The 41,689-nt window shown below is 40.8% G+C and carries 38 protein-coding genes; 9 read left to right on the top strand and 29 right to left on the bottom strand.

Annotated features, from left to right (window positions below):
* Window positions 1–31 precede the first annotated feature (31 nt).
* From B2400_RS00190 to B2400_RS00175, 4 genes are all read right to left on the bottom strand, one after another.
* The gene (locus B2400_RS00190) at window positions 32–832 is read right to left on the bottom strand and encodes a M48 family metallopeptidase (protein ID WP_149526460.1); all 801 of its coding nucleotides are present in this window, start codon (window positions 830–832) and stop codon (window positions 32–34) included.
* Between the two features lie 73 nt (window positions 833–905).
* Window positions 906–1,556, bottom strand: a complete 651-nt coding sequence (gene plsY, locus B2400_RS00185; protein WP_149526461.1) for a glycerol-3-phosphate 1-O-acyltransferase PlsY — start codon at window positions 1,554–1,556, stop codon at window positions 906–908.
* 13 nt (window positions 1,557–1,569) lie between these two features.
* Window positions 1,570–2,427, bottom strand: coding sequence for a carboxylating nicotinate-nucleotide diphosphorylase (nadC, locus tag B2400_RS00180; protein WP_149526462.1), 858 nt, complete (start codon window positions 2,425–2,427; stop codon window positions 1,570–1,572).
* A 72-nt stretch (window positions 2,428–2,499) separates the two neighbouring features.
* The gene (locus B2400_RS00175) at window positions 2,500–2,799 is read right to left on the bottom strand and encodes a DUF4783 domain-containing protein (protein WP_187773856.1); all 300 of its coding nucleotides are present in this window, start codon (window positions 2,797–2,799) and stop codon (window positions 2,500–2,502) included.
* A 282-nt stretch (window positions 2,800–3,081) separates the two neighbouring features.
* Between B2400_RS00175 and gpmI the strand changes: the two genes are divergently transcribed.
* Together gpmI and B2400_RS00165 are read left to right on the top strand one after the other, a co-directional pair.
* Entirely contained in the window at window positions 3,082–4,617 is a 1,536-nt protein-coding gene (gpmI, locus tag B2400_RS00170) for a 2,3-bisphosphoglycerate-independent phosphoglycerate mutase (protein WP_149526464.1), read from the top strand.
* Window positions 4,601–5,179: a hypothetical protein gene (locus tag B2400_RS00165; RefSeq protein WP_149526465.1), complete on the top strand. Its 579-nt coding sequence runs from the start codon at window positions 4,601–4,603 to the stop codon at window positions 5,177–5,179. The genes gpmI and B2400_RS00165 overlap by 17 nt, the downstream gene beginning before the upstream one ends.
* 110 nt (window positions 5,180–5,289) lie before the next feature.
* Here B2400_RS00165 and B2400_RS00160 read toward each other — a convergent pair whose 3' ends face one another.
* Genes B2400_RS00160 through B2400_RS00150 form a run of 3 tightly spaced genes read right to left on the bottom strand, consistent with a single transcriptional unit; the run spans window position 5,290 to window position 7,529 of the window.
* A complete protein-coding gene (locus B2400_RS00160) occupies window positions 5,290–6,063 on the bottom strand; it encodes a TerC family protein (protein WP_149526466.1) in 774 nt (257 codons plus the stop codon).
* Between the two features lie 30 nt (window positions 6,064–6,093).
* Window positions 6,094–6,624: an adenine phosphoribosyltransferase gene (locus tag B2400_RS00155; RefSeq protein WP_293930085.1), complete on the bottom strand. Its 531-nt coding sequence runs from the start codon at window positions 6,622–6,624 to the stop codon at window positions 6,094–6,096.
* Window positions 6,621–7,529 carry a ComEA family DNA-binding protein gene (locus B2400_RS00150; RefSeq protein ID WP_286651725.1) on the bottom strand — a complete coding sequence of 303 codons (909 nt, stop codon included), beginning with the start codon at window positions 7,527–7,529 and terminating at the stop codon, window positions 6,621–6,623. Before B2400_RS00150 ends, B2400_RS00155 begins: the two co-directional genes overlap by 4 nt.
* Before the next feature lie 70 nt (window positions 7,530–7,599).
* On the opposite strand from B2400_RS00150, the gene B2400_RS00145 reads away from it, so the two are divergent.
* Complete coding sequence (locus tag B2400_RS00145) at window positions 7,600–8,208, top strand: polysaccharide deacetylase family protein (RefSeq protein ID WP_286651729.1); 609 nt, start codon at window positions 7,600–7,602, stop codon at window positions 8,206–8,208.
* Here the strand turns inward: B2400_RS00145 and B2400_RS00140 are convergent.
* From B2400_RS00140 to B2400_RS00115, 6 genes are all read right to left on the bottom strand, one after another.
* The gene (locus B2400_RS00140; protein ID WP_293930083.1) at window positions 8,205–9,023 is read right to left on the bottom strand and encodes a DUF4249 domain-containing protein; all 819 of its coding nucleotides are present in this window, start codon (window positions 9,021–9,023) and stop codon (window positions 8,205–8,207) included. The genes B2400_RS00145 and B2400_RS00140 overlap by 4 nt on opposite strands.
* A gap of 3 nt (window positions 9,024–9,026) precedes the next feature.
* Window positions 9,027–11,357, bottom strand: coding sequence for a TonB-dependent receptor (locus B2400_RS00135; RefSeq protein ID WP_293930081.1), 2,331 nt, complete (start codon window positions 11,355–11,357; stop codon window positions 9,027–9,029).
* Between the two features lie 130 nt (window positions 11,358–11,487).
* Complete coding sequence (locus B2400_RS00130) at window positions 11,488–12,312, bottom strand: alpha/beta hydrolase (protein WP_149526471.1); 825 nt, start codon at window positions 12,310–12,312, stop codon at window positions 11,488–11,490.
* The gene (locus B2400_RS00125; protein ID WP_293930078.1) at window positions 12,309–13,190 is read right to left on the bottom strand and encodes a hypothetical protein; all 882 of its coding nucleotides are present in this window, start codon (window positions 13,188–13,190) and stop codon (window positions 12,309–12,311) included. Before B2400_RS00125 ends, B2400_RS00130 begins: the two co-directional genes overlap by 4 nt.
* Window positions 13,191–13,561: 371 nt before the next feature.
* Complete coding sequence (locus B2400_RS00120; RefSeq protein ID WP_293930077.1) at window positions 13,562–14,215, bottom strand: hypothetical protein; 654 nt, start codon at window positions 14,213–14,215, stop codon at window positions 13,562–13,564.
* 44 nt (window positions 14,216–14,259) lie between these two features.
* The gene (locus tag B2400_RS00115) at window positions 14,260–17,184 is read right to left on the bottom strand and encodes an FAD-binding and (Fe-S)-binding domain-containing protein (protein WP_246172242.1); all 2,925 of its coding nucleotides are present in this window, start codon (window positions 17,182–17,184) and stop codon (window positions 14,260–14,262) included.
* A 327-nt stretch (window positions 17,185–17,511) separates the two neighbouring features.
* Between B2400_RS00115 and B2400_RS00110 the strand changes: the two genes are divergently transcribed.
* Together B2400_RS00110 and B2400_RS00105 are read left to right on the top strand one after the other, a co-directional pair.
* Window positions 17,512–17,991: an Lrp/AsnC family transcriptional regulator gene (locus B2400_RS00110; RefSeq protein WP_149526474.1), complete on the top strand. Its 480-nt coding sequence runs from the start codon at window positions 17,512–17,514 to the stop codon at window positions 17,989–17,991.
* A gap of 7 nt (window positions 17,992–17,998) precedes the next feature.
* Window positions 17,999–19,153, top strand: coding sequence for an EamA family transporter (locus tag B2400_RS00105; protein WP_293930073.1), 1,155 nt, complete (start codon window positions 17,999–18,001; stop codon window positions 19,151–19,153).
* Window positions 19,154–19,188: 35 nt separating this feature from the next.
* Here B2400_RS00105 and B2400_RS00100 read toward each other — a convergent pair whose 3' ends face one another.
* The 4 genes from B2400_RS00100 to B2400_RS00085 are packed head-to-tail and all read right to left on the bottom strand — an operon-like array spanning window position 19,189 to window position 26,284.
* Window positions 19,189–20,460 carry a glucose-1-phosphate adenylyltransferase gene (locus B2400_RS00100; RefSeq protein ID WP_293930071.1) on the bottom strand — a complete coding sequence of 424 codons (1,272 nt, stop codon included), beginning with the start codon at window positions 20,458–20,460 and terminating at the stop codon, window positions 19,189–19,191.
* A 1-nt stretch (window position 20,461) separates the two neighbouring features.
* Entirely contained in the window at window positions 20,462–21,877 is a 1,416-nt protein-coding gene (locus B2400_RS00095) for a glycogen synthase (protein WP_293930069.1), read from the bottom strand.
* 3 nt (window positions 21,878–21,880) lie between these two features.
* The gene (gene glgB, locus B2400_RS00090; protein WP_293930067.1) at window positions 21,881–23,794 is read right to left on the bottom strand and encodes a 1,4-alpha-glucan branching protein GlgB; all 1,914 of its coding nucleotides are present in this window, start codon (window positions 23,792–23,794) and stop codon (window positions 21,881–21,883) included.
* A 30-nt stretch (window positions 23,795–23,824) separates the two neighbouring features.
* Window positions 23,825–26,284, bottom strand: coding sequence for a TIM-barrel domain-containing protein (locus B2400_RS00085; RefSeq protein WP_149526479.1), 2,460 nt, complete (start codon window positions 26,282–26,284; stop codon window positions 23,825–23,827).
* A 269-nt stretch (window positions 26,285–26,553) separates the two neighbouring features.
* Here B2400_RS00085 and queA point away from each other — a divergent pair, with 269 nt between their 5' ends.
* A complete protein-coding gene (gene queA, locus B2400_RS00080; protein WP_149526480.1) occupies window positions 26,554–27,603 on the top strand; it encodes a tRNA preQ1(34) S-adenosylmethionine ribosyltransferase-isomerase QueA in 1,050 nt (349 codons plus the stop codon).
* Window positions 27,604–27,672: 69 nt separating this feature from the next.
* Window positions 27,673–28,368, top strand: coding sequence for a 2-C-methyl-D-erythritol 4-phosphate cytidylyltransferase (locus tag B2400_RS00075; protein ID WP_293930063.1), 696 nt, complete (start codon window positions 27,673–27,675; stop codon window positions 28,366–28,368).
* A 6-nt stretch (window positions 28,369–28,374) separates the two neighbouring features.
* Here the strand turns inward: B2400_RS00075 and B2400_RS00070 are convergent, their stop codons facing one another.
* The 10 genes from B2400_RS00070 to B2400_RS00025 form a co-directional block, all read right to left on the bottom strand.
* On the bottom strand, window positions 28,375–28,527 hold the full coding sequence (locus B2400_RS00070) for a lmo0937 family membrane protein (RefSeq protein WP_149526482.1): 153 nt from the start codon (window positions 28,525–28,527) through the stop codon (window positions 28,375–28,377).
* Between the two features lie 584 nt (window positions 28,528–29,111).
* Window positions 29,112–29,882 (bottom strand): MBL fold metallo-hydrolase, encoded by a 771-nt coding sequence (locus tag B2400_RS00065; RefSeq protein WP_286651719.1) that lies wholly within the window; start codon window positions 29,880–29,882, stop codon window positions 29,112–29,114.
* Entirely contained in the window at window positions 29,879–30,151 is a 273-nt protein-coding gene (locus B2400_RS00060) for a hypothetical protein (protein WP_286651718.1), read from the bottom strand. The genes B2400_RS00065 and B2400_RS00060 overlap by 4 nt, the downstream gene beginning before the upstream one ends.
* Window positions 30,152–30,182: 31 nt before the next feature.
* A complete protein-coding gene (locus tag B2400_RS00055) occupies window positions 30,183–31,199 on the bottom strand; it encodes a glycosyltransferase (RefSeq protein WP_293930060.1) in 1,017 nt (338 codons plus the stop codon).
* A gap of 1 nt (window position 31,200) precedes the next feature.
* Entirely contained in the window at window positions 31,201–32,151 is a 951-nt protein-coding gene (locus B2400_RS00050) for a glycosyltransferase family 2 protein (RefSeq protein WP_149526487.1), read from the bottom strand.
* A gap of 64 nt (window positions 32,152–32,215) precedes the next feature.
* On the bottom strand, window positions 32,216–32,836 hold the full coding sequence (locus B2400_RS00045; RefSeq protein WP_286651716.1) for a DUF4199 domain-containing protein: 621 nt from the start codon (window positions 32,834–32,836) through the stop codon (window positions 32,216–32,218).
* Window positions 32,836–33,504, bottom strand: coding sequence for a hypothetical protein (locus tag B2400_RS00040; protein WP_286651715.1), 669 nt, complete (start codon window positions 33,502–33,504; stop codon window positions 32,836–32,838). The genes B2400_RS00045 and B2400_RS00040 overlap by 1 nt, the downstream gene beginning before the upstream one ends.
* A 1-nt stretch (window position 33,505) precedes the next feature.
* Window positions 33,506–34,774, bottom strand: coding sequence for a dihydroorotase (locus B2400_RS00035; RefSeq protein WP_286651714.1), 1,269 nt, complete (start codon window positions 34,772–34,774; stop codon window positions 33,506–33,508).
* A 272-nt stretch (window positions 34,775–35,046) separates the two neighbouring features.
* Window positions 35,047–35,613, bottom strand: coding sequence for a UbiX family flavin prenyltransferase (locus tag B2400_RS00030; protein ID WP_286651713.1), 567 nt, complete (start codon window positions 35,611–35,613; stop codon window positions 35,047–35,049).
* A gap of 159 nt (window positions 35,614–35,772) precedes the next feature.
* Window positions 35,773–36,840 (bottom strand): LacI family DNA-binding transcriptional regulator, encoded by a 1,068-nt coding sequence (locus B2400_RS00025; RefSeq protein WP_286651712.1) that lies wholly within the window; start codon window positions 36,838–36,840, stop codon window positions 35,773–35,775.
* A 679-nt stretch (window positions 36,841–37,519) separates the two neighbouring features.
* On the opposite strand from B2400_RS00025, the gene B2400_RS00020 reads away from it, so the two are divergent.
* Window positions 37,520–38,170, top strand: a complete 651-nt coding sequence (locus B2400_RS00020) for an ankyrin repeat domain-containing protein (RefSeq protein WP_260040290.1) — start codon at window positions 37,520–37,522, stop codon at window positions 38,168–38,170.
* Here B2400_RS00020 and B2400_RS00015 read toward each other — a convergent pair.
* Together B2400_RS00015 and ribD are read right to left on the bottom strand one after the other, a co-directional pair.
* Window positions 38,167–39,447, bottom strand: a complete 1,281-nt coding sequence (locus tag B2400_RS00015) for a DUF2851 family protein (RefSeq protein WP_286651711.1) — start codon at window positions 39,445–39,447, stop codon at window positions 38,167–38,169. The genes B2400_RS00020 and B2400_RS00015 overlap by 4 nt on opposite strands.
* A 50-nt stretch (window positions 39,448–39,497) precedes the next feature.
* Entirely contained in the window at window positions 39,498–40,550 is a 1,053-nt protein-coding gene (gene ribD / locus B2400_RS00010) for a bifunctional diaminohydroxyphosphoribosylaminopyrimidine deaminase/5-amino-6-(5-phosphoribosylamino)uracil reductase RibD (protein WP_349681668.1), read from the bottom strand.
* A gap of 65 nt (window positions 40,551–40,615) precedes the next feature.
* Between ribD and prmC the strand changes: the two genes are divergently transcribed.
* On the top strand, window positions 40,616–41,470 hold the full coding sequence (prmC, locus tag B2400_RS00005; RefSeq protein WP_293930051.1) for a peptide chain release factor N(5)-glutamine methyltransferase: 855 nt from the start codon (window positions 40,616–40,618) through the stop codon (window positions 41,468–41,470).
* Window positions 41,471–41,689: the final 219 nt, after the last annotated feature.

Genomic DNA, 41,689 nt, shown 5'->3' with positions numbered 1-41,689 from the left:
TTTTTAGACACCTTCTTTTCTGTTTATAAGTTTATTTCTTATAATATTTCATCACTTCTGGAATCATCGCTTGCAACTGTGCAATACGACGAGCATCGCTAGGGTGAGTACTTAACCACTCTGGTGGGTTTCCTGACTTACCTTGTGCCATTCTTTCCCAGAATTTGATAGATTCATTTGGATCATATCCTGCCATCGCCATAAGAATAAGACCTGCTTTATCTGCTGCTAATTCGTCGTTTCTGGAGAATCTTAATGAACCTACTTGATAGCCAATACCATACAATTGGTTGAAGATACCGATGTATTTGCTGTTAGACATAGCACCTGCGGCACCTAAAATCTGTGCTCCGTATTGTGCAGCCATGGCATTTGAATACTGAGAAACGGAGTGCTCTTCAATTGCGTGCGCAATTTCGTGCCCCATTACCGTTGCTAGTCCAGCATCATTCTTCGCTACCGGAAGGATACCGGTATAAACCGCTACTTTACCGCCTGGCATACACCATGCATTCACATCCGGGCTCTCGATCAAGTTAAACTCCCAGTTGAAGTTAAATTTATCTGCAAGTCCTAATTGTTTTAAGTACTGGTTTGCAGCCACGGCGATATTACTACCAACGCGTTTTACCTGGGTTGCTGCAGCAGTACCAGTAACTACTTTCGAGTTGTTTTTGCTTAAAAAGTCTTTATAGGCAAGTGCAGCTTGATCATTAATCTGTTGAGAATCTACCAATTTCAGGTATTTACGACCAGTGATTGCTGATGTTGCACATCCTGCAATCGACGCCCCCAACATTAACATGGCCGTATATTTAAAAATTCTTTTCATAAACGTTGTTATTAAGTTTACTCAATACAAATAATGTTTTACAAAGATTAAACAAAACTTGTACCCAAAAAGTTTAACCAGATGATTTTTTCTTGAATAAATATATTTTAGACTCTTTGCCTTTGAGTAGGCGTTCGATGTTCTTTTGATGAGTCACTAAAATCAAGGCACAGATAGCAATGCCGTACAACAAAACCGAAGGCACCGTGGTCTTGAAAATAAAGGCAATACTAAATGGAAAGGTAAATCCTGCTAGAATGGAACCTAGCGAAACGTAATGGAATATAAATAATACTAAAAGGAAGACAGTGACACAGCATAAGGCGGCCGGCCAATGTATTGCCAAAACCATCCCAAATAATGTTGCTACGCCCTTTCCTCCACGGAACCCCGCAAATATCGGGAACAAGTGTCCTAATACCGCAATAACGCCAAGTGCCAACTGAAAATTGACAAATTGTGGGGCATCGTGATTTCCAACCACGCTGCTATCTAACAAATAAGGTAAATTGGTTGCAGTCCAGCCCTTCAAGATGTCGACAAACATCACGACCGAGCCTGCTTTTTTTCCGAGAACACGAAATGTATTGGTTGCTCCAGCATTCCCACTACCATACTCTCTAACATCAACACCATAGAACGCTTGTCCAAACCAAACCGCCGTAGGGATTGATCCGAATAAATATGCTAATATGACTATTCCTACGAGATAGATTGAAATCATATACAGCAATTTACTAAATAAGTTTCGCTTTTAAGCTCAAATCCAGACTTTTAACCGAATGCGTAAGAGCTCCAACAGAGATGAAATCTACCCCTTGTTTTGCGTATTCTGCAATCGTATCGAGGGTGATTCCACCAGAAGCTTCAGTTACCAATTGACCGTTTACTAGATCAACCGCTTCCTTCACTTGTGCTGGTCTGAAGTTATCGAACATAACGCGATCGACTTTTCCGATCGCAATAACTTCCTTCAACTCCTCAAAGTTGCGAACCTCTACTTCGATAGGAATATCTAAGTTATGCTCGCTTTTATACGATAAAGCCGAGTTAACAGCAGCAGTAATGCCGCCAGCGTAGTCGACATGATTATCTTTTATGAGGATCATATCATACAACGCAAAACGATGGTTTACTCCTCCCCCTAATTCAACGGCTTTCTTTTCTAAGAAACGCAATAAGGGCGTTGTTTTGCGCGTGTCTAGAACGCGAGCTTTGGTACCCGCGATTGCAGCCACATACTTTGCGGTTTGTGTTGCAATACCAGACATACGTTGCATGACATTGAGAACTAAACGTTCTCCTTTGAGTATGGTATGGATAGCTCCTTTTAAGCGAAATGCGATATCTCCGTATTTCACCGCGTCGCCATCCTTTAAAAATATTTCGAAATGTAAGTTAGGATCAATGGCTAAAAATATTTCCTTAGCTACTTCAATACCGGCAATAATCCCCGATTCCTTAACTAATAGCTGAGCTTCACCTTGCTTTGTTTCATCAATAGTAGAAAGAGTGGTATAGTCTCCAGGCCCAACATCCTCTCTTATTGCGTCTTCAACAAATTGCAATAGCTTTTCTTTAAATTCTTTCTCCATTTATTAATGTAAAATTAAGCGAAGATGAATAAAAATTACTTTAAATAAAAGATAAATCCAATAAAATGTATGTTATTCAATTCTAAGTTCAGCGATTTGAGTCTCTCCCGAGATTTGGCTAAACTTTGTAAAAACCCGGTATGTACCGGACGATGTTTTTAATTGGTAAACGATATAAAAACTGTTATTCGTTCGCGAAGTCCGTTGCACTTGCTTAATCTCCGAAGTCTTATTGCTTTGAAAAAAATCGCTTAATAGCATCTCGGCCTGAAATTTTGAGTAATAGCCACCATCACTCTTAATCGACAAAGAAACATTCGAACCAAAATAGTTCGAAATCGCTTTCGCATTGTTCGATTTAAAAGCTTCCATTATCTCGTTTCCAACATCATTATAACTAATGGTAAAGGACAGTAATGGCAAAATAAGAAGGGCATAGCATATATATAATAATGGTCTGCAGCTTATTTTTAAATGATGTATCATGACTCTAAAAACTCCATTGATTGGAACTTCTCTAAATATATAAAAGTATATCGCTTTAAAATTCCAAATTTTACAACCAAAATTATGCCAATCATAATTATTTTCAACAAAATATAAGCTTAACCATCATAATTATAGTTTTCACCGCATTAATATTATATTTGTGTAATGAGTTCTGAGCAAAAAAGAGTAGCATTATTAATCCTGGATGGATTAGGCTACGGAAAAGATGACAATTCAAACGCTGTATTAGCTGCAAAAACTCCATACCTAGACTACTTACTAGCAACTTATCCAAATTCTAAACTGGAAGCCTCTGGTGAAGCCGTAGGTTTACCCGCAGGACAGATGGGTAACTCGGAGGTTGGACATATGAATCTTGGTGCAGGACGCACTGTTTACCAAGAGTTGGGCCGCATTAATAAAGCTGCAAACGAAGGGATATTCAATTCAGATTTAACATTAGAAAAAGCGTTTGACTACGCTAAGGAAAATAATAAAAAGGTACATTTCATCGGATTGCTATCTGATGGAGGGGTGCACTCACATATCTTACACTTAAAAGCGCTATGTGATGCTGCAAAGAATGCTGAACTAGGAAATGATCAGGTTTTCATACATGCTTTCTTAGATGGACGTGATACAGACCCTAATGGCGGTGTTGGCTATATGAGAGAGTTAAATCAGCATTTAGTGTCTTCGGTGGGTACCGTGGCTTCCGCCATAGGACGGTATTATGCAATGGACCGCGATAATCGTTGGGAGCGAGTGAAAGAAGCTTATGACTTACTTACAAAAGGATTGGGTACTCCCTCTACAGATATGGTTGCGTCGATTGAAGCTTCCTATGCCAATGAAGTAACTGATGAGTTCGTAAAGCCTATCGTTATGGTGAAACCAGACGGCACCCCTATCGCAACGATAGAAAATGGTGATGTGGTGATTTGCTATAACTTTAGAACAGACCGCGGCCGCGAAATCACGATCGCATTAACACAACAGGAATTTCCTGAATATAATATGCATCCTTTGGACTTATATTATGTGACGATGACATCATATGATGATACGTTCAAAGGTGTTAAAGTGATCTTCCAGAAAGATAACTTAACAAAAACTTTAGGAGAAACTTTATCCGCTCAGCACAAAACACAGGTTCGCATCGCCGAAACCGAAAAATATCCACATGTAACATTCTTTTTCTCCGGTGGACGCGAAGAGCAGTTTGAAGGGGAGTCTCGTATCTTGATTCCTTCGCCTAAGGTAGCCACCTACGACTTGCAACCGGAAATGAGCGCGCAGGGAATCGCTGATGCTATTTGTGAAGATATGCAGGTAAATCACCCTGATTTCATCTGTCTAAATTTTGCTAATCCAGATATGGTTGGCCATACAGGTGTATTCGAAGCGGTAGTGAAAGCTGTGGAGAAGGTAGACAGTGTGACGAAGCAAGTGGTAGATCAGGGGCTAAAAGAAGGATATTCTTTTATTATCCTTGCTGACCATGGAAACTCTGAATTTATGTTGAATGAGGATGGCTCTGTTAATACTGCACATACGACGAACTTAGTACCTTGCATTTTAATCGACAACGAGTACAAGCATATAAAGAATGGAAAACTGGGAGATGTCGCTCCTACAGTTCTCAAAATGATGAACTTGGAAATTCCATTAGAAATGAATGGTGATGTATTGGTTTACTAAGAACTTATCAAAAAAATTAGCATTGGCGACAGGCCTAGCATTCGCTTTGCATGCTTGTTCCTCCCCTGAATCTGAGCAAAAGGCAGATCAAAAGGCAGAGGTGTATTTTGATATTCCTAGTTTTATCCAAAACGAGATAGACTCACTGAAACAAGCTAATCCGAGCGTAAATAAAACAGTAACTAAGGATAAAGAGGAGGAAACTAAGGATTTGAAGATTAAAGACTGGGATAATGAATTCTCAAGTTTTAAATCGATAGATCTAAACAAACCCGCTTATGCTGGCTTTATCGAATTAGACACCGTAGACTCGGTTGTAGAGTATAACTTTACTAATCCAGATTTAGATCTTGCTTGCGTTAGAATAGCGTTTGATGAGCAAGGAAAGGTAAAGATGCTGAGCGTGGATAAGCATGTAAAAAACACCTTATATCAAACATCTGAGTTCTTAGTCTATGAGAAAGGCAATTTTTATATCGTTGAAAAGAATCAGAAAGTGCGAGTGATGGGTGAAAACTATTATAAAGTTCAAGGAAACTTGAAATCCGATAAGGCTCTCTAAGAAAGTAAAAGAGAATCTGCTACGAACTATATTTTGCCTCCTGAGGAGTTCTCAAAAATGGGCACAAAAAAAAAGGACTATCCAACAAGATTGGATAGTCCTTTTTTTATTTAATTGTTTTTCTCTTTTTCCAATTGCTCCAATGCTTTCTTCTCCGCACGGATATTTAGAAATTCCACAAGGACTGAGAAAGCCATAGCGAAATAGATGTAACCTTTCGGTATATGCTGATCGAACGCCTCTGCAGTAAGCGACACCCCGATTAGAAGTAAGAATGCTAATGCTAGCATCTTAACAGATGGGTAATCATTTACAAACTTGGAAATACTTTCCGCAGATAACAACATGATACCCACAGCAACAATCACCGCAGCAATCATTACTCCAATCTGATCCACCATACCAACAGCGGTAATAACTGAGTCTAATGAGAACACTAGATCGAGAATAATGATCTGAATAATCACACTGGAAAAAGTAACGGTTTTGCTTCTACCAGAACTCGCCTCGATATGACCTTCAACCTTATGGTGAATCTCCGTAGTTGCCTTATAAATCAAGAATAATCCACCTATGAACAAGATGAGATCTCTTCCGGATAATGTCAAGTAGCGGTGCCATTGTGGATCTTCTATCCCTAAAGTATCAGCTAGATTTAAGAAAGGCTCCGTTAGCCCCATAATCCATTTGATCGAGAATAATAGCCCTACGCGCATAACTAGCGCCAATAACAAACCTATCTGTCGAGCCTTCTTCTGTTGCTCTACAGGTAATTTTGCACTTTGAATCGAGATAAAGACAATATTATCGATACCCAATACGATTTCCAGAATTGTTAATGTTAGAAAAGATATCCAAATGTTTGGATCCAGCAGCCATTCCATAGATAATGTTTAGTTGTTTTAATGTTAGTGTTATTGATAACCCACTAAAGATATAATATTTTCATTAAAACGTGTTAATCGCCCTGCACTTTGTAGAAAATCCAAACTGATAACAAATGTATAGCCTGCCACACTTCCTCCAACTTTTTCAATCAATTTACTAGCTGCTACTACCGTTCCGCCAGTGGCCAAAAGGTCATCATGTAATAGGACTTTAGTCCCCTTAGGAAATGCATCCTCATGCATCTCGATAGTAGCTTGTCCGTATTCTAACTTATAAGACTCAGATACGGTATGATAAGGAAGCTTCCCTTGTTTGCGAATGGGAATAAAAGGTTTTTTCATATACTGCGCTAATAAAAAGCCGAAAAGAAAGCCTCTACTTTCAATGCCCGCAATAACATCAAACTCTTTGTTTTCCAATCGACGCGCAAACTCTTGAACTGCCAATTCAACAAGCTCCGAGTGTTGAAGCAAGGGTGTGATGTCTTTGAATACAATACCTGGTTTAGGGAAATCCGGAATATCTCGTATCACGGCTTTAAGTTGATCTTCTATCATTTGAAATCTAAATAAATTTCAATTTTACGAAAAAAAGCCTCATCGAGGGAAAGAATCTTCTTTAAATCGTCCATAGAAGAAAAAGCACCGTGATGTTCTCTATAGTTTACAATCGTTCTAGCTTGCTTATACGATATGTAAGGATGTCTTGATAATGCATTGGCATCCAAATCGTTTATCTTCAATTTAACAATCGATGCTTCATCTACCTGTAGATGCTGCTTAATGTGAAGAAAGGTTTCTTCCGGTAAACCATAAACTTCGCTTAATTGCTCCGTCGAATAGAATCCACCGAGTAACTCTCTAAATCTGACAATCCGTCTCGAAAATGCTGGCCCGATACCACGAAGCTGAGTTAGTTCAGCACTATCTGCTGTATTGAGGTTAATGCGTAGCGATTCATAAGGCGCAGTAAAAGCCTTCTTTGCAATCGGTCTTTCAAAGTTTGTTCGCTTAAATTCCTTTTCTGCAATACGAACGTAGGGTAAGAGGCGTGCAACATCCTCATCCGTTAAACTGTAAAGTTTCGCAATATCCTCCGGCTTTCGAAAGTGTCCCCCTTTTGCCTCATAGTTGTGAATCACGCGAATTTTTCTCTCTGATAGACCTAATCGCTTCCATTCATCTACAGATAGCCCATTGGGGTCGAAAAAGAAATAAGATATGGCCGGTTTAGACTTGGTAGTTTCTCCGAGCTTACTAACTCGAGAATTCTCATATCGAACGTCAGGACTAGAAACAAGATCTTCAGCCAATGCGCGAACTTCGGTTGATAACATCTTCTTTTTAGGCACTCGATCGTATAGAAAAGTGCAGAACAAGAGGATTACAATCAATACAGCAAGTATGGAAAAACCAATTTGTTCTTCCCTTCGCATTCGGAAGTAAGCGAATAATCTGTTCATCTTCTTATCGAATAATTGGATGGATAGCTAAATCTTGATAAATTTGCCAATATTAAAGTACTCTATCAATATGCATTTCGTCCGTCCGCTTTTTATTCTTCCATATCTTTACTCAAATGCAATTTGGAGGCTAAAAGAGGAAAAAAATAATATATTCTTAACCTTTGACGACGGTCCAATCCCCGAGATTACCCCCTGGATTCTTGATTGCCTTAAAGAGAGAAATGTAAAAGCTTGCTTTTTCTGTGTGGCGGATAATGTCCGGAAGCATCCGGATATCTTTCAACGTATCTTAGCAGAAGGACATCAAGTTGGCAATCATACTTACAACCACCTGAAAGGTTGGAATACGGATGATTCCATCTATTTGGCTAATGTAGAAAAAGCCGATCAACTCATCAACAGTCCGCTCTTTCGTCCACCCTATGGTAGAATCAAGAAGTCACAACTGAGAGAAGTGTCAAAAAAGTATCGGGTCATTATGTGGGATGTCCTCACAGGCGACTACGACAAGCGAATCAGTCCGGATCAATGCCTTCAGAATGCGGTTAATTACACAAGGAGTGGTAGCATTATCGTATTCCACGACAATATAAAGGCGATTGAGAATGTTCAGTATGCTCTTCCTAGAGCAATCGATCAATTACTCGCCAAAGGTTATAACTTCGCTAGCCTTTAATCTTCTAAACTAAAGGAGTCATTAATCTCTACAACAAATTCTTTCACTCCAGCCACTGAGAAATAGCCTAGCGCGCCATTGCTGATATTGGAAGTGGGGTTGGCAGGTGATGCGCTTCCCGGATTTGTTGACTGATATTCTGACCAATATTTGTAAACGTCTTTCGCAATACAATAGCGACGGACGCGGACGTTATCACCATTAGCTATCTCGGCATTTCTACCGCCAATTTGATGCGTGACATGTAAACCGTCATTGAACTTATCCGAATAAACAGAGTTGAATTGCATAGCAGTAGCATTATCACCGACACCTATAATCTCGACGTTATACTTATAGTAATTCTCGACGCCCTCCGGATCGTCAAAGCTCAAGTTGACGAAATAATAATCTTCATTAAAGATGTTCTCCTTGGTTACCCCTACAGAGTCCACTTCGACATAATTAGGCATACGAGTTGTCGAACTGTAAGTCTGTCCATCAACAGACACATTTAATGTGTATTCCTGCTGAGCGATGACACCCATATTACTATGCGAATATCGGCCACCGCCGATTGACTCGAAATTAAATGTACTACCCGAACCCGTCACTACGCTGACCACAGCATTATCAACCGGCTCAAACGCTCTGCTTTCATCAAATGCGACTGTTCTTGAAACCATAATCTCCTGATTTCGATCCAAGTTATTCAAATCCGCTTCAATCACAACCTTCGCATTCGCAGTATTTAAATCAACGTCAATCTTCTCTTCGCAGGAAGCAAATCCTAGTAAAACAAAGATTCCTAATAAGTATATCTGTATGCTGCGCATCTTTTAAAATTTAAAGTTCCATGTAACTGAAGGTATGATACCAAATAAAGCAATCTTGTAAGCTTCGGTCACATTAGGGTTTTGTTCATTTTCTCTGAAATCAATGATATAAGCGTTCTTGCGGTTGTACGCATTGTAAATACCGAAAGACCAGCTTGAATTGAAACGTTTGTTTTCCTTGTTTGGCTCATAATTGGCTGACAAATCCAAACGATGATAATTCGGCATCCTGTAACCATTTCGCTCCGTATAGTAGAACATCGTCGTGCCATCGATTTGATATTTCCCACTTGGGAAAGTAATAGCATTTCCGGTATTGAATACAAAAGTCGCTCCCAAGTTCCAACTTTTAGACAACTGATACATTCCTACTACAGCGATGTCGTGTGTTCTATCCTGTCTCGCTGCAAACCAGTTTCCATCGTTGATGCCGTCAAACTGTCGTTCGCTACGACCCAAGGTGTATGAAATCCAACCATTAAGCTTCCCTTTGTTCTTGCGAACAAGGAACTCAACCCCATAAGATCTTCCGATTCCAAACAACAGCTCCCCTTCTAGGTACTTATTTGCCTGTAAATCTGCACCATTTCTAAAATCTATCTGATTGTCCATGAACTTATAATAGGTCTCTACTGATAGTTCATAGGCATCATTATTCAAGTTACGGAAATACCCTAAAGCTACTTGATCTGCAATTTGTGGCTTGATATTCAAGCTACTCAAAACATATTGATCAGTCGGAAGACTCGACGTCGTGTTGGTCAGTTGATGTAAGTTCTGTGCAATACGATTGTAGCTTGCTTTGATACTGTTCTGCGGGTTTAGAATGTATGCCATGGAAGCTCGTGGCTCCAGATTGAAATGATGCTTAATAATCGAGCTGCCATAAACAGCTTCATCTGTCGGCTCCCCATCTTGATCAAAAGAATAGAAAGTGCCTGGTCCCATCACCATGAAATCATTCAAACGGAGTCCATAAATAAATGATAGCTGCTCTAAAGGCTTCCACTCATGGGAAATATAGGCAGCCGCCTCGATGCCTTGACGTTTTTCGATATTAATCGAATTAACAGCCGATTCACTGCTGGCATTCAAACTTGCCGGCAAAACTTGCTGACGTAAAACATTCAGCCCAAACTTCAAGGTATTGTTGTTCGAAGAATAATAAGAGAAATCCTGTTTCAAGTTCCAATTTCTAATCTTCGAAGCTATTTTAAAATCCGAATCATCGTTATTGACTTTCACATTATAGGTGAAATCACTATAGATCAGTGTGGTATTGCTGAATAGATTTTCATTAAAGATATGATTCCAGCGGACCGTAGCTGTTGCATTACCCCAGTCGAAACCAAAGAGATCACCATAGCCTAACTCATCCTTTCCAAAATAACCTGATAAATAAACTGTATTGCGGTCATTGAGCTTATAGTTCATCTTAGCATTCAGATCATAGAAATACAAACGGCTGTTCTTTACCGTTTCATCTTTTGATGCCTTCAAAAACATATCTGCATACGTCCTTCGCCCACTTAACATAAAGGAACTCTTATCTTTAACGATCGGTCCCTCAAGTTTTAATCGTGACGCGATTAAACCAATCCCCCCTTCCGCTGCAAACTTTTTATTGTTTCCATCCAGCATGGAAATATCCATCACCGATGAAATTCTCCCCCCGTATTGTGCCGGAATTCCACCTTTGTAAAGATTGACATCCTTTATAGCATCGGAGTTGAATGTCGAGAAAAAACCGAGCAAATGCGACGCGTTATAAACCGTCGCCTCATCGAGTAAAATAAGATTCTGATCGCCTGCACCACCACGGACATAGAAGCTAGAACTTCCCTCTCCACCCGAAGCTACCCCAGGCATTAATTGGATGGTTTTTAAAATATCTTTCTCACCAAAGAGTATTGGAACATTCTTCAGTTCCTCCATTGTAAACTTTAAATTTCCCATCTGCGGACTCGCTACATTCTCATTCTGACGCTTTCCAGAAACAACGACTTCTTCGATCGTCGTCGAATTATCGTTCAGCTCAAAATCAAGCTTTCTATTCTCCGTAAGATTGATTGATTGGGAAATGCGGTTATAGCCTACATAAGACACCTCAACAAGATGTTCCCCAGCAGGCAGCGTAATGGAATAGAATCCGTAATTATTTGAATATCCGCTAACATTTGCGTCTTGAACGCGAATTAAAGCTCCAATTAATGTTTCGCCCGAATTGACGTCTTTGATAATTCCACTTAAGGTAATTTTCTCTTGCCCAAAAGTGAATAAAACACTAAGTAGGCATAATAAGAGAAATGAGCACTTTTTACAGTTGATCAGCATATATAGCGGCAGCTTTAAAATCTGCAACTAAAATAGAAAAGCCAACTTGTTATTCAAAATCGCTAATGCAACTTTAAATTCCTTATTAATATTCTATTTTCCTGAAAAAATAAGATGCTTTATCCGACTGTTACTTTTTAGCGGGCTCCGTAGGTTTATGAAATACCTCATGGAAGAAAGCCATCTGATAATGAATAGATTTGCTCCAATAGTCCCAGTTATGTGCACCCGGCATCGTCAAATAACGGTGCGGAATATTCATATACTGTAGCTTCTCATGCAACTTCTCATTCACGCCGTAGAAGAAGTCTTCCACGCCGCAGTCGATGAAGATCTCTAACGATTTAGGCTTAATTAAATGCGTCATCTCCATAACAGTATGCTGATTCCATTTCTCAGGGTTATCGGCATAGCTGCCTAAGCGCGAAGCCATCTCCCAATTATTCGGAAATGGACGGATATCAACGCCTCCCGCGGTGCTGCCAGCCGCCGAAAACACATCCTGATGGCGTATTGCCAAATACAAGGCACCATGCCCACCCATACTCAACCCTGTAATGCCACGCTTCGTACGCTCTTTCGAAGTATTGTATTTGCCATCAATATGATTGACTAACTCCTTGCTGACAAAGGTTTCATACTGATAATCTTTATTCCCGGCGATATCCCAATACCAAGAACCATAGCCTCCATCTGGACAAACAACCATATATCCATACTGATCGACCAAAGCCTTCAAGGCAGGCACCTTATTCACCCAATTACCGTAATCGCCAGAATAGCCATGCAGAAGATACAACACTGGCATATTATTGCCCCCTTTTTCTGGAGTAATAACAACTGTTTTGATGCTCTTACCCATCGCTGCGCTAGGCACCGATAAAGTATCTACTTTTGCAGCAAAGCTTAATGAGAATCCAAGAAGAAAGAATAGAATCGTAAAATTTATTTTCATGGTTTAGTGTATTTGTACTGATAAAGATAAGCATCTAAACCAAAAGGACGCTCACTGATCGTGACAAATGTGAAAGGGAAATGGTCGAATGCTATCGCTTCGCCTTGGGGCTCAACAGAATAACTTACTTTCTGAAAGGGCTTGCGTAAACTGCTGATGATAGATTCCTCAGTTTTCCTGTCCCAATAAAACACCTGCGTTAAATTCTTGACTATAATCGCATCGCCATTCTCAGCAATATCTGCCGTAGTCACAAAAGTAAAAGGGAACTCCAATTCCTTACGCAAGATGTAGCGATCCTTTTTAAATCTGAAAATATCAGCACTGTACAGCGTTGAATAGAAATCGCGTTTACTGATTAGATAAAAACGCTGATCCACTGGATCAACAAAAATTGCTTCTGCATCGCGAGCTTTGTCCGGATAATTTAAAACGATCGTTCGAATCGCAGTAGAAGCAATCGTATCCTTACTCACTCCAGCTTTCATCATCGGCTCTTCAAAATAGTAGAGCTTTATCTCTTCGCGCTTTGCTAAATTGTCTCCAATATCAGCGAGTAAGATATAATTTCTTCCTTTATCCCTAACCCAAGCAATGTCTTCAACGTCCTTCGCATCCACTCCCTCGAGATGAAATTCACAAGACATCTTCGCAACACTATCGATCAAAAAGATCCTACCGGTATCCCCACTATCATTATGGACCCAATACTTACCAGGATATGTTCGCGAAGAAACTATACCCGAAATCTCACCCAGAGCGGGATGATCCGCTTTCCCTAAGGCTGTCCTAACGGTACCCATTTCCTGTGCAGAAATAGTCAAAACCGAAAAAATGAATATGGTAAACAGCAATATGGAAGTAAACGAATTTCTCATTCTGGTAAAGTTAATAAAACCAATTATAGATATACTACGAAATACCTTCGACCATTCATTCGATCCAAAGGTCCAGAGTGGCTCTCCTATAATCATGTCAAAGAACTCCTTTTGCCGAGTCCTCACGGAACGACCTAAGACATCTGTTATAACAGCAATAACTTTCAAATGAACTATATTTTATAACCCAAAACTACAACAATTTTCCTATAAAGAATATTAAATAAATATAATGTCTCTCTAATGCGTATTTCATCCCAGTGTGTACAATAGTTTTTTATAAAATGGCGAATTAACTTATTGATGCTTTCGAAGCGAGACACAAAAAAAGCACCCCAGAGGGTGCTTTATATACCTTATATCAATTTCCACTACTTTCCAGTCAGCGCATTAAAAAATCCCGCACGGAAAGTAGAATCTTTCTCGGTCAGTTCAAATGATTTCTTATAGTTATCGACTACAGCAAAAAACTCTGCTGGTTCGCCATTCGCTTGATCGAAGAATAGTTTAAAATTATATGATTTCGATTTGCTTAGATCCACGGTCTCATTATTAGACGAAAACACCATCGGCGATATCGCCTTATCCGTCATCGGACCACCAGCCTGCATACCGTAAAGATCGCCAACCGCTTTCAAAAAATTGTCCGAAACTAGTCCCAAACTCGAAATACGTAGAGCCCCTACTCTAAATCCTTTATCGTTATCCGGAGTATTCTGTGCCGTAATTCCCGCCTCGATATTTTTTAGCACTTCCAATTTAAATCCAACTGTATCATTGTTATAAAGCGATTTTGCATCATACACAACCGAAGAATCGGTCTGCCCTACCTCATTCATATTGAAATAGAAATGTAAAGGCGACCCTTTGGGATCATTCGTCAATTGATTTAGCGTGCTAGCAGAAGCACTAACGGAAGAACCTGTAGAGTCTGTTGATGAGCCTCCTGATTTATTTGCATTTCCACAAGCGGCAAAACCTACAACTGTAGACGCTAATAAGCAATAGCTTAATATTTTTTTCATAATCTCTCTTTTTTAATACAACAGCTTAATTTACAAAAAGTTTCTTATTTCTGGATTAGCGCATCGTACATAATTTCCACCGGATGGAAAGACTTACGCTGAACACCATCCTTAATTTGATGCCTACATGAGGTACCAGCTGCTGCAATGATATACTCTGCTCCTGTCTTACGCAGCGTTGGGAACAGCACCAACTCAGCAACCTTTTGGGAAACCTCAAAATGCTCTTTCTCATAACCAAAGGACCCAGCCATTCCGCAACAGCCGGATGGGATCACCTCCACTTCAAAGTTTGTTGGCAATGACAATAGCTGCTTTGTGTAATCTACCAATTTAAACGCCTTTTGATAACAGTGACCATGTAGCTTGATTTTCTGCTTGTCGGCCGTGAACTGTTCTGCATGTATTCTACCTGCCTTTATCTCTTGCACTAGAAACTCATCAACCATCAATGCATGCTTCGCCAAGTTTACTGCTTTGATTTTATTTTCCGAATCCACTAAGTCAACATATTCGTCGCGGAAGGTGATAATCGCCGAGGGCTCTATTCCCAATAAGGGTGTTTCCTCGCTGATCAGATCTGCTAACATATTCACATTCTTGTTCGCAAGCTCCTTCGCCTTCTTTACAAATCCTTTCGAAAGAAAAGTTCGACCACTTTCCAGATGTTTTGGAACAACAACCTCATAACCTAAGGCCGTCAATAATTTATAAGCGGTGATACCAATCTCCGTATCGTTATATTCCGTAAACTCATCACTGAACAAGTAAACTTTCCTTTTTTGTTTCGCTGTTTCCTGCTTCTTAACCCAAGCACTTAGCGTGGTACCATGCACTTTCGGCAAGGAACGATTAGGGGCAAATCCTACAACGGATTTGATAATTCCAGAAGTAATCTGGTTCGTTGCAAAGAAATTATATATCGGCGCAACATAAGATCCTAGTTTCTGCGATTGCGTAAAATTCGCAATCAACTTGGAACGGAAACTGCTACCATTCGCATCGTAATAATGCTGCAGAAACTCCGCTTTCATCTTCGCAATATCCACACTAGACGGGCATTCCGTTTTACAGCCCTTACAACTCAAACAAAGATCCATCACCTCCTTCAACTCCTCATGGTCGAAACGATTTTGCTTATTGGAGTTCGTCAAGAACTGACGCAACATATTGGCTCTCGCGCGCGTTGTATCTTTCTCATCGCGTGTAGCCATAAATGATGGACACATGGTACCGCCCGTAATTTCCGTTTTTCGACAATCGCCCGAACCTGAACATTTCTCCGCTAAGCGTAAAATGCTCTCATTTTGCGTGAAATCAAAATAAGTGTTGATATCCTTGCCATCGCGAACGTTGTCATAGCGCAAATGCGTATCCATCGGCGGTGTATCAACAATCTTCCTCGCGTTGAAAATATGATTCGGATCGAATGCTTGTTTTACCTGAAGTAAGAGTTGATAAACTTGCTCGCCCAGTACTTTTCCAATAAATTCTCCGCGCAAACGACCGTCCCCATGTTCGCCGCTTAGGGATCCATTATATTTTAATACCAGATCCGTTGTCTTCTCTAAGATCGAACGGAACTGACGACGCCCCTCCGCGGATTTTAAATTAATGAAAGGCTCGATATGAAGCTCTCCGGCGCCGGCATGCGCATAATAGGAGGCATGCACTTGCTCCTCCGACAATAACTTTTGAATATCTGCAACATAATCCGGTAAATCTTCCGGCGAAACCGCGCAGTCCTCAATCAAATTGACAGGTTGATTATCGCCAGGTAGATTTCTAATTAAGCCTAAACCAGCTTTACGAACATCCCACACTAGATTACACTGCTCCGAACCCATAATCAGCGGATAGGCATAGCCTAATTGAGCCGATTGCAAAGCTAGCTTCAAGGCTGCAGCCTTTTGTTCTATTTCTTCAATAGTATCAGCACGGAACTCGACAATCAATAAAGCCTGAGGATCGCCTTCTATAAAAAATCTATTATACTGATAGGTCGGATGACCAACAGTAAAATCTAAAATATACTTATCAACAAGCTCAGATGCTTCAGGATGATATTTCAATGCTAGCGCATTTCCACGCATACATTCGACCATATCGTTAAAATGAACACATAACAAGCCAATCTCCTTTGGTGGCAATGGCATCAGTTTAATTTTCGCCTCTGTAATTATCCCAATCGTTCCTTCCGAACCCGCTAATAAGCGACAAAAGTTAAATGGCTGGCTATGGTCCAACAACATATCTAAAGCATAACCCGTATTCCTACGCGTTATTTCACTCTTTGGATATCCCGCCACGATAGCGTCACGATTCGACTTATCCGTTAAAATCCCATTAATATCTCGATAGATTTCACCCTCACGTGTCTTCAGGGCTAACTTACTAAAGAATTCCGCCTCACTCAAATCGCTAAACTCGACCAGATTTGCGTCATCCAGTAATACTTTTGCAGCCAACAGATTTTCCCGCGTATCGCCCCATACTATAGAGTGCAATCCCGATGAATTATTTCCAATCATCCCACCGATCATCGCCCGGCTTGCTGTCGAGGTCTCTGGTCCAAACATCAAACCGTATGGACGCAAATACGCATTCAAGTCGTCGCGAATAACGCCCGGTTGTACGCGCGCCCACTGTTCCTCAACATTAACCTCCAGTATCTGATTGAAGAATCTCGAAACATCGACAACAATCCCCGCTCCAACAACCTGCCCCGCAAGAGAGGTTCCCGCAGTACGAGGAATTAGGGTGGTATGATGACGCTTCGCATAATGTATTAATTTTTGCAAATCATCAATATGATGAGGAATACAAACCGCAAGGGGCAGTTCCTGATAAACTGATGCATCAGTGGAATACGCAAGGCGCATGGTCTGATGTTCTACATTGTTGGCATCAAAGTATAAATCTCCCGAAAGAGATTCAGATAAGGATAGTAAACTTGAAATTTCCGACACGACTGTATAGATTGAAAACACTAAATTACGCAATATTCGATAAAATAAACTGCATTTTTTCCGTTTTACCCTCAATTAAATCTTTTATTACGCATTGTTTTATTAAAAACACGCAAAATACCGCAAAACCACAAAATTACATCAGACTCAGTATCAGTAAATAAAGATGATATTCATTTTATATTCTGTATATTAGCGTATAGTCCCTGCGGATTTCGTTACGCTCCTCAAAAAGAATATCCTGTGCTAACATCTTTAAACTGAATTTTATTCATTTTATATCATATTAATTTGAATATTATTCGGAAATGACGATATTTGCGCGATATGGCAAAATTAGAATATTCATTGGACCAAATTGATCTTCAAATTCTGAGGATTATGCAAGACAATGCGCGCACGAACAACGCAGATATCGCGCGTGAATTAGGAATGGCACCTTCTGCTATCCTGGAGCGCGTTAAAAAACTTGAGCAAAAGGATGTTATCCTTCAATATAACGCTCGAATCAATCCTGCAGCATTAGACCAGAAAATGCTTTCCTTCATCTTTATCAAAACACAAGATATCATTGGTGTGCAAAAAGTAGGACTCTTATTAGCCGAGATTCCAGACGTGCTTGAAGTGCATGATATCGCCGGTGAAGATGGCTATCTAATTAAAGTAAGAACGAATGACTCTGCAGGTTTAGTCGACCTCATGCGCAATTCATTAAGTAAAATCGAGGGGATTATCTCCACCCGTACGACTATCGTTCTAGAAACAGTAAAAGAAGACAACAAATTAGTGATTCCTACAAAGGAATAAGCATACCATGGTAAAAGATACAACTACCCCATCATCAAGCACCATTATTTTTGCATATGCTGTCGTTTATGTGGTTTGGGGTTCCACTTTCTTCTTTATTGAAAAGGCGTTGCATGCCTTCCCTCCTTTTGTACTAGGCTCTATCCGTTTTATTATTGCGGGTACACTACTTATGGGCTATTGTTATCTAAAAGGATACAAGATCTATATTAAAAAAGCAGTAAAGGATGCTGCCTTCGTTGGCTTCCTTCTACTATTTATTGATATGGCAGCCATTATATGGTCTGAACAGTTCATCTCCAGTGCCATCGTATCGATACTCTCTGCTGCAACTGCTATTTGGTTCATCATCTTAGATAAACCAAAGTGGAAAGAGAACTTCTCTAGCGTCACGACGATCCTTGGTCTCATATTGGGCTTTATTGGTGTCATTATGTTGTTTGCAGAACAGATATTCGGCCCTGCCTCAGAATCGGCAGAAAGCGAGAATAAGCTAACAGCGATGATTGTCTTAACCTTAGGGACCATCGGTTGGACAGTTGGTTCCCTATGGTCAAAATATAGCAAAGAAAGAACAAAAGGAAAACCGACTGATGCTGATGCCCTTGCGCCGGCAAAAGAGGAAGATCTGAATGTGATGGTAAAAACTGCTTGGCAAATGGTCGTAGCAGGGACAGCATTTACTACTGTGGCATTGTTCAATGGGGAATACAGCCGATTTGATCCGGCAACTGTATCGGTAGAATATTGGGGCGCTATGGTCTACCTAGCTCTAATGGGATCTATTTTAGCATTTAGCTGTTATATTTTCCTATTGCAAGTGCGTCCGGCGACAGAGGTAAGTACGTATGCTTATGTCAACCCAATCGTTGCCCTTATCCTCGTGCACTTCTTTACCGACCACGAGGTTACCAAGCTGCAAATTATCGGACTAGCGGTCGTATTATTCTCGGTTCTATTGATGAACTGGAATTTATATCAAGACAGCAGTTTAGTGAGAAACTACAAACGAAGAAGAAAGATCAAGAAGCTGCGCCATATGGCTCCGAAATCCAGTATTCCACGTATCGTTGAAGTGGTAGAATTTGGTAAGAAGAAACCGAAAAAAGAAAGCGAAATCAAAGATTTGCCAACTGAAGAAACACAAAGAACAGAAGAATAAAAGAAGCGCCTTGTTTTTGACAAGGCGCTTCTCTTTTACAAACCAATACTGGTATTATGATCGATTACGGCATTTTTCTTGACGACTATAATTCCATCGACTACAGAATAATGCTCAAAATCACCATCCGGCAAATGCTTTCCGCCTTTGATGCGAACATCATTACCAATACGGCAATTTTTATCTAGAATGGCATTTTCGATATAACAACGTTCACCAACACCGATTGGTGGCGGCTCTTGGCTATTTGTCATTTCCAAAACCTCGGTCAGTTCCTCATAATAATCAGAACCCATCATGTAAGTCATTTTAATGACCGTTCCAGCACCGACACGCGAGCGGATTCCCATCACCGAACGATGGATCTTATCCGCCAAAATGATACAGCCGTCGGAAACAATCACATGATTTAAAGTAGTCCCTGACACCTTCGATGGAGGCAGCATACGCGCACGTGTATATACCGTCTCACCAAAAAGATTAAATGCTGGAATATCATCCGTTAGACCAATGTTAGCTTCAAAAAATGAGGAAATCGTACCGATATCAGTCCAATAATTATCATACTGATAGCTCAATATCTTGACGTTGCCTATGGCATCTGGAATAATTTCCTTCCCAAAATCCATCCCTTTATTCTCCGCTAATAGCTTCTTCATGATGCCCTTTGAGAAAACGTAGATACCCATCGAAGCCAGGTAATTTCGGCCCTGTTTTTCCAATTCTTCCGGAACCTCCGATGTCCAATCCGGAAGCAAATCCTTGCTAGGTTTCTCAATAAAAGATGATACCTCGCCGTTTTCGTCAGACTTCAAAATCCCAAAGCCTGTAGCCTCTTTTCCCGAAACAGGAATCGTTGCGATGGTAATATCGCCGCCCCCCTGCACGTGGAAATCAACCATCGCGGAATAGTCCATCTGATATAATTGGTCTCCCGAAAGAATCAGGACGTAGTCATAATCCACATTGACTAAGTTCTTCTGCGTACGGCGTACCGCATCCGCAGTTCCCTCAAACCAACTATCTCCTTCACTAGTCTGCTCAGCAGCAAGAATATCCACAAAACCTTTACTGAAAATACTAAAGTTGTAAGAGTTCTTGATATGCTTGTTCAGCGACGCAGAGTTAAATTGTGTCAGTACAAATATCTTGTTGTAACCTGAGTTCAAACAGTTAGAGATGGGAATATCCACCAATCTGTATTTTCCAGCGATAGGAACCGCAGGTTTAGACCGCTGGTCGGTCAATGGATAAAGGCGTGTCCCTCGGCCTCCTCCTAATACAATTGAAACAACTTTGTGCGCCATATCATCTAAGTAATTGGTTATATAAATCAATATATTTTTGAGCAGACTTATGCCAGGAAAAATCCAGTTCCATGGCATTTGCTCGAATCTCATCAAATTGCTTCTCGTCGGAAATATAAGTCAATGCTCTACGAACGGTCGCTGCAGCTTGAGCCGCATCGACATCTGCAAATACAAAACCATAGCCTGCATCTTCCACATCAATAACCGTGTCCTTTAGTCCTCCAATTTTGCGAACAATCGGAATAGTACCATACTTCAATGCATAAAGCTGATTCAAGCCACATGGTTCTACGCGCGACGGCATAATCAAGAGGTCAGACGCGGCGTAAACCTGATGCGCCAAGCCTTCGTTATAGCCAAAGAAAACTCCTAACCTACCCTTGAAACGTTGCGTCAATGCAGCAATACTATTTTGTATATTGGCATCGCCAGAGCCCAAAATAAAGACGCTGAGTTGTACATCCGCCGGGCTCAATAAGTCCACGATAATCGGCGCTAAAATATCAGCACCCTTTTCGCTTGCAAAACGGCCTATAAAACTTAAAAGAGGTAAGGCCGGATCCAATCCATATTGAGTACAAAGGATTTTCTTATTTGCCAATTTACCTTCGTCAACCTGTGCAATTCCATAATTCTCGATAATTAACTGATCGTTGATCGGATCCCAATAAGCAGGATCAATACCATTGACAATGCCGTGGGATTTCCCTCGTTCGTCATAAAACAAGGCTTGTAATCCGTTTGCCTCCTCATAAAGCTCCTCTAGATAGCCTTCGGATACTGTAGTATAAGCATCGCAGCATTTTATAGCGGTTGCTAATGGATTGATCAGGCCATCCCAATCCAAGAGTCCCCATTTCCAGGTGTCAAATCCTGGAAGTAATATACCCTTGTTCCAATTCATCCAACCTTGGTATTGTCCGTTATGCACCGTGAAAACAGTGCGAATATCTGCTAAGGATCGGTAGTCATTCGTATAGCGTATCAGAAACAGAATCAGACCGACGTGATGATCATGACAATGCAACACATCCGGCTTCAGCTCATTTGTTTTCAAATAATGTAGTACGGCGTGCTGAAAAGCAATCCATTGCTCTGCTTCATCCGGATAACAGTAGACCTCTTCACGGTCCAACACCCCCGGAATACGAATCAGATAAAGTGGAAATCCAAGCGTATCCTTGCTTTCCCGAAGCACCTCATAGCTCAGTAAAGCCGATCCTTGATAAATCTCTCCTTTCGCAATAGATTCAAATTCATGATCCTGCGTAAATTTCCGATCAAAATAAGGCATCATTACAGCGGCATCGACGCCCAATTGACGTTGATATTTAGGCAATGAACCAACAACATCTGCTAATCCACCGACCTTTGCAACAGGAAAACACTCTACACTTAAATGAATAACTTGCATAATCTATAAAACGCGTTTAAAAATTAACCCCGCTAATGGCGGAATATCTAATACAATAGACTGCTTTTGGTTCATCCAAAATACAGCATCTGTGGCAACTTTCTTTTTCACGGAAACGCCACTGCCATGATACTTTGTCTCGTCAGAATTAAGTACTAATTCCCAAGTGCCGGCATGCGTTGCTCCCACTCGGAAATTACGCCGCACAACCGGCGTCAGGTTCAGAACCACCAGCAGATCATTTTCTTCATTATGCCCCTTCCGGGTGTAAACGAAAAGACTATTCGTATGATCGGCCATCTCAATCCATGAAAACCCTTCCGGACTGAAAGCCTTCTCATACAATGCCGGGTAATTTCTATAGACCTTATTTAGGTCGGACACAAATTTCTTCATGCCCGAGTGTGGTTTGAATTGTAAGAGATGCCAGTCCAAAGACTGGTTCACATTCCATTCCGATGTTTGCCCAAATTCACCTCCCATAAACAGCAATTTGCTGCCACTAAAAGTGAACATATAGAGATAAAGTGACCTTAAGTTAGCAAACTTTTGCCACTCATCACCAGGCATTTTATAGATTAAAGATTGCTTACCATACACGACTTCATCGTGAGACAGTGGAAGCATAAAATTTTCTGTAAAAGCATATACTCCAGCAAAAGTCATCTTATCATGATGGTAAGATCTGTTGATCGGATCTTCTTTAAAGTAAGCCAATGTGTCGTGCATCCAACCCATCATCCATTTCATCCCGAAACCTAAGCCGTTTTGAAATGTAGCCCGACTGACGCCCGGCCATGAGGTCGATTCCTCTGCTATCGTTTGTGTATTTGGAAAGTATTTATAAACCGCTTCATTCAGTTCTTTAAGAAATGCAACGGCCTCCAAATTTTCATTGCCACCAAATTCATTCGGAATCCATTCATCTTGTTTTCTCGAATAATCGAGATACAACATGGATGCAACTGCATCGACACGAAGGCCATCAACGTGATAACGGTCTAACCAGAAGAAGGCATTGCTGATCAAAAATGACTTCACCTCATTGCGTCCATAATTGAAGATATAAGACTGCCAATCTGGGTGAAACCCTTTCTTGGGATCCTCATGCTCAAAAAGATGTGTCCCATCGAAACGATAAAGACCATGAGCATCGCCCGGAAAATGTGATGGCACCCAATCGAGCAGCACCCCAATACCGGCCTGATGCAGCGCATCGATAAGCCCCATTAATTCCTGCGGACTTCCGTAGCGCGAGCTGGCAGCAAAGTAACCTGTAATCTGATATCCCCAAGATGGATAATAAGGATGCTCCATAACCGGCATGAACTCTACATGGGTAAAGCCCATTTCCAATAGGTAAGGAATTAAGCGATCGGCGATTTCCTTATAGCTAAAGAAACGATCCGGATGTTTCGGATCTCGCATCCAGGATCCTAAGTGCATTTCATATACGGAATACGGACGGTCTAATGCGTTCGTTTCACGACGATTAAACATCCATTCTGAATCCGTCCAGGAGTACCAGGTCGTCGACACAATAGAAGCCGTACTCGGTGGAATCTCCGTATGCAGGGCAAAGGGATCTGCCTTCTCCAAGCGCTCCCCCTGATTCGTTAAGATATGGTATTTATAAACCTCTCCATTTTGCAGCTTAGGGATAAAACCTTCCCATATACCACTGCTGTCCCAACGTACATGAAGCTGATGCGAATGTGGGTTCCAACCATTAAAGTTCCCAATAACGGAAACCTCTTTCGCATTCGGTGCCCAAACGGCAAAGTAGACCCCGTCGACAGCGTCAATCCTTAACTCATGGGATCCGAATTTTTCATAAAGCTTATAATGCCTTCCTGACCGAAATAATGAAACATCAAAATCCGACAGTAAGCTATGTACTTGAACCGCTTCAGTCATGCTTAACTTGTTTTTCTATGAGTAGAGTTACTATTGAATGATTATCTTCTTAAAATCACGGTCTAATTGTACATAGGATCGTCCTTCTGCATCTGTTTTAAAATCAATTTTTAAACCGTCGACAACCAATTGCTTCGGTGTAAACGGTAAGCCTACAAGATATAGATCGAACGTGCTATAGTTCGGCGTATATAAGCCTTGCTCGCCTTGACGAATACTTACCGAGGCGGCTTGCCCTTCAGCAATAAAATGCTTATCCATGTAGACGTCTTGCTCGTAAGCAAAGGTGTCCCCATGATCCGAATACACATAAGAGTCGCAGGATTGCTCGGCGAAATAATAGGTCAATTTTAAGGACTCAATCTTTTGCTCTCCCGTATATTGCATCACTGGGAACTCCGGAACTATGGCACCTCCGCGAACAAAGAATGGCATCTCGTCCAATGGTGTATCGATTTGATGTTCCTGACTTCCGGCATAAGTTTGGTTATTGAAATAATAATACCAAGTGCCCTCCGGCAGATAGACAACTTTATTTAACTGTCCCGGGTGCAATACAGGCGAAACCAATAAATGATCGCCAAACATAAATTCTTCTTCGCGTTGAAGGTTCTTGGCGATATGTTGCTCCAATAACGCAATTGGTCTCAATATCGGGTCGCCGTATTTGTGTTGTTGCCAAAATACACTGTAGATATATGGCAATAGTTTATATCGTAATTCAATAAATTTCTTACAGATAACCTCCCACTCCGGACCGAAGCTCCACGGCTCACGATCGCGGGTATCTCCTGCTGAGTGCACGCGCATAAAGGGTGAGAAAACACCAAACTGCATCCAACGTGTATATAGTTCGCCATCTGGTTCGCCTGTGAATCCGCCAATATCCGTACCGCAGAACGACATACCGGAAACCGATAACCGCTGCAATTGCAACGTACCGATGCGCAAATGTTCCCAGGTAGCAATATTATCCCCTGTCCACACCGAAGAGTAACGCTGTGTGCCCGAATAGGCAGCACGTGTAATCGTAAATGGTCGCTTGTTACGGTATAATTTCTTCAATCCCTCGTAAGTCGCTCGAACCATCTGCATCCCGTAGATATTATGGGCTTTGCGATGCGAACCGCGGTGCCCTTCGAATTGATGACGGACATCGTCTGGGAAAGTTCCTCGACCAAATACAGCCGGCTCGTTCATATCATTCCAAAAGCCAGCTACTCCATCTTCTACCAAGCCTTTATACAAGGTTCCCCACCAAGTGCGAACTTCGGGGTTGGTGAAGTCCGGAAATTGACAGCGACCAGGCCATACAAATCCTTCCATAAAATAATCATCCCCGCGTCGGCAGAAGTAATTATTCTCCTTACCCTGCTTAAATACCCAATACTGATCATCGACCTTGATTCCAGGATCGATCATAACTACGGTCTTAAAGCCATCAGCCGCTAAATCAGCAATCATCTTCTTGGGATCAGGAAAGTAACGCTTATTCCAAGTGAAACAACGGTATCCGTCCATATAGTCGATGTCGAGATAAATGGCATCGCAGGGGATCTCACGTTTTCTAAACTCTGAGGCTACATCGCGTACCTTCGCTTCTGGATAGTAGCTCCAGCGACACTGGTGATACCCTATCCCCCATAGCGGTGGCATATAATGTGTTCCGGTAATGCTGTGGTACCGCTTCACCACATCGATCATTTTCGGACCATGGATATAATAGTATTGCAGTTCGCCTCCCTCGGACCAGAAGCTCGTTTGGTCATGATGTTCTGCTGCGAAGTCGAAAAATGTCTTGAATGTATTATCGAAAAAGATACCATAGGCATCTCCTTGAGTAACTCCAATATAAAATGGAACCGTTTTGTAAAGTGGATCCTGATTGAAAGCGTAGGAATAGGTATCCGAATTCCAGTTTCGAACACGCTTGCCACGCAGATTCAAATTCGTCGCCTTATCCCCCAAGCCAAAGAAAACCTCATCGGCCTGTGCTTCCTTCGTACAGTACACATAATACCCACCAAAGTCCACATTTTCTTCCCAATGCATAGGCGCAAAGTCTGCATTCAATACTTTCTCCTCCGCGCTCCCGAAAGAGATAAAGAAGTTATCCTTCTTGATAAAACAGGTTACCGCATTGGTCTTGACTTTATAGTGTGTCTCTGATTCTTCTAATTGATAATTGACATACTCATCAGGCTTATGGTTGATAGCGTATGAAAAATCAGCTAAAAAAACACCCTCAGGTGCTAATCTCACGCGGATAATCTCTTCCGAGACAACCTTCACCTCCACCTTCGCGCGACCATCAGTGAAATAAAATACATTCCGGTCTTGCGAAAATCCTTTGACAGTGGTTAAATATTGTTTTTCTATCCGTGGTAAATCAAGTACAGGGTTATTGACGTGTTGCATGCCGTCTTCAAGACTTTCAGGGATAGGTATGATATCATTTGCAAACTCTTCTTTTTTGGTAGTATCAGCCATCTTTTCCTAATTCATTTGGAGATATTAACAGTTATTTTTGTTCGATTTAAATTACGATATATTTTAGAAAAACCACTATCGCAGATAGAAATCTTTTGAATATGGCAAAAAAAAAGTACAACTCTAGCTACCTATCTAAAGAAGATTTCGTTAAGAATTTGTAAAGGAAACATATGACATATTAAATACATAAAAATGCTTACCTTTGTAAGCCTTATTAAATTCTAGCCCCAGTAAGGCTAGAGGGTCTAATATTGTCATTATTTAAAATGAAATTATCACAATTCAACTTTAATTTACCTGAATCTTTACTTGCCTCTGAACCATCTGAACAAAGAGACGAATCGCGTCTTATGGTTTTACACCGTGACAGTGGAAAAATTGAGCACAAAATCTTCAAGGACGTTTTAGATTATTTTGATGATAAAGATGTAATGATCTTAAATAACACCAAGGTATTCCCTGCCCGTATGTACGGAAACAAGGAGAAAACCGGTGCTACAATTGAAGTATTCTTATTGCGTGAGTTGAACAAAGAACTTCGTTTATGGGATGTATTGGTAGATCCTGCTCGTAAAATCCGTGTAGGAAACAAACTATACTTCGGCGATGACGACTTACTTGTTGCTGAGGTAGTAGATAATACGACATCTAGAGGACGTACCATCCGTTTCTTATTTGACGGTACGGACGAAGAATTCCGCAAGAACATTGAAATCCTAGGGGAAACACCTCTTCCTAAATATATCAAACGTAAAGCAACACCAGAGGATAAATTCCGCTACCAAACGATCTACGCGAAAAACGAAGGTGCCGTAGCAGCTCCAACAGCTGGTTTGCACTTCTCGCGCGAATTAATGAAGCGCCTAGAACTTAAAGGTGTTGAGTTTGCTGAAGTAACGTTGCACGTTGGTCTTGGTACTTTCCGCACAGTGGAGGTAGAAGATTTAACGAAGCATAAAATGGACTCTGAGCAATTCATCATTACGGATGAAGCGGCTAAATTGGTAAATAAGGGTATTGATAATAAACGTAAAATCTGTGCGGTAGGTACAACATCTATGCGTGCGATCGAGTCTTCGGTATCTGCTGACAAACACTTGAAAGCAGCGAACGACTGGACAAGCAAGTTCATCTACCCTCCTTACGATTTCAGTATCGCAAACTCAATGATTACTAACTTCCACACGCCGCAGTCTACCCTATTGGTAATGATTGCTGCATTCGCAGGTTATGAGAATACCATGAATGCTTATGAAGTTGCTGTAAAAGAGAAATACCGTTTCTATTCATACGGTGATGCGATGTTAATTATCTAAGAATATAGCATAAAGAAAATAGAAAGGAGGCCTAGGCCTCCTTTTCTGTTATTTACTATCTTTGTCTTTATGAACCAAAACTTTGTTATCATTGTTGCCGCGGGTAGCGGTTCGCGCATGTCTAGCGATCTTCCAAAACAATACATGTTGCTAGACAGCAAGCCTATCCTCATGCATACCATAGCGAAGTTCGCCGAGGCAAACATTCAAGCCAAGATCATCCTGGTTATTTCAGAAAATATGCAGACTTTCTGGAAAGAACAATGCAAGGAGTATGGTTTCGAAATTCCTCATCAAATATGCTACGGCGGCGCCAGCAGATTTCAAAGTGTAAGAAATGGATTGCGTTACATACAAAATACCTGTCAACTATCTCCCGGCGATGTGATTGGTGTACATGACGCTGCAAGACCCCTCGTATCTCAGACATTAATCGAAAACCTATATCAAGCCTGTTGTATAGAAAATCCAGCGATTATCCCTGCCGTTCAGAGCAGCAACTCCGTTCGATTAGGTAATTCGAAAGAAAGTAAAGCGATAGATAGAGATCAAGTGTGGTTGGTTCAGACGCCTCAGGTATTTGAAGCAAGCCTATTCCAAGAGGCTTATAAACAGCAAGAGGAAAGCACGTTTACGGACGATGCCTCTGTAATAGAAAAAATGAGCAACGGCTTAACCATCTATCCAGGTGATTATAAGAATATTAAAATCACCTTTAAGGAAGATATCGCCATTGCTCAATATTACTTAAATAATACTATTTAAGCTCATTTAAGCGTTTCCTCGAATAACTCTTAATAAAACGACAATAACAGCAATTACCAATAAAATGTGGATGATACCACCTGTAGCATAACCTCCCAAGAAGCTAATTGCCCAGATAATTACTAAGATTACAGCGATTAAATACAAAATATTTCCCATAGTAGTAAAGTTTTGATTTGTTTTAAATTATTTAAACATATTATCAACTTTCTAACAACTCATATGATAAAAGGTTTGCAACAAGCTGATAAATTTTTAAAAAAATTTGTCTCGACTCGATAAATCGAGTAGTACTTAGTAGTAAGTAGTTAGTAATTAGACCTATGGCGAGAACTAGATGTTAGGCATAAGATTTCAGATATAAGAGTATGGTTTTTAGTTTTGAACCAAAAAAAAAGATGAAAGGATTAGCTGGATTTGTCTTTGAACCAGGAAAGGAAGGATTTAAGGATTGACAGGATCATGCGATATTCTTTCAACTAGGATCCTGCATATCTTTTTCATCCTTCCTTTCCTGGTTCAAAGACAAGTGATCCTTCCTTTCTTCAAAAATAGTACTAACTACCAACTACTAGTCAAACCCCTTTCAAACCCAATGTAAACCCAATACAAACCCCAATTAAACCCGCTCAAGAAGGGTTATGAAAAGGCTCTACAAGGGTAATATAAGGCCTTAGTTCAAAAGAAGGTATAATTAACCCTTGAACAGGGCGAGAACTTAAAAAAAGAAGATCAGGATTGCTTTATTCAGCGATATCGATCGCAAGGCCATCATAGGCAACGAAGACGCCATCGGGCAGTTCTTTTTGTATATCTTGATGCTTTCCGAAGCGGTGGCTGATATGGGTTAAATAGGTTTGCTCGGGAGCAATGCGTTTAACGACATCGAGGGCTTCGTCCAAAGTGAGATGGGAAATATGGGGATCTTTCTGCAGGGCATTGAGCACTAAAACCTTTACTCCAGCGAGCAAGGCATAGGATTCATCGGAGATGGTTTTCGCGTCGGTAATGTAGGCGAAGTCGCCAAGACGAAAACCGAGAACAGGCATTTTGAAGTGCATAACTTCAATGGGAAGTATGGATGCGCCGTAAAGTTCAAAGGCTTGACCGGCTACTATTTCCTCCAATTCCAATTGAGGCACTCCCGGATATTTATATTCGCTAAAAGCGTAATAGAATTCCTTTCTTAAAGCGTCGTGTGTAGCCTTATTGGAATAGATAGGGATAGACTGTTGCTGTTGATAGTTGTAGGCGCGCACGTCGTCCAAACCGGCAATATGATCTTTATGGGAATGCGTCATCAGAACTGCATCCAAACGATCCACATGCTGACGCAACATTTGATAGCGGAAATCGGGACCTGTATCAATCACTACAGCATGCTCATTATATTCCATGAGGATTGACGACCGCAAGCGATTGTCCTTTTTATCTGTAGATTGACATACAGGGCAATGGCACGCAATAACGGGCACACCCTGCGAAGTACCGGTACCTAAAAATGTTACTCTCAAATCGTCTCTATCGTCTTTTTAATATTTGTATAAAAGGGCTGTAGCTTTTCGCTAATCAGCGATTCATCGACCTCTATACCTTGTAATATCTGTAAAAGTGATTGTACTTTCATGTCCACACTGGAAAACTTGTTAACAACCACCACCTTAGAGGTTTGTAAGATACAAGCTCCCGTACGGAAGGATCCCTTCTCATAACGTAATTTGAAGCCTAACTCACTAAAAAGAACCTCTAATTTATCTAAACTAGTTTGTGTAAGTGGAATCATATATTAATATAGACAATATAACAAAGCTGTGTTAAACCGTCAATTTTTTCTTGCTTTTGTTAAATAGCTTAACGTTGGAATATTCGGTCATAAAACCTAAGCCGTAAGCGATTAGTTGGGTATAGGCAGCAATAACAGCGAGGAAAGCGACCTTAAGGCTCTTGCACACAAATAAGGCATGTAGGAACAGCATCAGCGTGTATAAAAACATGAATGTGTTGCCAATCCATCCCAACCAGTTAAAGACAGCCATTTCGTTCATGGTCAGCAGATTGATCGCATTGATCATAATCAACCCGAAGACGCCAATAGTAAAGACAGCAGGCAGCGCATGCACGGGTTTTAATTCCGATGTATAGCGTTGCCAAATCTCAATCCTCCCCTTTCCGAAATTATAGGTTTGCCGATAAAATTGTTGGAAATTCGCCCGGCGTTTATGATAGACAAAGGCTTCGGGTATTAAGCCGACCTTAAACCCTTCATTGATCATTCGGATACTGAATTCTATATCTTCTGATCGTCTTGAGAGTTTGAAACCTTGCGTTTTCTCCCAAACAGCGCGCGAGATACCCAAGTTAAAGCTGCGCGGATGGAACTGCCCTACATGCTTTTTATTGCCACGGATACCGCCCGTTGTGAATGGACTCGTCATGGAATAAGAGATTGCTTTCTGGATCGCTGTAAAGGATTTATGAGCGGCATCAGGACCACCAAAGGCATCCCAATTGTCGCGTTGCAAGCCGATCAGCACATTCTTAAAGTAATCCGTCGGAACGATAATATCCGAATCGAATACAATGAAAAAATCACCTTTGGCGCGTTCGAAGCCGTAGTTTCTTGCGAAGCCCTGACCTTCATTTTCTTTATAGAAATAATGTACGTCCAGTGAATCTTCAAATCGCGCTACAATATCCTCGGAGGATCTTGAGGAACCATCTTCAACGATGATAACCTCAAAATTTTTATACTCCTGCTCGGTCAAAGACGCTAATAATTCTTTGATCTCAACAGGACGATTGTAAAGAGGAATTATAATCGAAAAGAACATGTTAGATGACTTGGTCGATATGGTATTTATTTCTGTCTGAACCGTTCCTTGCTACCAATTCGGCGACAAATCCAGTGAGGAAGAGTTGCGTTCCTAGGATAATCGCTACAAGCGACAGGAAGAACATCGGCTGGTCGGTTACATTTCTGTAAGCAGTACCATTGGCGATACTCATCAGCTTGTCAGCGATAAGATAGATGGTGATAAAAAATCCAAGTAAAAAGCTGATTACACCTAATGGTCCAAAGAAGTGCATTGGGCGTTTGGCAAACTTCCCAACAAAGAAAATAGACATTAGGTCGAGGAAGCCCTTGACAAAGCGTCCGGGACCGAATTTGGTTGTTCCGTATTTTCTAGGGAAGTGCTGTACGACTTGCTCTTGAATTTTACTAAACCCAGCCCATTTTGCTAAGACCGGAATATATCTGTGCATCTCGCCATAGACTTCGATACTCTTCACAACGTCCTTCTTATAAGCTTTCAAACCACAGTTGAAGTCGTGTAAGTTGTCAATGCCTGACATGCTCCGTGTAACCGAGTTGAATAATTTGGTCGGAATAGTTTTAGTCAATGGATCATAACGTTTCTTCTTCCATCCGGACACTAAATCAGCATCTTGATTCATGATGCGATCATAAAGTTCCGGTATTTCATCAGGGCTGTCTTGTAGATCGGCATCCATCGTAATGACCACATTACCTTCAGCCGCTGTAAATCCAACGTTCAATGCTGCCGACTTTCCGTAATTCCTACGGAAGCGAATACCTGTAACATGTTCATTTTCGGCCTTAAGTGATTTAATCACCTGCCAAGAACGATCTTTACTACCATCATCAACCATGATGATCTCATAAGAGAAGTTGTTCTCGTCCATGACCCGTTTGATCCAGGCAACCAATTCTGGAAGAGATTCTTCCTCGTTATATAGTGGTATAACTACTGATATATCCATAATAATAAAAAGCAAAGGTATCATTTTCCAATGATACCTTTAGCATATAAACGGTTACGTTTAATTAAGATTTTTCGTTTTGCCAAGGATGAGCGTCGCCCGAAGGCGCCGGGCTTTGGAAAATTGGTCTTTCACGTTTGAAGATCGCTGCAAAGATTAGCGATAATACAAAGTACATTAAAATGGAAACCGCTACGCCTTTAAGGATTTGGCCAATTGACATCTCCGCTAAAGCATTTCTCTGTTGTTCCAACATTTCAATGGTATTATCGATATTTTCATCGTTAGCACCTGTAGCTTCCATCGTTTCGATGGTCATATTAATCGTGTTGTCGATTGCTTCCTGCTGCAAAGTCGGGTTAACCATATTCCAAACACTTACCCCCAATGTGCCAATTACTGCAGTAATGGCCATCATGATAAAGATGTTTTTTAACGCTGTAGAGAAATCCCAATATCCTCCCGCAGCTTTTCTCAGCGAGATCACGAAGAAGACAGCAACGATTAGGAAAACCACATAATTTACGAAACCTGCTGCCGCAGAAGAGGTGAACAGGGATGTAGCCGATACGGTGATGTATAAGGAAATGATGGATAGGATAAATGAAATTACACCAAGGACAACGCCCTGAATAATTGCTTTTTTCCGTACATCTGTCGTGTTTTCAATGGTTTGATTCATCATTATTTATTAAAGTTTATAATTAGTTGGTATAGTGCTGTATTTAAAGACTTGTTAGCTGCATGAGCTTCAAATTCTTTCAATTGCTCCGCTGAAGGATTTTGGTCGATAAAGAAACCAATAATCGGATAGAATAGATCAAATAATTCTTCGTCTTCCGCAATGGTCTTAGTTACTTCCGCTGCTGCTTCAAAGTCACTATCGATTAAGATCTGATTTGCGATCAGGTCTTCATAGATGCGATACTCATCTTGAAATTCGTCTTCTTCTACTAACAAGAATTCTTTCAGGAAGTCTTCTAAGGAAGGTTCGATATCCTCATCGTCACACTCGCGAAGATATAACAAGATGTTTAACATCTCCGATCCTCTATCGATTGTCTCCTCTTCAATAGCTTCCCATTCTTCCGAATCTAAGTAATCTTCTTCTAATTTTTCGACATCGACCGCAAAGAAATTAATCATCAACAAATCGAATGCATATTCGCGAAGCTCTTCAAAACGTTGTTCATCATCAAATACCGTATCCAAATTGGCTACTTTATCCATAAATGGTGCATCTGATTCGAAAACATCTAGTAATGCCGTTAGCACATTATTCGCTTCTAATCCTTCGCTCTTAGCGTATGAATTGATACTGGCTTCTAAGGCCTTTTTTACTTTCTTGTCCATATTAATCATTGATTAAGGTTTGATTATTATTGATTACTGCAAGTACTTTTCCTGTTAGTTCCTGTCCGAATAACGGGCTGTTTGCAGATTTCGACTTATTAGTTTTGGCGTCAAACGTCCATTTTTTGCTAGTGCTGAATAACACTAAATTCGCTTCTGCCCCTTCTTCGACCTTTGGTTGCTCTAGATTTAAAATAACACGCGGACCGACAGAAAGTTTCTCAACGATTGTTTCGGCGCTTAGTCCAGCTTTAATTAGCAGAGGCAAAACAGTTTGCGAGGCAATGATGCCATTGTAAGCAATTTGGAATTCAACGTTCTTAAATTCGATCTCGTGTGGTGTATGTTGGGAAACAATCGCATCGATTGTTCCATCTTTCAACCCTTTTAATAAAGCCTTGACGTCTTTTTTTGTACGCAACGGCGGGCTCACTTTATAGTTGCTATCGAAGCCTTTCACTTCTTCATCGGTAAACACTAAACTATGCGCTGCAACATCACAGGTTACTTTCAATCCTTTTGCTTTAGCTTTTTTGATCAAATCAACAGATTCTTCCGTAGAGATTGTGCTGAAGTGGATAGGCGCTTCATTGTACTCAGCTAAGAAGAGATCGCGCGACACCATAATAGACTCCGCTAAATTCGGAATTCCCTTCATCCCCAAATAAGTGCTCACATCGCCCTCATTCATTTGGTTTCCGCCAGCGATAGAATCATCTTCCGGATGCGACATAATCAATCCATTGAAGCCTTTAGCGTATAAAAGCGCGCGCCCCATTAGGCCGGCTTGTTGTACACTGTGGTTTCCATCAGAGAACGCCACTGCGCCTGTTTGCTGCATGTCATAGAGCTCGGCAAGGTCTTTCCCCTCTCTTTTTTTACTGATCGCTCCTACCGGATATACATCTACGATGTTACCTTTTGCCGAATTAACGATGAGCGCTACTTCGGAGCGACTATGGATCGGCGGATTGGTATTCGGATGCACCGCAACGGCGGTAAAACCTCCCGCAGCAGATGCTGCAGTTCCAGTTTGTATATCTTCTTTGGTTTCATAACCAGGCTCTCCGAAATTTACATTCAAGTCAAAGAATCCTACCGCTAAGAAGCTATCCTTAGCATCGATCACCTGCAGTTTCTTATCATCTGTTTTGATGCTTTTAGCAATCTTTTCAATCTTTCCATTCTTTACCAACACATCCACAGATGTAAGGTGCAAAGGATGAGATGCCGAAACTAATGTTGCAGAAGTAATTAATATTGTAGCCATGAAGTATGTTGATAATCTAAAGTTTGCGAAGTGAGTTTAGTATTATTAGGTATGAAAGCAATAACCCCACAGATTGATCTTTTCCAATGAGCATTTTCAAAAACCTTCTGCATACAGGAAACTGTGTTTAGCGAAGACGGGTACAGCTGTTTCATTAAAAAACAAAAGTACAAAATCATTCCAATAGATTGGTAATAGTTTTTGGGATTGCATGAAGAATTTACCCTTTATCCAGCAAATATCGGATCGTTTGTCGTTGGATGAGGTCGTCTTTATTCGCCCCAGCGAAAGGTATCGAGGTCTAATCCAATCATATCGAGTACGCGATCTACCACCGTTGCGGCAAGCTCCTCAAAGGTCGCCGGTCGGCTATAGAACGATGGTGATGCCGGACAGATTATCGCGCCAGCTTGGGTTGCCAATTGCATATTCTGGATATGTATAAGGTTTAATGGCGTCTCTCGTGTGACTAGGATTAATTTGCGACGCTCTTTGAGGATTACGTCTGCCGCGCGAGTCGTTAGATCGGAAGAAGTTCCCTGAGCAATTCTAGCCATTGTTCCCATGGAACAAGGTACGACGACCATGCTATCGAACTTAGCAGATCCGGATGCAAAAGGAGCCATGAAATCATTCTTCTGGTAGAATTTGAAGGGGTAGTTATTGAAGGATTGATCATCGAGCTCAAACTTCCACACATCTTTCGCATTGTCGGACATCACGATACCGACTTCGGCGATTTGATCTTGCAAAGCCACTAATTTATCCAACAGTACTTTTGCGTAGATGGAACCACTTGCTCCCGTAATTGCAACGACAATCTTCTTCTTTTTCGCCATAGCACAAAGCTAGGAAAAACTTTCTTGATTTGCTTATGAGGTGGGGTGAGATCGGAAGGTGTAGATATGAGCTAAATGCTATCAACAGTCATCTTGAAGCAAGAGGTAAATTAGTCTATCGAAGCTGAATTTAATTGAACACGATGAGAATAGCTGCACTTAATTTTCGTAGAACAAATAGTTCTCTTTAGTGAGGATATCGATAGGCATGGGCTTATAACCCTCAAAATTTTCTTTCTTTAGAAAGAATCGATAAAGGTAATTCAGCGCAAAGTACCCCTGCTTATCCGGACGTTGGCAGATTAGGAAATCGACGATTCCATCCGCGAGATATTCGACGTTTGACGATAAGAAGTCGAATCCGATGATAGGTGGCTTTTTCAGATCAGGGTGATCAGCATAGAAACGCCCAAGAAACGCGACACGCGAATTCGTAAAGAAAATCAAATCAGGGTCATACTTCTTAATGTTGATTTTCAGTTCCAATTCTACTTCTTCGTATTCATTATATGGAATATCAACGATATCGATTTTGATTGAAGGATCATAGCTAAGCAGATACTCTTTAAAACCTTCAATCTTGGTATCCAAATAACGATAGTTCTCAATACCCTTAGCCACATTTAGCACTAGGATACTCGACTTTGGTTTCACCAAATAAGAGGTCAAATTACCTGCCAACCGTCCTGTGCTATAAAGATCCGGACCAATATACCCAAGTGTAGACTTCGTAGGTATATCCGAGTTAATATAAATGGTTTGCATTCGTCGTTGATGGCAGACCTGTACAAACTCTTCCGTCTCTTTGACAAAGATTGGAGCAATAACAACGGCAGTAAAATTCTCCGAGAGGAGCTTCTCAGTTTCTTTTCTAAAAGTTGCCACATCCTCTTGATCGTATAAAAATATTGTTGTTATAATTCCAAAAGGTTGTAACTCTTCTTTGCCTTTATTAATCCCTTCTAAGCAAAGCGCCCAATAACCGGTCTGGAATGAAGTCTTGGGAATAATAACCGCAACGTGAATATTATTTTTAACAGAGAGGCTTCGAGCAAAAAGATTAGGCTGATAATTATGTTCTTTAATAATCGCCAAAACACGTTGTCGAGTTGTTTCGGAAACGTCTTTTCGATTATTAAGAACCCGATCGACCGTCGCAATGGAAACATTCGCCAACTTAGCTATATCTTTAATACCGAAATGCTTCTTATTTTGCTCGACCGCCATGAGTTATTTTTTTTTAAAAATTGAAATAGTTTTCTAGCGACAAATTCACCTATACCTCTCTTCTCGGAATTCGAATCCTCAAGAAAACTAATTATTCAAATATATCATCTTGTACATTAAGTCCAAAATTCCTTTAAAAATCACAGCATCTTTCAATAAATTTCCGTTATAGTCGTAATAATTAACAATAAAGCGCTAAATGATTAAATAATTTCACTTGGATTACAAATTACGAAGATTCGGCAATTGTTAGAATTACAGCGTCCGACACTTATTACATCGAAAATGATAATGCTAGTTGGCAATTTTTATGATAAACGAAACTTTACTAAAATATTGCTTTATCCTAGGATAAGGCGACATTACTTCCATTTTGGTCATTAAAAAAGGGTCGAATAAAGAATATATTCGACCCTACATCTACCTATGAAAAACATGCCCTTGGGGAGGGCATTGCAAAAGTAGTTATTTCGTGAAAATATATATAGGGTTGCTTAATAAAAAAGACTACTTGTAGCTATTTATCTACAAAATTTAAATAGTGTTCGTAAACGTTAAAAAAGATTTGTATACAAAAAGGAAAAATAACATTAAGAAAAATACCAAAGTAATAGAACAATGGCTTTAATAACGCTAATTTAACTTTTTTTTATTTATTTCGTAATATAAAATGCCCGATATGAGTTTGACAGTTTTAGAGGAATATATTGAAACGGGGAACCATCAAGACTTGGATCTTTTGTTGAGTAAAAACCCAGATTTATTAAAAGAAAGTACCAGCCACGAAATATCACCTTTGCTCCTGGCTTGCTATTATAATAAAACGCAGATTGTTCAGGTTATGCTCAAATACTTATCAAGCATTACCATACATGAAGCATGCGCAGCAGGACTCAGCGAGCAGGTGCGATTTATGTTGGAACAAAAACCGGATGTCATAAACGAAGTTTCCTCTCATGGTTTCTATCCAATCGGGATAGCAGCTCATTTTGGACAAGAGGAGATCGTCAGGATGTTACTGCGTAGCCACGCGAACCCAAACGCGGCTTCTAAGAATGGGTATCAAGTCTATCCAATTCATGCAGCATTGAGCGCACAGCAAGATAATATTGTAAAGATGTTGATTGAAGCAGGTGCAGAAGTAAATGTAGTTCAATCTTCACGTATCACACCGATGCATCTGGCTGCACAACAAGGCAATATTGATTTGATTATTATTTTGCTTGAACATGGGGCAGATATCAGCGTAAGAAACGAATTTGGCCAAACCGCATCCGACCTTGCTGCCGAAAAAGGTTTTCATGATATAGCCGAAATAATAAAAAGCTAAATACGATTAATGATTGAAGCGCCAATGCCGCAGTGTAAACAGCGCTTCTTCTCGCAATAGGCACTCCACAATTGCAGCACCGCCTGACTATCCAATGCGGATTCCAAAGGTAAGCCTAAGCTTTTATAAGGACGCACCAGTTTATTGATCTCTACAGGGACCTGTTCTAACCATGCTAGCGCACGATTAACCAGATTACCATCGCCCATATACTTCCCATAGGAAAACAATATCAGAGAAAAGCTATTAATAACCAGCAGATGGAAGAAATCTTTGGATATTGCCGTGCTATGCCCTACGGATTCTTTTTCAAAATGATAATGATTAGACCAGAATTCCGGAATCTCTAAATTATCTACAAAATATCGAATCTCCTCCAAGGATTCAGTTGTCGTTATCCAAGAAAACCACGAGGATTGATGTGTATAAAGAGAAGCAAGCTGTGCAAGTTTGAAAGTCGGGAAATTTGCAGGACGCATCCGCATGAACTTCCATTGATAAGGTGATAAACTATCTAATCCATGGAGTTTTTCTATATAGGCGTATTCCTTTTTCAGCTCCTGCACATAGCTTTCTTTCCCTGACACCTTTTGTAGCAAACCGGCTTGTCCGAAGAACAATGCATGAATCAGTTGAGGTTTATGAGCAAATTTTTTCAGCAGCTTTAAGTTCAACACCCTACTCAGCGCCGTAAATTGCTCTTTGTTTACTTTCATCCCAAATGCAGACGCTATCAGAATCAAAGTCACTCTTTCCCAATCTCCTTGAGTTTCATGGAGTAGAATTTTGACTTGCTCGTAGCGGGCTTCTAAGCGCTCTACAACAGTGCGTTGCAGCACCTGCACCTTAATATGCATCGGCACATTCTTAATGTCATATGCGCAGGGAATAGGATTTATATTCTGCAGCAAGGTATTTGCTTTGCAAACGATATCCGGCTCAATTAACTCTCTAAGATTCAAACTAGGCAACAGCGAACCATCTGCTAAGTAACAAGGCTCCTCTCCCTCCCATATTACGTGCAATACCACCGAATTATATGCTGGATTTTCGTGATGTCCATGAATGACCCAATCCTTTGCAGACACATGCACTTCCACATTTCCGCAGATATAAATATCCTCGATGAAAAGCAAAGCTCTTTGAAAATCGGGACCTGCATCTTGATTCCAGTCTCCGGGATGCAAAATTCGGATTGGTAGCCCAGCCCTCGTAAACAAAGGTATCTGGCGAAATAACCTGAAACGCCAAATAAATTGCAAGATATCTTCGGACATGCGCACATCCGAACATAAAGAACAATTATTAACTTAAATGCAAAAAATTATTAGGAATGAATTAAGGTTTGAAGACTATCGGAACCTACTTTTACCAGGTTCCATTCTTCACCCTCGACATGTGGTGCTGGGATCCCAGCTGACCAGGTTTCTGCAGATCGGAAAATTCGGGCTTCGTCCCACAAACCTGCATCTATAAACATATCTAGGGTTTTCTTGCCCCCTTCGATGATGATCGACTGGACATCCATCAAATATAATTGGTAAAGAATCTGCTGAGGCAAATAAAGATCGAAATTTTCGAGCTCTACGAATTTAAGATGCCCTTGCCACTCTGTCTTCACGGCATTGAACACGATGGTCTCCGCCTGATCATTCAAAATAGCAAAATCCTGAGGAACGGCTAAATTTTTATCTATCAATATTCGCTTCGGATTCGTTCCTTTCCAATCACGCACTGTGAGACTTGGATTATCAAGAATTGCGGTATTCTTACCCACCAGAATAGCATCCTCCTCGGCTCGCCATTTGTGAACCAACTGCTTGCTCGCGATGTTCGATATCCATTTCTGTGCGTCTTCCAGCGGCGCAAAATAACCATCCGCCGTTTGTGCCCATTTTAAAATGATATAAGGACGTGATTTTTCCAATTTTGTAAAAAATCGACGGTTTATCCATTTAGCTTGCTTTCCCAGCAGCCCAACCTCGGTCTCCATCCCAGCATCTTGAAGTTTTTTTAAACCTGCGCCATTAACTTTGGCAAAAGGGTCTAAACACGCGATAACAGCTTTTCGAAAGCCCATATTAACAAGAAGATCTGCGCAGGGAGGTGTTTTCCCGAAATGGGCGCAAGGCTCCAAACTCACATAAATCGTTGCCTCACTAAACATCGCCTTCGCCTGTGTTTCGCCATACCGCTCAATCGCTTGATTAACGGCATTTACTTCCGCGTGAGCTCCACCATAAGGAGAAGTGAAACCCTCACCGATGATTTGATCTTGAAATACAATTACTGCCCCAACCATAGGATTCGGGCTTGTTGTCCCTGCTCCTAATACCGCCAAATCTAAACAGCGTTGCATGTAATCTTGATCACTCATCATAGCGCAAAACTATTAATTATATCGATAAAAACACAGTTTTCTATTGATTTTTGTAGGTTTGTAAAATGGTAACCTTATTGAAAATTCGTCAAGAATTTGTTGAAAAACTTGGCGAAATCTATGACCCAGAAGAAGCTAAAACCTTGTCTCAGATCGCTGTCGAAGCAGTCACGGGTTGGAATCGAATGCAGCAAAATATACAACTTCAAACTGCCCTCGATAAAGAAGTGCTGAATGCATTATATGACATACTGCAAACATTACAAGCAGGGAAACCCATACAACATATCCTTGGCCACGCTCCTTTTTACAATATGGATTTTAAGGTCAATCAACATACACTAATCCCCCGACCGGAAACGGAGGAACTAGTCGAAATGATTCTTACCGACCATGAGGGCCAGAAAAATTTAAAAGTTGTCGATATCGGAACGGGTACTGGATGCATAGCCATCAGCCTTCAGAAACATTTATCCAACGCTACAACGACTGCACTCGATGTTTCTAGCGGGGCGCTGGAAATTGCACGTGAAAATGCACAGCGATTGGAAGCAAAGATTGATTTCCGTTGTTTGGACATCCTAGAGTGGGAATTGTCTTTTGGAGAGGGAAAGTTCGACATTATCGTCAGCAATCCGCCTTATATCACGCAGTCCGAGATGCGCGATATGCATCAAAATGTTTTACAACATGAGCCACACACAGCTTTATTTGTCCCTGAGGAAGCCCCGCTCCTCTTCTATGACTATATTGCCGATTTTGCGCTATCCCACCTCGCACCTGATGGAACTCTTTATTTCGAGATTAATCAATACCTCGCTGAGGAAACAAAAGCGCTAATGCTAAAAAAAGGCTTCTCCACGGCAGAAATCTACAGCGATATAAACAATGTTCCTAGAATGTTGAAAGCCGCTTTATAGCGTTTTAGTACAAGGAGTTTAAATGTATACATGGAAATCGATTCAATTATGCCTCGTTCCATCAAACTTCATTCGAAAAAAAACAGTAAGCTCTCGAAACAACAAAAGATTGGACTATTTTTTCAAACTGAAAAACAACGAGTTAAAAATTAGAGTCGCTTTTTTTAACAAAAGATTTGGTGTGTATGGATGATTTTTCTACCTTTGCATCACTTCAAA

Origin of the sequence: Sphingobacterium sp. UBA6645, assembly GCF_002455685.1 — a bacterium.
In the GTDB taxonomy this organism is placed as follows: Bacteria; Bacteroidota; Bacteroidia; order Sphingobacteriales; family Sphingobacteriaceae; genus Sphingobacterium; species Sphingobacterium hotanense.
This window is presented reverse-complemented; position numbering and strand designations above follow the sequence as displayed.

Excerpts from the sequence above, each read along its gene's own strand:
- B2400_RS00015 (WP_286651711.1), bottom strand. The coding sequence starts at position 39,447 with ATGTCCGAAGATATCTTGCAATTTATTTGGCGTTTCAGGTTATTTCGC.
- B2400_RS00150 (WP_286651725.1), bottom strand. The coding sequence starts at position 7,529 with ATGAACAGATTATTCGCTTACTTCCGAATGCGAAGGGAAGAACAAATT.
- B2400_RS00130 (WP_149526471.1), bottom strand. The coding sequence starts at position 12,312 with ATGAAAATAAATTTTACGATTCTATTCTTTCTTCTTGGATTCTCATTA.
- B2400_RS00175 (WP_187773856.1), bottom strand. The coding sequence starts at position 2,799 with ATGGAAGCTTTTAAATCGAACAATGCGAAAGCGATTTCGAACTATTTT.
- B2400_RS00075 (WP_293930063.1), top strand. The coding sequence starts at position 27,673 with ATGAACCAAAACTTTGTTATCATTGTTGCCGCGGGTAGCGGTTCGCGC.
- B2400_RS00140 (WP_293930083.1), bottom strand. The coding sequence starts at position 9,023 with ATGCGCAGCATACAGATATACTTATTAGGAATCTTTGTTTTACTAGGA.
- B2400_RS00095 (WP_293930069.1), bottom strand. The coding sequence starts at position 21,877 with ATGCAAGTTATTCATTTAAGTGTAGAGTGTTTTCCTGTTGCAAAGGTC.
- B2400_RS00060 (WP_286651718.1), bottom strand. The coding sequence starts at position 30,151 with ATGATTCCACTTACACAAACTAGTTTAGATAAATTAGAGGTTCTTTTT.
- B2400_RS00160 (WP_149526466.1), bottom strand. The coding sequence starts at position 6,063 with ATGGAATGGCTGCTGGATCCAAACATTTGGATATCTTTTCTAACATTA.
- B2400_RS00135 (WP_293930081.1), bottom strand. The coding sequence starts at position 11,357 with ATGCTGATCAACTGTAAAAAGTGCTCATTTCTCTTATTATGCCTACTT.
- B2400_RS00120 (WP_293930077.1), bottom strand. The coding sequence starts at position 14,215 with ATGAAAAAAATATTAAGCTATTGCTTATTAGCGTCTACAGTTGTAGGT.
- B2400_RS00190 (WP_149526460.1), bottom strand. The coding sequence starts at position 832 with ATGAAAAGAATTTTTAAATATACGGCCATGTTAATGTTGGGGGCGTCG.
- B2400_RS00085 (WP_149526479.1), bottom strand. The coding sequence starts at position 26,284 with ATGGCTGATACTACCAAAAAAGAAGAGTTTGCAAATGATATCATACCT.
- ribD (WP_349681668.1), bottom strand. The coding sequence starts at position 40,550 with ATGATGAGTGATCAAGATTACATGCAACGCTGTTTAGATTTGGCGGTA.
- prmC (WP_293930051.1), top strand. The coding sequence starts at position 40,616 with ATGGTAACCTTATTGAAAATTCGTCAAGAATTTGTTGAAAAACTTGGC.
- B2400_RS00145 (WP_286651729.1), top strand. The coding sequence starts at position 7,600 with ATGCATTTCGTCCGTCCGCTTTTTATTCTTCCATATCTTTACTCAAAT.
- B2400_RS00125 (WP_293930078.1), bottom strand. The coding sequence starts at position 13,190 with ATGAGAAATTCGTTTACTTCCATATTGCTGTTTACCATATTCATTTTT.
- B2400_RS00155 (WP_293930085.1), bottom strand. The coding sequence starts at position 6,624 with ATGATAGAAGATCAACTTAAAGCCGTGATACGAGATATTCCGGATTTC.
- B2400_RS00110 (WP_149526474.1), top strand. The coding sequence starts at position 17,512 with ATGGCAAAATTAGAATATTCATTGGACCAAATTGATCTTCAAATTCTG.
- plsY (WP_149526461.1), bottom strand. The coding sequence starts at position 1,556 with ATGATTTCAATCTATCTCGTAGGAATAGTCATATTAGCATATTTATTC.
- B2400_RS00165 (WP_149526465.1), top strand. The coding sequence starts at position 4,601 with ATGTATTGGTTTACTAAGAACTTATCAAAAAAATTAGCATTGGCGACA.
- B2400_RS00045 (WP_286651716.1), bottom strand. The coding sequence starts at position 32,836 with ATGATGAATCAAACCATTGAAAACACGACAGATGTACGGAAAAAAGCA.
- B2400_RS00030 (WP_286651713.1), bottom strand. The coding sequence starts at position 35,613 with ATGGCGAAAAAGAAGAAGATTGTCGTTGCAATTACGGGAGCAAGTGGT.
- B2400_RS00020 (WP_260040290.1), top strand. The coding sequence starts at position 37,520 with ATGAGTTTGACAGTTTTAGAGGAATATATTGAAACGGGGAACCATCAA.
- gpmI (WP_149526464.1), top strand. The coding sequence starts at position 3,082 with ATGAGTTCTGAGCAAAAAAGAGTAGCATTATTAATCCTGGATGGATTA.
- B2400_RS00040 (WP_286651715.1), bottom strand. The coding sequence starts at position 33,504 with ATGGACAAGAAAGTAAAAAAGGCCTTAGAAGCCAGTATCAATTCATAC.
- B2400_RS00035 (WP_286651714.1), bottom strand. The coding sequence starts at position 34,774 with ATGGCTACAATATTAATTACTTCTGCAACATTAGTTTCGGCATCTCAT.
- glgB (WP_293930067.1), bottom strand. The coding sequence starts at position 23,794 with ATGACTGAAGCGGTTCAAGTACATAGCTTACTGTCGGATTTTGATGTT.
- nadC (WP_149526462.1), bottom strand. The coding sequence starts at position 2,427 with ATGGAGAAAGAATTTAAAGAAAAGCTATTGCAATTTGTTGAAGACGCA.
- B2400_RS00070 (WP_149526482.1), bottom strand. The coding sequence starts at position 28,527 with ATGGGAAATATTTTGTATTTAATCGCTGTAATCTTAGTAATTATCTGG.
- queA (WP_149526480.1), top strand. The coding sequence starts at position 26,554 with ATGAAATTATCACAATTCAACTTTAATTTACCTGAATCTTTACTTGCC.
- B2400_RS00050 (WP_149526487.1), bottom strand. The coding sequence starts at position 32,151 with ATGGATATATCAGTAGTTATACCACTATATAACGAGGAAGAATCTCTT.
- B2400_RS00105 (WP_293930073.1), top strand. The coding sequence starts at position 17,999 with ATGGTAAAAGATACAACTACCCCATCATCAAGCACCATTATTTTTGCA.
- B2400_RS00100 (WP_293930071.1), bottom strand. The coding sequence starts at position 20,460 with ATGGCGCACAAAGTTGTTTCAATTGTATTAGGAGGAGGCCGAGGGACA.
- B2400_RS00025 (WP_286651712.1), bottom strand. The coding sequence starts at position 36,840 with ATGGCGGTCGAGCAAAATAAGAAGCATTTCGGTATTAAAGATATAGCT.
- B2400_RS00055 (WP_293930060.1), bottom strand. The coding sequence starts at position 31,199 with ATGTTCTTTTCGATTATAATTCCTCTTTACAATCGTCCTGTTGAGATC.